General features: G+C 72.7%; 40 protein-coding genes, 1 tRNA gene and 5 pseudogenes (1 of these 46 running past the window's edge). 19 read left to right on the top strand and 27 right to left on the bottom strand.

The window, feature by feature from the left end:
• The 3 genes and pseudogenes from ACZ5GT_RS09715 to ACZ5GT_RS09705 form a co-directional block, all read right to left on the bottom strand.
• Positions 1-2,256, bottom strand: the 5' portion of a protein-coding gene (locus ACZ5GT_RS09715) for a tetratricopeptide repeat protein (protein ID WP_469017949.1). The gene continues 243 nt to the left of window position 1, outside the view; only the first 2,256 of its 2,499 coding nucleotides appear in the window; it begins with the start codon at positions 2,254-2,256; the stop codon falls past the left edge of the window.
• 7 nt (positions 2,257-2,263) lie between these two features.
• Entirely contained in the window at positions 2,264-2,680 is a 417-nt protein-coding gene (locus tag ACZ5GT_RS09710; RefSeq protein ID WP_469017946.1) for a hypothetical protein, read from the bottom strand.
• A 414-nt stretch (positions 2,681-3,094) separates the two neighbouring features.
• Positions 3,095-4,279: pseudogene (locus ACZ5GT_RS09705) on the bottom strand (IS110 family RNA-guided transposase); the annotation flags it as partial.
• 168 nt (positions 4,280-4,447) lie between these two features.
• Here ACZ5GT_RS09705 and ACZ5GT_RS09700 point away from each other — a divergent pair.
• Together ACZ5GT_RS09700 and ACZ5GT_RS09695 are read left to right on the top strand one after the other, a co-directional pair.
• Complete coding sequence (locus ACZ5GT_RS09700) at positions 4,448-5,299, top strand: helix-turn-helix domain-containing protein (protein WP_469017943.1); 852 nt, start codon at positions 4,448-4,450, stop codon at positions 5,297-5,299.
• 61 nt (positions 5,300-5,360) lie between these two features.
• Positions 5,361-5,770: pseudogene (locus ACZ5GT_RS09695) on the top strand (ATP-binding protein); the annotation flags it as partial.
• Positions 5,771-5,837: 67 nt separating this feature from the next.
• Here the strand turns inward: ACZ5GT_RS09695 and ACZ5GT_RS09690 are convergent.
• Together ACZ5GT_RS09690 and ACZ5GT_RS09685 are read right to left on the bottom strand one after the other, a co-directional pair.
• A pseudogene (locus ACZ5GT_RS09690) lies at positions 5,838-7,001 on the bottom strand (IS110 family RNA-guided transposase).
• A 289-nt stretch (positions 7,002-7,290) separates the two neighbouring features.
• Complete coding sequence (locus tag ACZ5GT_RS09685) at positions 7,291-8,208, bottom strand: reverse transcriptase domain-containing protein (protein WP_469017940.1); 918 nt, start codon at positions 8,206-8,208, stop codon at positions 7,291-7,293.
• 15 nt (positions 8,209-8,223) lie between these two features.
• On the opposite strand from ACZ5GT_RS09685, the pseudogene ACZ5GT_RS09680 reads away from it, so the two are divergent.
• Positions 8,224-8,463: pseudogene (locus ACZ5GT_RS09680) on the top strand (integrase); the annotation flags it as partial.
• 58 nt (positions 8,464-8,521) lie between these two features.
• A pseudogene (locus ACZ5GT_RS09675) lies at positions 8,522-8,722 on the top strand (tyrosine-type recombinase/integrase); the annotation flags it as partial.
• A 127-nt stretch (positions 8,723-8,849) separates the two neighbouring features.
• Here the strand turns inward: ACZ5GT_RS09675 and ACZ5GT_RS09670 are convergent.
• Positions 8,850-8,925: transfer RNA gene (locus ACZ5GT_RS09670), tRNA-Arg, on the bottom strand.
• Between the two features lie 320 nt (positions 8,926-9,245).
• Between ACZ5GT_RS09670 and ACZ5GT_RS09665 the strand changes: the two genes are divergently transcribed.
• The 4 genes from ACZ5GT_RS09665 to ACZ5GT_RS09650 all read left to right on the top strand — a co-directional run bounded on the left by ACZ5GT_RS09665 (position 9,246) and on the right by ACZ5GT_RS09650 (position 15,509).
• Positions 9,246-10,853 (top strand): dynamin family protein, encoded by a 1,608-nt coding sequence (locus tag ACZ5GT_RS09665; protein ID WP_469017937.1) that lies wholly within the window; start codon positions 9,246-9,248, stop codon positions 10,851-10,853.
• A gap of 12 nt (positions 10,854-10,865) precedes the next feature.
• The gene (locus tag ACZ5GT_RS09660) at positions 10,866-13,085 is read left to right on the top strand and encodes a YfjP family GTPase (protein ID WP_469018355.1); all 2,220 of its coding nucleotides are present in this window, start codon (positions 10,866-10,868) and stop codon (positions 13,083-13,085) included.
• 244 nt (positions 13,086-13,329) lie between these two features.
• Positions 13,330-13,848 carry a single-stranded DNA-binding protein gene (locus ACZ5GT_RS09655; RefSeq protein ID WP_469017932.1) on the top strand — a complete coding sequence of 173 codons (519 nt, stop codon included), beginning with the start codon at positions 13,330-13,332 and terminating at the stop codon, positions 13,846-13,848.
• 311 nt (positions 13,849-14,159) lie between these two features.
• Positions 14,160-15,509, top strand: a complete 1,350-nt coding sequence (locus tag ACZ5GT_RS09650; protein ID WP_469017928.1) for a Cys-Gln thioester bond-forming surface protein — start codon at positions 14,160-14,162, stop codon at positions 15,507-15,509.
• Between the two features lie 168 nt (positions 15,510-15,677).
• On the opposite strand, the gene ACZ5GT_RS09645 is transcribed toward ACZ5GT_RS09650, so the two are convergent.
• Positions 15,678-16,250, bottom strand: a complete 573-nt coding sequence (locus ACZ5GT_RS09645; protein ID WP_469017924.1) for a hypothetical protein — start codon at positions 16,248-16,250, stop codon at positions 15,678-15,680.
• Positions 16,251-16,454: 204 nt separating this feature from the next.
• Positions 16,455-18,101, bottom strand: a complete 1,647-nt coding sequence (locus tag ACZ5GT_RS09640; RefSeq protein WP_469017919.1) for a hypothetical protein — start codon at positions 18,099-18,101, stop codon at positions 16,455-16,457.
• 320 nt (positions 18,102-18,421) lie between these two features.
• Here ACZ5GT_RS09640 and ettA point away from each other — a divergent pair, with 320 nt between their 5' ends.
• Genes ettA through ACZ5GT_RS09625 form a run of 3 tightly spaced genes read left to right on the top strand, consistent with a single transcriptional unit; the run spans position 18,422 to position 21,180 of the window.
• Positions 18,422-20,086 (top strand): energy-dependent translational throttle protein EttA, encoded by a 1,665-nt coding sequence (ettA, locus tag ACZ5GT_RS09635; protein ID WP_469017916.1) that lies wholly within the window; start codon positions 18,422-18,424, stop codon positions 20,084-20,086.
• Positions 20,087-20,092: 6 nt separating this feature from the next.
• Positions 20,093-20,506, top strand: a complete 414-nt coding sequence (locus tag ACZ5GT_RS09630) for an acyl-CoA thioesterase (protein ID WP_469017912.1) — start codon at positions 20,093-20,095, stop codon at positions 20,504-20,506.
• On the top strand, positions 20,503-21,180 hold the full coding sequence (locus tag ACZ5GT_RS09625; RefSeq protein ID WP_469017909.1) for a DUF8185 domain-containing protein: 678 nt from the start codon (positions 20,503-20,505) through the stop codon (positions 21,178-21,180). The genes ACZ5GT_RS09630 and ACZ5GT_RS09625 overlap by 4 nt, the downstream gene beginning before the upstream one ends.
• A 15-nt stretch (positions 21,181-21,195) precedes the next feature.
• On the opposite strand, the gene ACZ5GT_RS09620 is transcribed toward ACZ5GT_RS09625, so the two are convergent.
• The 4 genes from ACZ5GT_RS09620 to ACZ5GT_RS09605 all read right to left on the bottom strand — a co-directional run bounded on the left by ACZ5GT_RS09620 (position 21,196) and on the right by ACZ5GT_RS09605 (position 29,475).
• A complete protein-coding gene (locus ACZ5GT_RS09620; RefSeq protein WP_469017906.1) occupies positions 21,196-22,161 on the bottom strand; it encodes an ABC transporter ATP-binding protein in 966 nt (321 codons plus the stop codon).
• A gap of 277 nt (positions 22,162-22,438) precedes the next feature.
• Positions 22,439-25,642 (bottom strand): FtsX-like permease family protein, encoded by a 3,204-nt coding sequence (locus tag ACZ5GT_RS09615; RefSeq protein ID WP_469017901.1) that lies wholly within the window; start codon positions 25,640-25,642, stop codon positions 22,439-22,441.
• 1 nt (position 25,643) lies between these two features.
• Entirely contained in the window at positions 25,644-28,916 is a 3,273-nt protein-coding gene (locus tag ACZ5GT_RS09610) for an FtsX-like permease family protein (protein ID WP_469017898.1), read from the bottom strand.
• A 154-nt stretch (positions 28,917-29,070) separates the two neighbouring features.
• Positions 29,071-29,475: a globin gene (locus ACZ5GT_RS09605; protein WP_469017895.1), complete on the bottom strand. Its 405-nt coding sequence runs from the start codon at positions 29,473-29,475 to the stop codon at positions 29,071-29,073.
• 122 nt (positions 29,476-29,597) lie between these two features.
• Between ACZ5GT_RS09605 and ACZ5GT_RS09600 the strand changes: the two genes are divergently transcribed.
• The gene (locus ACZ5GT_RS09600; RefSeq protein WP_469017892.1) at positions 29,598-30,584 is read left to right on the top strand and encodes a methyltransferase domain-containing protein; all 987 of its coding nucleotides are present in this window, start codon (positions 29,598-29,600) and stop codon (positions 30,582-30,584) included.
• A gap of 55 nt (positions 30,585-30,639) precedes the next feature.
• Here the strand turns inward: ACZ5GT_RS09600 and ACZ5GT_RS09595 are convergent, their stop codons facing one another.
• From ACZ5GT_RS09595 to ACZ5GT_RS09555, 9 genes are all read right to left on the bottom strand, one after another.
• Positions 30,640-32,127 (bottom strand): FHA domain-containing protein, encoded by a 1,488-nt coding sequence (locus tag ACZ5GT_RS09595; protein WP_469017889.1) that lies wholly within the window; start codon positions 32,125-32,127, stop codon positions 30,640-30,642.
• A gap of 58 nt (positions 32,128-32,185) precedes the next feature.
• On the bottom strand, positions 32,186-33,541 hold the full coding sequence (locus tag ACZ5GT_RS09590; protein WP_469017884.1) for a vWA domain-containing protein: 1,356 nt from the start codon (positions 33,539-33,541) through the stop codon (positions 32,186-32,188).
• A gap of 100 nt (positions 33,542-33,641) precedes the next feature.
• Entirely contained in the window at positions 33,642-35,084 is a 1,443-nt protein-coding gene (locus tag ACZ5GT_RS09585) for a PP2C family serine/threonine-protein phosphatase (RefSeq protein WP_469017881.1), read from the bottom strand.
• Between the two features lie 3 nt (positions 35,085-35,087).
• Complete coding sequence (locus ACZ5GT_RS09580; RefSeq protein WP_469017877.1) at positions 35,088-37,625, bottom strand: serine/threonine-protein kinase; 2,538 nt, start codon at positions 37,623-37,625, stop codon at positions 35,088-35,090.
• Positions 37,626-37,647: 22 nt separating this feature from the next.
• Positions 37,648-38,982, bottom strand: a complete 1,335-nt coding sequence (locus ACZ5GT_RS09575; protein WP_469017874.1) for a hypothetical protein — start codon at positions 38,980-38,982, stop codon at positions 37,648-37,650.
• A gap of 126 nt (positions 38,983-39,108) precedes the next feature.
• Positions 39,109-40,146, bottom strand: a complete 1,038-nt coding sequence (locus ACZ5GT_RS09570; RefSeq protein WP_469017871.1) for a glutamate ABC transporter substrate-binding protein — start codon at positions 40,144-40,146, stop codon at positions 39,109-39,111.
• 32 nt (positions 40,147-40,178) lie between these two features.
• Complete coding sequence (locus tag ACZ5GT_RS09565; RefSeq protein WP_469018352.1) at positions 40,179-41,639, bottom strand: hypothetical protein; 1,461 nt, start codon at positions 41,637-41,639, stop codon at positions 40,179-40,181.
• Between the two features lie 357 nt (positions 41,640-41,996).
• On the bottom strand, positions 41,997-42,944 hold the full coding sequence (locus tag ACZ5GT_RS09560; protein ID WP_469017868.1) for an SDR family oxidoreductase: 948 nt from the start codon (positions 42,942-42,944) through the stop codon (positions 41,997-41,999).
• Positions 42,945-43,357: 413 nt separating this feature from the next.
• Positions 43,358-44,458 (bottom strand): mechanosensitive ion channel family protein, encoded by a 1,101-nt coding sequence (locus tag ACZ5GT_RS09555; protein ID WP_469017865.1) that lies wholly within the window; start codon positions 44,456-44,458, stop codon positions 43,358-43,360.
• Between the two features lie 316 nt (positions 44,459-44,774).
• On the opposite strand from ACZ5GT_RS09555, the gene ACZ5GT_RS09550 reads away from it, so the two are divergent.
• Entirely contained in the window at positions 44,775-45,311 is a 537-nt protein-coding gene (locus ACZ5GT_RS09550) for an HNH endonuclease (protein WP_351895811.1), read from the top strand.
• A 77-nt stretch (positions 45,312-45,388) separates the two neighbouring features.
• On the opposite strand, the gene ACZ5GT_RS09545 is transcribed toward ACZ5GT_RS09550, so the two are convergent.
• The 3 genes from ACZ5GT_RS09545 to ACZ5GT_RS09535 are packed head-to-tail and all read right to left on the bottom strand — an operon-like array spanning position 45,389 to position 48,020.
• Entirely contained in the window at positions 45,389-46,762 is a 1,374-nt protein-coding gene (locus ACZ5GT_RS09545; RefSeq protein ID WP_469017859.1) for an ABC transporter permease, read from the bottom strand.
• Positions 46,759-47,490 (bottom strand): ABC transporter ATP-binding protein, encoded by a 732-nt coding sequence (locus ACZ5GT_RS09540; protein ID WP_469017855.1) that lies wholly within the window; start codon positions 47,488-47,490, stop codon positions 46,759-46,761. The genes ACZ5GT_RS09545 and ACZ5GT_RS09540 overlap by 4 nt, the downstream gene beginning before the upstream one ends.
• The gene (locus tag ACZ5GT_RS09535) at positions 47,487-48,020 is read right to left on the bottom strand and encodes a PadR family transcriptional regulator (protein ID WP_469017851.1); all 534 of its coding nucleotides are present in this window, start codon (positions 48,018-48,020) and stop codon (positions 47,487-47,489) included. The genes ACZ5GT_RS09540 and ACZ5GT_RS09535 overlap by 4 nt, the downstream gene beginning before the upstream one ends.
• Before the next feature lie 182 nt (positions 48,021-48,202).
• Between ACZ5GT_RS09535 and ACZ5GT_RS09530 the strand changes: the two genes are divergently transcribed.
• The 3 genes from ACZ5GT_RS09530 to ACZ5GT_RS09520 all read left to right on the top strand — a co-directional run bounded on the left by ACZ5GT_RS09530 (position 48,203) and on the right by ACZ5GT_RS09520 (position 51,051).
• Positions 48,203-48,520 carry a hypothetical protein gene (locus ACZ5GT_RS09530; RefSeq protein ID WP_469017846.1) on the top strand — a complete coding sequence of 106 codons (318 nt, stop codon included), beginning with the start codon at positions 48,203-48,205 and terminating at the stop codon, positions 48,518-48,520.
• The gene (gene malQ, locus ACZ5GT_RS09525; protein WP_469017839.1) at positions 48,521-50,596 is read left to right on the top strand and encodes a 4-alpha-glucanotransferase; all 2,076 of its coding nucleotides are present in this window, start codon (positions 48,521-48,523) and stop codon (positions 50,594-50,596) included. It abuts the gene before it with no gap.
• Positions 50,597-50,772: 176 nt separating this feature from the next.
• On the top strand, positions 50,773-51,051 hold the full coding sequence (locus ACZ5GT_RS09520) for a hypothetical protein (protein ID WP_469017834.1): 279 nt from the start codon (positions 50,773-50,775) through the stop codon (positions 51,049-51,051).
• Positions 51,052-51,163: 112 nt separating this feature from the next.
• On the opposite strand, the gene ACZ5GT_RS09515 is transcribed toward ACZ5GT_RS09520, so the two are convergent.
• A complete protein-coding gene (locus tag ACZ5GT_RS09515) occupies positions 51,164-51,685 on the bottom strand; it encodes a TetR/AcrR family transcriptional regulator (RefSeq protein WP_469018347.1) in 522 nt (173 codons plus the stop codon).
• A gap of 390 nt (positions 51,686-52,075) precedes the next feature.
• Between ACZ5GT_RS09515 and ACZ5GT_RS09510 the strand changes: the two genes are divergently transcribed.
• Complete coding sequence (locus ACZ5GT_RS09510) at positions 52,076-53,584, top strand: FAD-dependent monooxygenase (protein WP_469017829.1); 1,509 nt, start codon at positions 52,076-52,078, stop codon at positions 53,582-53,584.
• Positions 53,585-53,634: 50 nt separating this feature from the next.
• On the opposite strand, the gene ACZ5GT_RS09505 is transcribed toward ACZ5GT_RS09510, so the two are convergent.
• Positions 53,635-54,141: a MarR family winged helix-turn-helix transcriptional regulator gene (locus ACZ5GT_RS09505; protein WP_469017826.1), complete on the bottom strand. Its 507-nt coding sequence runs from the start codon at positions 54,139-54,141 to the stop codon at positions 53,635-53,637.
• Between the two features lie 107 nt (positions 54,142-54,248).
• Here ACZ5GT_RS09505 and ACZ5GT_RS09500 point away from each other — a divergent pair, with 107 nt between their 5' ends.
• A complete protein-coding gene (locus tag ACZ5GT_RS09500; RefSeq protein ID WP_469017823.1) occupies positions 54,249-55,274 on the top strand; it encodes an EamA family transporter in 1,026 nt (341 codons plus the stop codon).
• A gap of 230 nt (positions 55,275-55,504) precedes the next feature.
• On the opposite strand, the gene ACZ5GT_RS09495 is transcribed toward ACZ5GT_RS09500, so the two are convergent.
• Complete coding sequence (locus ACZ5GT_RS09495) at positions 55,505-56,401, bottom strand: SDR family oxidoreductase (protein WP_469017821.1); 897 nt, start codon at positions 56,399-56,401, stop codon at positions 55,505-55,507.
• A gap of 142 nt (positions 56,402-56,543) precedes the next feature.
• Here ACZ5GT_RS09495 and ACZ5GT_RS09490 point away from each other — a divergent pair, with 142 nt between their 5' ends.
• Positions 56,544-57,440 carry a LysR family transcriptional regulator gene (locus ACZ5GT_RS09490; RefSeq protein WP_469017814.1) on the top strand — a complete coding sequence of 299 codons (897 nt, stop codon included), beginning with the start codon at positions 56,544-56,546 and terminating at the stop codon, positions 57,438-57,440.
• Positions 57,441-57,671 lie beyond the last annotated feature (231 nt).

Genomic DNA, 57,671 nt, shown 5'->3' with positions numbered 1-57,671 from the left:
GCTATGCCCCTTTTCAATCGCCAATCTATGCCACGATGCAACGGAATCCATATAGGACTCGCGTTCTTTAGAGGGCATCGAATCACTTTTCCGCGTGAAGTTCCGTGCGATATCGCAGAGCACCCCCCTGTATACGTCGTGCTTTACTGACTCGAATAGATTTCTGGCCGCATTGAACTCCATTTCTTCGAGAAGGATTTTTACAAGCTCAATCTTGGCCCGGGTGTGTCCTGTTGCAGCAGCTTTCTCGTAGAGATCTCGAGCAGAATCCGCATCCCGCGATTCCTCGATGAACTTGGCCATTAGGTAACAGGACTCAGGGTCATCTGCCGCGACACCCTTGAGCCACCAATTCTCAGCCTCCGGGATGTTCCCTTGATTGTGATAGATTCGGCCCAAGAAGGCTGCAGCCCCAGCATTGCCGGAGTTAGCGGATTCAGTGAGAAGTTGCTTGGCCTTTTCTGTTTCGCCTTCCAGGTACATAAGTTGGCCGAGATTGGACGTCCCATTCTGTTCACCACTCTCCGACGCTGCAGTGAACCAATTCCGGGCTGCCTGAGTGTCCTGAGCTTCAGCGTAGAGAACTCCTAGCTGATTCATAGCTCCAGCGTTACCATTCTCCGCGCTTGTGATGAGCACTTCTTTTTCTTTTTCCAACTCCTCTGTCTCGCGATAGTAAAGGGCGAGGTCGAGCGGAGCGCTTCCTTCCGGATTAAGCTCTGCCAAAGCACGCCAGTATTGCTCGGCCTCTGGCGCCGTGTAAAGCGCCGTCGCCATATGATAGATTGCGTGCTCGTTTCCCTTGTCCGCCTCCTCTCGATACAGCTCAATTGCTTTCTCTATCTGCCCATTCTCTTCGTATTGATACCCAAGATCAATACTTGCCTTTCCGCTTCCCTTGCTCCTTGCCTCCTCGCGGACTCTGATTGCATCTTCCTCACGCCCCTGCTGCTGATATAGCCTTCCAAGGTTTACCAGTGCTGATACTGAACCCAGCTCGACGCACCCGGTCCATGCCTTTTCGGCGAAACTGTGTTCTCCGCGTGATGCTGCAGCGACTCCAATATTGTGTAGCCGCTTACGGGACTGGCCGGAATAGTCAATAGCTGCTTCCCATGACGCTGAAGGAATGCTCGGAGTCTCATTGGAGCGCTCAATGGCGTCTGGGAGATAATCGAAAACTCTGTACTTGTCTTTGCCATCAACCGAGACAAGTAGGCTGGTGACGCCGAATCTTCGTCTCGTCGCCCACGAAAATGCATTTTCGAGAGATTCGGGCTGCAAGAGTGCGCCGCCTACCCTTGCCAGATATGTGTCATGCAGCTTAACGAGAAATGATTTAGGTACACTCTCGGTGATTCCCATGCGAACGCAGTCAACCGCCGCTGCGACGATTGATGCGCCTCGCGGGTTAGAACCAGGACCCCAAGCTAGTGACCATTCCTGATACAGCCGGGGTCCAGATGCCAGGTATTCAGCCACGCCGTAGTAAGTACTGAAGGCGACTGCCTTGAGGATCCGATCATCGGCTTCTTGCTTAGCCTGAGCCACCTCGTCTGCTGTCCATAGGCGGGACAGGATGATCGGCTCTATCTGCTCCAGAATTCTTACCGAGGGTGAGCTATGTTCGTGACCATCGGGGGAGCTGCCGGCGGTGGGATAGAGACGCTGATATTGTTCGGCGCGAATCGTTGCCAAGATCGGAACTCGCTGGCGCCGCAGGATTGCCACGAGCGTTGGAGTCAGACCATCCACTCCAATGTAACGTTCGAGGTTGTCCAGCCAGACGACTACCTTCTCTGTGCTCTCCAGGATGTTTCGAAAACAGGCAACCAGCTCGTGCCCATCTATGGGCGCATAGGTTAGGGCATCAGGTGCGCACTGGAGTAAGGCCTCGTAAACAGCGCGCGTCTTTCCAGCAGTTGAATCCCCTACAACAAGAGCGACTTCTCCGCTATCGAGACTTTGCTGGACTCGGTCGCGAAGGCGTCTGTCGATGCTTCTAGGTACGTAAGGAGGAAGGCCTCTTTCCATTTCTTCGGAGCGATGGACGCCGAGTTCCAGAGGGGGTATTTCGCGAATTGGAAGCGGAATGAAAGGAGGGGCGGGAGGTGCCTGAGTAGGCAGTTCTTCGAGTGTGCCGACGTTCAGATTTTCCGCATTTATCTGCAGTCCAGAGCCATGCTGGTATAAACGCCCCCTGCCTCTACTGGAACCCTCTAGGTAATTCCAATTGGGTTGCGCCTCATGCTGCATTCCGACCTCAGTAGTTGATCTGGGTTCCGCTGCCTTGTTGGTAAACTCGTCCGTGATCTGAAGCCGAGGCTGACTGTGTGATTACACTGGTGGTCACTTTTTGAGCCTCCTCGGGATTCCATTCCGTAAGGATCTCTCGAAGAGTCTCCTCGGCTTCCGGATCTTCAATGAGCAGTCGCCGGAATTTACCGCGCCATGCTGCCCGCAGTTCATCAACTGTCTCTAGGTCGTCGCGTGAAATTGAACTAATAAGTTCTTGGCGGTTCAGCTCGAGTTCGCGGCCAGCCTCTTCAGCGGCTCTTTGGTTGGAGCGCCCGAAAAGCCTAGAAATGCCAAGTTTGACTTTCTCCCAAGCGTCCGATGTCAGCAGACTGACTAGTGAATTGGCGCTCGCTGTGGCGAGTGCCAGAAGTGCGGGGTCCATAGACTTCCCCTAGCTCGGACGGTGTAGACACTGTCAGGTTAGTGCCAGCTCGTGCGGTTGTCCCCTCAACGTGAGAACTGAAGCGGAGAGAGGTCGCACACTGACATCTCATTGAGGTCGGTGGAGCGGCTTTGGGCTGGCGCTGGTTTGGCGCGAGTGATCATGGCCCCGTACGCTTCCGGCGCGTCGGACAGTCTGTGGACCTGCCAGGTAAAGCACGACGTTGGGGCCATGATCTTCGAGGGTCGCGCCAAAGTGGCTCCGTAGAGCCGCGGAGCCGACCGCCCCAGCCACGACGTACCCCTTCTCTGCATCAGGTGGCTGCATGCTTGGAGCGCGGCACGGGCGCCGGCCGGGCTGGAGCGGGGCAGAGACAGACATCCGATGCGGTTGATCAGTCAAGCGGGTGCTGGGGAAGGCGGTCTGCTCGTCGTAGGGGATGCGGTGGGTGAGGCAGTGGTGCAGGCAGCCCAGTAGCCGGTTGAAGGGGTTGCGCTGGGCTGCGACGTGGCGGTCTTCGGCTGCGCGGCGGCGGTCGTAGTGGGCTCGTGCTCCGGGGGATGCGGTGAGGGCTGCGAAGGCCCAGATGTAGCCGGCTGAGGCCAGACGCTGGTTCTTGATGTGCCTGGCCAGGACGGTGGTCTTGCGTCCGGAGGATCGGGTGACGGGAGCGGATCCGGCGTAGGCCTTCAGCGCGCGTGGGCTGGTGAAGCGGGTGTGGTCGTCGCCGAGTTCGGCCAGGACGCGGGCGCCCGTCAGGGCCCGAGGCCGGGGAAGCTGGTGATGATCTCGGCGTCCTGGTGGGTGGCGAAGGCGGCGGTGGTGGCTGCTTCCAGGTCGTCGGCGCTGGTGCAGGCCGCGTCGAACTGCCGCAACAGAGCGAGGGTCTTGGTGCCCATGGCCTGCTCGATGACGGGTGGCTGTTGCATCTGTGGTTCGCGGAGCAGCGTGTGAAGGCGTTCGACCTCGCCGGTGATCTCCCGCTGTCGTCCGGCCTTCTTGAGGATCGCTCGCAGCTGGGCGCGGGTGAGCTGGGCGGCCTGGGTCGGAGTGGGGGCTGCGGCGAGCAGAGCGCGGGTGACGGGTGAGGCGAGGCCTTCGCGGAAGTGCTTGAAGACGGTGAGGAAGCCGGGGAAGTACTCCCGCAGGTGGGAGCGCAGCCGGTTGCCGGTCTGGACGCGGTCCCAGACGGCGTCCTGCTGGGCTCGGGCCAGCACGGTGATGGCCTGGGCGAGGTGGCTGTCCGCGGGCAGGGGCCGGTGTTCGGCCGGGTCGGTGCGCAGGATGTTGGCCAGGACCTTGGCGTCGAGCGGGTCGGACTTCTTGCGGCTGAGTGCGTAGCGGTCGCGGTAGCGGGCGGCGGTGAGCGGGTTGATCACGTAGAGCGGTCTGCCGGTGGCGCGTAAACAGGCGACCAAGGAGCCCGTGAGAGGTCTCGATGGCGACCGGGATCGGGTTCTCTGGGCTGTCGCCGTGCTGGGCCAGCAGCTGCAGGAGCTGGCTGAGGCCGGCGGGGGTGTCGTCGATGCGGAGCTTGTCCAGGAGGGCGCCGGTCTCGTCGAGCAGCGCGATGTCGTGGTGGTCGGTGGCCCAGTCGATGCCGCGCGCGGTGAGCGGAGCGAGCCGCCTTGAAAGTTTGAATCATGCTGGAGCTGGTCGGTTTGTCCGATCCCGGTAGAGGCTTGACGGTTCGGTCCCAGGTGATGGTTGACAGTGGCCGTGATCGGCTTTTCTGTGCGAGCTGGCCGGTGGTGTAGAACCCTGGGCATGGGGAGTGAACGGCAGGAGCGGATGGGGGCGCTTGGTGCGCGTCTTCGTGTGCTTCGAACTGAGGCTGGTCTGACGGGCGCTGTGCTGGCGCAGCGCGCTGGTGTGGGGCAGCCGACCGTGTCCAAGGTCGAGACCGGGCGCATGGTTCCGAGCCTTGATGTGCTCAACCGGCTCTCCGGTGCCCTCGGCCTCGACGAGTCGACCGCTCGTGAGGTGCGTGACCTCCTGGCCGCCGTGGTTGCTGCCGCAGATTCTGACCAACTGGCAGGCGGGGCAACTTCTGCCGGTACGACCGTCGACGAAGAGGTTCGCTCCGCTCGGCTGGTGCGGTCGTTCCAGTGCGTGGTCCTGCCGGCCATGCTCCAGAGCGCGGAGTATGCCCGGCACGTCTTCGCCGGTGTGCCGAACTCGACTGCTGAGGCGGTCGGCCGTGCTGTCGCTGCCCGTGTGGAGCGGCAGAGTGTGCTGTACGAGCCGGGGCGGGAGTCGGTGTTCGTGCTGACGGAAGCCGTGTTGCGGACCTGGCCCGACACCCCGGCGTTGATGCTCGCTCAGCTCGACCGGCTGCTGGCTGTCGAGAGTCTGAGCACTGTCCGGCTCGGGGTGGTTCCGTGGCGTCGGCCGGTCCCGGTGCTGCCTCGGCACGGGTTCACGTTGTGCGATCAGCGGGCGGTCGTGGTCGAGACGTTCGCCGGTGAGAGGGTGTCGGTCGACTCCGCGGAGTTGGCCGCGTACGAGGAGACGTTCGGCCGGTTCGAGCGTGCTGCCGTCTTTGGTGATCAGGTGCGGGAGCTGCTGTTGCGGGTGATGAAGGAGTTCCGGGACTTGGGAGACGCCGTCACCCCCTAGAGGAATAATTCCTCTAGATGCCTGGCTTGTTGGTCAACCCTGGGAATACTCTGCCGCCGTGCTGTCTAGACCCCTAGACAAGGATGAGGAGTTTCCCACGCGGTCAAAGTGGTGCCGTGCCTTCCCCGGCCTGGCCGAAGAGGTGGCCAACGCACGTCACTTCGTCGCCGCCCTGCTCGACGAGCGGGGCCCGGTCGAAGATGCCGTCCTGATCGTGAGTGAGCTCGCGACCAATGCCGTGCGGCACTCGCTGAGTGGTTCGGCCGGCGGTTGGTTCCTCGTAGTCGTCGACTTGGGTGATGACCTGGTGCGCATCGAGGTGGTCGACCAGGGAGGCCCCGCGTACCGCACCTGTGCGATGTGACCAGCCAGGAAGAGGGTGGGCGCGGCCTGGTGCTGATCGCGGGCTGCGCCAAGGGCTGGGGTGTGAGGAACTGGCCCGACGGGCGCTCGGTGTGGGCCGAGCTGGCGGGGGGTGCCTCTATGTCTTTCGTCAAGGCACCCCTGTCGGGTTTGGGGTGGTTCGGGGTTGCTGAGGTTATGCGGCGAGCTCGACGTCTTTCGGTGTCCGGGGTTCGTAGAAGGTGCCGTCGCGGAGCATGGCGAACAGGACGCTGATGCGTTGGCGGGCGAGTCGGAGGAGGGCTTGGGTGTGGGTCTTGCCGCGTGCTCGCTGGCGGTCGTAGTAGGTGCGGGAGGCGGGGTCGGCGTTCATGCAGGCGAAGGCGGACAGGAACATCGCCCGTTTGAGCTGTCGGTTGCCGCCTCGGGGTGCGTGCTCACCGTGGATCGAGGTGCCGGACGACTTCGTGGTCGGGGCGAGTCCCGCGTAGGAGGCCAAGTGGGCGGCGGTGGGGAAGCTGGTGCCGTCGCCGACGGTGACCAGCAGGACGGCGGCGGTCCTGACGCCGACGCCGGGCATCGACGTCAGGACCGGGGAAAGAGGGTGAGCCTCCAGCAGGGCGTTGATCTGGGCTTCCAGGGCCCGGCGCTGGGTGTGGACGGCGGTCAGGGACGCGGCCAGGGAGGGAATGACGATGTCGAGGGTGCCGGCGCCGGGGACGGTGACGGTCTGTTCGTCGAGGGCGTCGAAGACGTCGTCGATCAGCCGCTGGGCCATGCGGGGGGGCTTTCGGGCGGATCAGCTCCACGAGTCTGCGGCGGCCTGCCTTGCGCAGAGCGGACGGGGAGCCGTAGCGCTCCAGCAGCCAGGTCACGGCCTGGTGGTCGAGGCGGGGACCCAGGACGCGCTCCAGGCTGGGGCGAGATCCTGGTCGAAGCCCACCAGGACCGTGAGTTCGGCGGTGATCTCGTCGGTCGGTTCCAGGGACCGCAGGGTGTGCGGCATGGTGCGGGCCGCGTCCGAGATGACCGCGGCGTCCTTCGCGTCGGTCTTGGCCTCGCCCGGGTAGAGATCGGCGATCCGCCGCATGGCAAGCCCGGGCAGGTAGGCCACTTGGCAGCCCGCGTCGCGGGCGACGGTCAGCGGCAGGGCGCCGATCGAGGCGGGCTGATCGACGATCACCAGGACGGTGCCGAACTTGTCGCGCAGCTTGTCGAAGACGGCCCGCAGCCTGGGCTCGCTGTTGGGCAGCGGCTTGTCGAAGACCTTCTTCCCGGCCGGGGTCAGCCCGCGGCCGTGGTGGGCACTCTTGCCGACATCCAGGCCCAGGAACACGCCCACGTCTTCGATCTCGAACATCGCGCCCCTTCCCGAGGGGTGTTGACGGTGCCGGCCTCGGCTCGGGTGTCGTGCTCGCGCATCCACGTTATGCAGACCTGCCGCCCGCGAACTGCCCGGCGTTGCGCCGGACCGGGCGGTGGCCGGACCTCTGATCAGCGTCTCCGACGGCACCTCCCGGACCCGGGTTGAGTCGGCCTGAGGCGCGGTGCCGGGATTACTCCCGGTCCGTCTCCCCAGGCCGCTCGCCGAACCCGCCGTGCGTCTCACAACGCAACGGGCTCTCCACGGTTTCTGCCGTTCTGCGTGGTTATGCAGGGACCCAAGGATTGGGAATCTTGCTGCCCCGGTAGCGGTAGCGGGTAACCGGCACCGCCGCCATATCGAACAACTCGACCCCGTCCACCGAGATCGGCTTCCAGTTCCCATTGGGTGCCTTCAGCCAGCGGCGGACGTCCTTCCACCTCCAGCGATGCAGGGTCTGCATCCACTTGACCATCCGCCACCAGACGAAATTCGCCAGGTTGCTCAGGGTGTGTTTGCAGACTGCATGCCTGAAGTAGTTGGCCCAGCCGTGCATGATCAGATTGAGTCTGGCCAGCACGTCTCTGGGGTTCTGCTGCGACTTCCTGCGTGTCAGGGCACGAATCCTGTCTTTCAGCGACCGGATGGGCCGGTCCGCGATGAACGTGTAGACGTACCACTTGTCCGTTCCTCGCTTGCGTTTCCACTGGATGCGGAACCCAAGGAAGTCGAACGCTTCACTCATGTGCACGATCCGGGTCTTGGCTGGTGACAGCCGTAACCCGAGTGGTTCGAGCACTTCAGTGACCTCGTGCTTCAGGTCCTCGACGTCGGCGCGGGAGCCATTCACGAGCACCACAAGGTCGTCCGCGTAGCGGGAGACCTTCCAGTTCGGTAGGCCCTTCGCCCGGCGTCGGACGCGTCGGGCAGCGGTTCCCATCGTCCCGCCGTCCTTCCACGGCTCCTGCAGACGCTCATCGAGCGCCGACATAGCTATGTTGAACAGCAACGGAGACAGGATGCCTCCCTGCGGCGTCCCGGCGTCGGAGGCCCTCTGGTCTCCGAGTTCGGTGAGAACTCCGGCCTTGAGGAACGCCTTCACCAGGGCCACGACTCGCTTGTCCTTGACCCGCTTGCGTACCCGCTCAAGGAGAGCGGAGTGCGAAACGGTGTCGAAGGCCGCTTCGACGTCAGCATCCAGCACCCAGCGGTAACCCTTGGAGCCGAACCGCTCGACTCGCTGGCGTCCGTGACGCTGCTGAGCGACGGCGCGACACGGCTCGTCGACCGCTTCGAACTCGCCGACTGGCAAGAGGCGTCTGCCCTCCTCGACTCATCCGGCCCGGACGAGCTGATCCGCCGTGTACGGGAAGCAGAAGCCGGCGACCCCGACGGTCGGCGCTGGCCGCGCGGCAAGGCACGGGACGACGCGACCGTCCTTCACTGGGTCCTGTCGTAGAGCGTTCGTACGGTCTCTGAGACACGCTCGTATACCCCTCGATCCGTGAGCGGCCGGGCTGGGGCTGGAGGTCCGTTTCCATGACCTGCGCCACACTTGCGTCACGCTGCTGCTCGGACTCGGTATCCCGCCCCACATCGTCCGGGACATCGTCGGACACAGCGCCCTGGACGTGACCATGAACATCTACGCGCACGCCGAGATGACCGAGAAGCGCGCCGCGCTGGACCGGCTGGGGACGCTGCTGGACGACGATTGACGCGGCACCGGTGAGCGGTCTGGGTGGCCTGGGCGGTGATCCGGGCCGTTGCCGTCAGCGTTGCCGTCAGAGACGCGAAACGCCCTGGAAGGGCTGGTCCTTCCGGGGCGTTCTTGCTGTTCAGACGTGGCGCCCCCGGCAGGACTCGAACCTGCGGCCAAGCGCTTAGAAGGCGCCTGCTCTATCCACTGAGCTACGGGGGCCGGATGTGGTGGCCTCTGTCGTGGTGCCCGGGTCTGGGCCGGTCCGTGACGTTGCCGGGGACAAGGATAGGGCTCCCGCATCCTTGTCCCTGTTGCTTCGCCTCCGTGGCTCAATGTGGAGGTTCGGTGAAGCGGTCCTGATAATCGCAGGCAGGTACGAATCGTGCATCGCTTTTGGCGTCTCGCGCACCGGGTGTTGTGTACTCGTTATGCCTGGACTGTGCCGGTGTCCCGGTCATCCCTTACGTCCCTTGTGTCCTGTCGGCGCGCAGGCGGCCCATATGCTTTGGATATCCCCTAAAATTGGGCATTCTTCGCATGTGGTGACCTTGGACGTACGGCCTCAGCTGCTCGACGCACTCTCCGCCCTGCGCGACCGTGTCGCCGCCGCACGCTTCCCGCTGCCCCTGGCGGGGGCCCCACGCGCGCGTGCCAACCGCGACGAACTGCTCGCGCAGCTCGACGACTACCTGGTGCCCCGATTGCGGGACCCCGAGGCGCCGTTGCTCGCCGTCGTGGGGGGATCCACCGGCGCGGGGAAGTCCACCCTCGTCAACTCCCTTGTGGGCCGCAGGGTCAGCGAGGCGGGCGTGCTGCGGCCGACGACACGGACACCGGTGCTGGTGTGCCACCCGGAGGACCATCACTGGTTCAGCGGGATGAGAGTGCTGCCCGACCTCACGCGCGTGTGGGTGCCCCAGCAGGAGGTGACCGACGACCTGCTGCTCCCGGGCGAGAACCCCGGGCGCGTGCTGCGCATCGAGACCGTCGAGACGCTGCCACCGGGCCTCGCCCTGCTGGACGCGCCCGATGTCGACTCCCTGGTCGCCGGCAACCGCGTCCTGGCCGCCGAACTCATCTGCGCCGCCGACGTCTGGGTCATGGTCACCACCGCCGCCCGTTACGCCGACGCCGTCCCCTGGCACCTGCTGCGCGCCGCCAAGGAGTACGACGTCAGCCTGGTGACGGTGCTCGACCGGGTGCCCCACCAGGTCGTCTCCGAGGTGTCCCGGCAGTACACCGCCCTGCTCACCAAGGCCGGGCTCGGCGACGTCCCGCGGTTCACCGTGCCGGAGCTGCCCGAGTCGGCCTGGGGCGGCGGGCTGCTGCCGGCCAGCGCCGTGGCGTCGCTGCGTGACTGGCTCGTCCGCCAGGCGCAGGACCCGGTCGCCCGACAGCACACCATGGCCCGTACCGCCTACGGGGTGCTCGACTCGCTCAAGTCCCGGATGCCCGAGCTGGCCTGCGCCGCCGCCGCGCAGTACGCGGCCGCGCTGCGGCTCACCACCGCCGTCGACCTCGCGTACGACAACGAGCGCGCGCGTGTGCGGGGGCGTCTGCAGGCTGGTGCCGTGCTCGCCGGGGACGCCCTCAAGCGCTGGCGCGCCTTCCCGCTCGACTGCACCGCCGGGGAACTGCTCGACGCGCTGGTGGAGAGCCTGGCCGCGCTCCTGCTGTGTCACGTCACGGCCGCCGACGAGCGCGTCGACGATGCCTGGCGCCGTGAACCCGCCGGCTCCGCCCCGGAGCTGGCCGACCACGACCCGTCCCCGGAGAGCGCCGAGCACCGGATCGCGCTGGCCGTACGGCGCTGGCGGCGGGAGCTGGAGGAGTACGCCGAGGAGGAGGTCCGCGACCTCGACCGCGCCGTCGCGCCGGACCCCGAGATGGTCACCGCGCTGGTCGCCACCGCGCTGCTGGGCGGCCGCCGGGCGCGCTCGGCGGGCGAGAGGCTCGCCGAGCGGATCGGCCCGCACGGTGCGCTGCGGCTGCGCGACCGGGGCGGGCGGCTGCTCAACGGCCACCTGGAGCGGGTCCTGCAGGCCGAGCGGGAGCGCCGTCTCGCCCCGCTCGACGCCCTCGACGTCCGCGCCGAACCCCAGGCCGAACTCATCGCCGCGCTGTCCGTACTGCTGAAGGAGAGGTGACCGGTGACCGCCATGACCGACCAGGACCACACCGAGCACGCCGAGCACGCCGACCGTGACGACGACGCGGACGCCGAAGACGTGGATGCGAAGGACGCGGACGCCAGGGGCGCGGACGCCGGAGCCGTGGAGGCCGAGGACGCGGACACCGAAGACGTCGATGCCGGGCACGCGGGCGCCAAGGGCGCGGACACCGAGGACGCGGACGCCGAATACGGGGGTGCCAGAGCTGTGGACGCCGGAGACGTGGACGCCGAGGACGGGAAGAGCGAGGACGTGGATGCCGAGGGCGGCCACGGGAGCGGCGGCGCCGCGGGCGGGACGTCCGCGGAGGGCGGCGGCTCCTGGAGGCCCGGCGACGGTCAGCGCGCAGGCGACGCTCATGCGCGCGTGGCGGGCGCGTACGAAACCGGGTCTTCCGGCAACGCGTACGAAACCGGGTCTTCCGGGAACGCGAACGGCGCGGGCCGCGTGAACGGCTTGGCCGGCGCCGACGGGTGGGGCGACAGGCTGATCGCGCGGAGGAGCACTGCTGAGGCCGCCGAGGCCGCCGACGCCGTTGACGCCGCCACCCGGGAACCGGCCGCGGCGGTCGAGAACCGCGGACCCGGTCCGCAGGGGGCGGCGCAGGCGCCGGGGCCCCTCGTCTACCCCGGAGCCCTGCGTGCGCGCCTGGAGGCGCTGCGCGAGCTGGTGGGCCTGTCGCGCACCCGGCTCGACAGCCGGACCCTCTCGCGGGCCGGCCGGGTCCTGGACGAGTCGACGGCCCGGCGCAGGCTCTCCGGGCAGCACACCGTCGTCGCCGTCGCGGGCGCGACGGGCAGCGGCAAGTCGCAGCTGTTCAACGCGCTCGCCGGGGTCGTCATCTCGGAGACGGGCGTGCGCCGGCCCACCACGGCGGCGCCCATCGTGTGCAGCTGGAGCGAAGGCGCCCTGAGCCTCATCGAGCGGCTCGGCATCCCGCCCCGGCTGCGGCGCCGCCCCCTGTACAACGGCGAGGGGGACGCGGAGCTGGACGGGCTCGTCCTCGTCGACCTGCCCGACCACGACTCGGCGGCCGTCCAGCACCGCGAGCAGGTGGACCGTGTCCTCGCCCTCGTCGACGCGGTCATCTGGGTCGTCGACCCCGAGAAGTACGCCGACGCCATGCTCCACGAACGGTATCTGCGGCCCATGGCCGGCTACGCCGAGGTGATGTTCGTCGTCCTGAACCAGACCGACCGGCTGCCGGGTGAGGCCGCCGAGCAGGTCCTCGACGACCTGCGGCGGCTGCTCGACGAGGACGGCATCGCGCTCGGCGAGTACGGCGAACCGGGCGCCACCGTGCTCGGACTGTCCGCGCTCACCGGGGAGGGTGTCGGCGAACTGCGGGACGCGCTCGGCCGGTTCGTGGCCGAGCGCAGCGCACCGGCGCGCCGGATCGCCGCCGATGTCGACGGCGCCGCGGCCGGACTGCGGCACGTGTACGCCACCCGGCGACGTACCGGGCTGAGCGAGGAGGCGCGCGACGACTTCTCCGACCGGCTCGCGGACGCGGTGGGCGCCACCGCGGCGGGCGAAGCGGCCGAACGTGCTTGGCTGCGCAACGCCAACCGTGCGTGCGGGACGCCCTGGCTGCGGCTGTGGCACTGGTACAACGACCGGCGGGAGCCCCCCACGGGCCGGCTGCTGGCGCGGGCGCAGGTGGACGAGGAGGCCACGGCCCGCCAGCGCGTCGAGCAGGCGGTACGCACCCTGGCCGACCGGGCCTCGGCCGGGCTGCCCGTGCCGTGGGCGCAGGCGGTGCGCGAGGCCGCCGTACGCGGCTCCCAGGGGCTGCCCGAGGCGCTCGACCAACTGGCCGCGCGCGCCGCGCTGCCGGGGCGGCCGCCGCGGCCCGGCTGGTGGCCGGCGGCGGTGCTTGCGCAGGCGTCGATGACGATTCTGCAGGTCGTGGGCGGGCTGTGGTTGCTGGGCCAGATCCTCGGGGTCATGGCGCCCAACCTGGGGGTGCCGGTGCTGCTGATGGTGGCCGGCATCGTCGGCGGGCCGCTCGTGGAGTGGAGCTGCCGGATGGCCGCGCGCGGGCCGGCACGGCGCTACGGCACGGAGGCGGAGAGACGTCTGCGGGAGGCGGCTGCCGCGTGCGGACGGGCCCGGGTGCTGGACCCGGTGGCGGCGGAGCTGCTGCGGTACCGGGAGGTGCGGGGGCAGTACCTGCGGGTGACGGGGGTGGTGGCCGCGGCCATCTGAACGGGTTCCCGGTCTCCGGTTGCCGGTTGCCGGCTCCCGTTCTTCGGCTTCCGTTCCCTGGTTCCCGGTGGGGGCTCGCTCGTCCGGGTGACGAAGTTGTCCACAGGCGGAGGGCGGTCCACAGGGCTCAGCGGGCTCGGCCCGGCGGAGGCAGTCTGGCGGTGCGGCGATCGCGAAGGGCGGTCGCCGCGGCAGACGCAGCCGTACGGGACGGGCCCGTCGGCGTATCCGGGAGGGGTCGGCGATGAACGAGACGATCATCTGCGCCGTGGGAAACGTGGCCACACAGCCGGTGTACCGGGAGCTCGCGTCGGGAGCGTCCGCGCGGTTCCGGCTCGCGGTGACCTCGCGCTACTGGGACCGCGAGAGGAACCTGTGGGCGGACGGGCACACCAACTTCTTCACGGTGTGGGCCAACCGGCAGCTCGCCGCGAACGTGGCGGCGTCGCTCAACGTGGGCGATCCCGTGGTCGTGCAGGGCAGGCTGAAGGTGCGTACGGAGGTGCGCGAGGGGCAGAACCGGACCTCGGCGGACCTCGACGCGACGGCGGTCGGCCACGATCTCGCCCGCGGTACCTCGGCCTTCCGCCGGGCGACCAGGACCGAGCCGGGCGCGGCCGCCGTACCCCGGCATCCGGAGCCCGACTGGGAGAGTCCGCATCCGGGTTCCGCGAACCCGAGTTACGGGGACCCGGCTTCCGCCGACGCGGCTGCCGTGCACCCGGCTGGCCGACGGGGCGCGCAGGCGGCTGCGGTGACGTGATGTCAGGCGGTGCTCCGGGCCGGCCCGAGTGCGACATATCGGCCCATGTGTTCCCGGCGGCGCGGTGGATTTGTCGATAAGCCCTGCTCATCGGCCGTCTCGGCGATAACGATTCCGAGTCGGATCGCTTGTCCGACGATATGACTGGGAATCAGGGTGCGCCGCGTCCTTAGGATGCCGGGCATAGCTCTCGGGGCTTCTGATTCTGCTGCTGGGACCACACCCCCCCACGTCAACGGTCCAGCTCGAAGGGGAATTTGGTGTTTGCTTCGTTCTCTGTGCCGTCCCCGCGCGGGCGTCGAGCGGTCCGCGTGGCCGCCGTGACGCTGGCGTCCGGGCTCCTCGCCGCCGGCGTGCTGACGGGAGCCGGTACGGCCGCGGCCGCGGAGACGACACCGGGACAGGGCGGGGCGACCGCCACCATAGGCGGGCTCAAGACGTACGGCGCCGCGGTGATCCATGGCGACGGCGGTGACCAGCAGGTGTCGGCGGGGCTGTTCGAGATGTCGGTCGACGGCGGCGGAACGCTGCAGACGTACTGCGTCGACATCCACAACCCCACGCAGCGGGACGCGAAGTACCACGAGACCCCTTGGAGCGGCACCTCGCTGGGCGCCAACAAGGACGCCGGCCGGATCCGCTGGATCCTGCAGAACTCCTACCCGCAGGTCAACGACCTCGCCGCGCTCGCCGCCAAGGCCGGCGTCGCGGGCGGCCTGACGGAGCAGGACGCGGCGGCCGGCACCCAGGTCGCGATCTGGCGGTACTCGGACGGGGCCGACGTCGACGCCGTCGACCCGCAGGCCGAGAAGCTCGCGGACTACCTCCAGCGCAGCGCGGTCGACGTCGCGGAGCCCGAGGCGTCGCTGACCCTGGACCCGCCCGCCGTCTCCGGCCACCCCGGCGAACTGCTCGGCCCGGTGACCGTGCACACCAACGCGGACGCCGTGACGCTGGCGCCGCCCGCGGACGCGGCCATCAGCGGCGTGCGGATCGTCGACAAGGACGGCAAGCCGCTCACCTCCGCGGCGGACGGCAGCCAGGCCTTCTTCGACGTCCCCGAGGACGCCGCCGACGGGTCGGCAGAGCTGACCGCGCAGGCGTCGACCACCGTGCCGGTCGGCCGGGCCTTCGCGTCCGAGAGCAGGAGCCAGACGCAGATCCTGGCCGGTTCCAGCGAGTCGACGGTGTCGGCGACGGCGAGCGCGACCTGGGCCACGACCGGTGCGATACCGGCACTGTCGGCGCAGCGCGACTGCGCCGAGGGGGGCCTGGACATCACCGCGGTCAACCAGGGCGACGAGGCGTTCACCTTCGAGCTGATGGGCCTCGAGCACAGCATCCCGGCGGGACAGTCGCGCACCGTGACGATCCCGCTGCAGGAGGACCAGGCGTACGACTTCACGATCACTGGGCCGGGCGGCCTGGAGAAGCGGTTCACCGGGGTGCTCGATTGCAAGACGCAGGGCAGCACGGGCGGCGAGGTGACCCAGACGCTCAGCGAGCCGAGTCCCGCCACGGTGGGTGGCGTAGCCGACGACACCAACCTCGCCGCGACCGGCAGCTCCAGCGCGACCCCGCTGATCGCCGGCGTCGCCATAGCCTTCGTGGTGATCGGCGGTGCGGCCCTGGTCGTCGTCCGAAGGAAGCAGACTCCCTGACCGCGGGCCGGCGCGGGCGGCGCAGTCAGCGCGGGCGGCGCGTGCCGGGGTGCGGCGGTCCCGGCAGCGCTTGACGACGAGGAGCACCGGCGCGCCCGCACCCGCCCTGCTCAGCCTGGTGCTCGCGCGCCCCGGCCACCGACCACGCGAGCCGTGTGCGTCACTCCGTCATGGCTCCAACTGAGCTGCCGACGCCGGACCTTCGACCCCGAGACACGCGCGCATCCGAGAGCGCATGTCCTTCCAGCGCTCCCAGAGCCGGTGCAGATCCGCTTCGATCTCCTCGAAGGAGCTGTTCGGCATCGGATTGCCCTCTTCCAGGCACTTGATCCGCCGATACGCTCCGGCGAGTTCCTTCGCCACGGCGTCCAGCTCGGCGAGGACGAGAGCCGAAGCGGTCAGCTGAGCCTCCGCGAACGCGGCGTGGTGGGCGTGACGTGCCGTCTCCAGCTGATCGCGCGCGGCGTCCGTGACCGTGCCCAGGTGGACGTCCCACAGGTAGTTCATGAGCTGGATGCGGTAGCGGCGGTATGCCGCGTTGGTGGCGACGTAACAGGCCCGTCGTTCCGAGAGCCGGGCCTCCTCGCGATCCCGCAGCCACTGTGCCTGCACGGCCTGCTGCTGGCGTTCGAACTGCTCGCTCTGGACCCGAGTCACGATCCGCTGGGAGAAGACCGGGGCCAGCAGTGTTCCCGTGACACCGAAGAGTGCGGCGATCAACGCGGTCAGACCATCCCCCATACCTGCCCCCACAGGTTGCCGGACGCACTTCGACGCTCCTCCCATCATGCCCGGCAGGCGGACGCCGATGAAGGGTTCCGGCATGGTCGGGGCACAGGGTGGACGTGGTCCGGCCACCGTCCGAGACGCCGCAGGCGGGCGGCGTCTCGGACGCGGGAGGCGGGAATCGGCCGCCGTGCCGCCTCAGCCGGTCGTGTCGCGTCCTTACTTGTCGTCCGGGGTGATCTCCCACGTGGTGTTGTCGCCGTGCTGCTGCGTCCAGAACAGCCGCCAGCCGCCACGGAACAGCGTCGGGACCTTGGCGCCGAGGATGCCGTCCGTGCCCGGGTCGCCGTCGGAGACGTGGATGCCGGTGATCTCGTTGTCACCGTCGTTCTGGATGCCGCCGTTCACCGAGGACAGCATGTTGTCCAGGGTCGCCGAAGGGTCGCGGCCCTCGGCCAGGAAGCGCACCGGCTGTGCGCCGCGCGAGTAGTCGGTCGTCGTGGCGAAGACGTAACCGGAGTCCAGGGCGCCCCGCTGGGTGTGCAGGGTGTCGCCGGCGTCCTCGACGAAGGCGACGTGCGTGCGGTCGAGGAAGGTGACGTTGTCGATGCCCGTGTGCGCCTTGTCACCGGTGTAGAAGACGCTGAGCTTGCCGTTGTCCGAGCGCGGGTCGCTCTGGGTGAGCTTGTACAGGGTGCCCCAGCCGCCGTAGCCGTCATTGGCGGTGCTGGTGGTGTTGGTGTCGCCGGTGGCGTCGAAGTAGAACTCGCGGAAGTCCGTGCCCGGGCGGAACTGGCCGTTCTCCGTGCGCTTGAACGGGGTCGCGTTGGCCGCCTTCGCCAGGGCGTTGGCGTCGAACGCCTTGCCGCTGGTGTCGGTCTTGGTGTCGTGGAGGGTCACCCAGTGGGTGCTCAGGGCCGGACCGTAGTTGCTCAGGTCCTTCTGGTCGTCGGTGAACGCCCCGCCGGTGGGGTGCCCGCCGTCGACGTTCTGGTACGCGATGGGCGAACCGGTGCGGCGGGAGACCACCTGCAGCGCCTGGAGCCTGCCGCCCTTGGTGAGGTCGTGCTTGTCGTAGGGGACGAGCCGGTAGACGAAGCTGTTGGGGACCTTCGTCTTGGTGGCGACCGTCGTTCCGCCGCTGTCCTCGATCATCCACAGGTTGCCGGCGGAGTCGTTCTGGATGCCCTCGTAGCCGGCCCGTCCGGTGACGAAGGAGATGTCCTCCACCTTCGAGTCGATGTCCGGGGTGGCCTGGAGCACCCCGCCCTCGGCCCCCTCCTCGGAGGTGAAGAGCAGGCGCTTGGCCCAGGGGTCCCAGGTGGAACCGTCGATGGCGGGAAGGCTCGTGCCGTCGGCCTCCTTGGTGGCCAGCAGCGTCACCCGGTGTGCCTGGTCGGCGTCGAGGTTGACGCGGGTGATGTAGCCCGTCCCGCCGCCCTCGTGCCCCTGGAAGAGGAAGCGCGTGCCGTACGGGTAGGACGCGTCCGCGCCGTGCAGGCCGGACATCCTCAGGTAGGTGTTCTTGTCGGGCTCGGTCTTGCTGGCCTCGATCTTCACGCCCGGGGCCTGCTTGACGGCGGGGTCGGGCAGCAGCGTGCCGTCACCGAGGTATCCGTAGTACGGGACCTGCTCGGTGGGGTTCTCCAGCTTCAGGGAGCCCTGCGCGACGGGGTGCTCGGTGAGCCCGGGCGACAGGACATTCGGAGCGGCCACGCCGCGGGCGTCGGCGACAGCAGGCACCGACGACCAGGCGGCCACGCCGCCACTGGCGTCGGCGGCACCGGAAGACAGTGCGAGACCGGCACCGATCACACTCGTCGCCACCACTGTCGCGGCTACGCCGGCACGTCTGTTCTTGGCCATGTGGGATCACCTTTCCGGATGAGCTAGGGCACACAGTCAAGACACAGCCGCCGTCCCACGATGGCTGGACCGGTGTCAGTCCGATTGATGATCCGTGAACATTGGGCGGTCCTGCCCGGTAAGGAAAGTCCAACCGGTAACAGGGCCCCCGTCTCCGCGGGCGCGGCAGCGGTGGCAGACGACGGTCGAGCCTCCGCCGCCGGTCGCAAAGAGCCAGGCCAGCGCCCCGGGACCGAACGCGTTTCCCCCCAGGGGTGGCGGTCAGGCAAGATGGGGTGTATCTGCCCACTGCCAGATTTCAAGTTGCCGGACGGTTTCTCTTGGCTGAGTTCATTTACACCATGCGCAAGGCGCGCAAAGCGCACGGCGACAAGGTGATCCTCGACGACGTCACCCTGAACTTCCTGCCGGGTGCCAAGATCGGCGTCGTCGGTCCGAACGGTGCCGGTAAGTCGACCGTGCTGAAGATCATGGCGGGGCTGGAGCAGCCCTCCAACGGCGACGCGTTCCTGTCACCCGGCTACAGCGTCGGCATCCTGCTCCAGGAGCCCCCGCTGAACGACGAGAAGACCGTCCTGGAGAACGTCCAGGAGGGTGTCGCCGAGATCAAGGGCAAGCTCGACCGGTTCAACGAGATCGCCGAGCTGATGGCGACCGACTACTCGGACGCCCTGCTCGACGAGATGGGCAAGCTCCAGGAGGAGCTCGACCACGCCAACGCCTGGGACCTCGACGCCCAGCTCGAGCAGGCCATGGACGCCCTGGGCTGCCCGCCCGGCGACTGGCCCGTGGTCAACCTCTCCGGTGGCGAGAAGCGCCGGGTGGCGCTCTGCAAGCTCCTCCTCGAGGCCCCCGACCTGCTGCTCCTCGACGAGCCCACCAACCACCTCGACGCCGAGTCGGTGAACTGGCTGGAGCAGCACCTCGCCAAGTACGAGGGCACCGTCGTCGCCGTCACCCACGACCGGTACTTCCTGGACAACGTCGCCGGGTGGATCTGCGAGGTCGACCGCGGCCGCCTGCACGGCTACGAGGGCAACTACTCCAAGTACCTCGAGACCAAGGCCGCCCGCCTCAAGGTCGAGGGCCAGAAGGACGCCAAGCGGCAGAAGCGGCTCAAGGAAGAGCTGGAGTGGGTGCGCTCCAACGCCAAGGGACGGCAGGCGAAGTCCAAGGCGCGTCTGGCCCGCTACGAGGAGATGGCCGCCGAGGCCGAGAAGATGCGGAAGCTGGACTTCGAGGAGATCCAGATCCCGCCGGGCCCGCGGCTGGGCAACGTCGTCGTCGAGGTCGAACACCTCAGGAAGGCCTTCGGTGAGAAGGTCCTCATCGACGACCTCTCCTTCACCCTGCCGCGCAACGGCATCGTCGGCATCATCGGGCCGAACGGCGCGGGCAAGACCACGCTGTTCAAGATGATCCAGGGGCTGGAGAAGCCCGACTCCGGTTCGATCAAGGTCGGCGACACCGTCAAGATCTCCTACGTCGACCAGAGCCGCGAGAACATCGACCCCAAGAAGACGCTGTGGGCCGTCGTCAGCGACGAGCTGGACTACATCAACGTCGGCCAGGTCGAGATGCCCTCGCGGGCCTACGTCTCCGCCTTCGGCTTCAAGGGCCCGGACCAGCAGAAGCCGGCCGGTGTGCTCTCCGGCGGTGAGCGCAACCGCCTGAACCTGGCGCTCACCCTCAAGCAGGGCGGCAACCTGCTGCTCCTCGACGAGCCGACCAACGACCTCGACGTCGAGACGCTCTCCAGCCTGGAGAACGCACTGCTGGAGTTCCCGGGCTGCGCCGTGGTCGTCTCCCACGACCGCTGGTTCCTGGACCGCGTCGCCACCCACATCCTCGCCTACGAGGGCGAGTCCAAGTGGTTCTGGTTCGAGGGCAACTTCGAGTCGTACGAGAAGAACAAGATCGAGCGGCTCGGCGCGGACGCCGCGCGTCCGCACCGCGCCACCTACAAGAAGCTGACCCGGGGCTGATCGATCTTGCGGCACATCTACCGCTGCCCGCTGCGCTGGGCGGACATGGACGCGTACGGGCACGTCAACAACGTGGTCTTCCTGCGCTATCTGGAGGAAGCCCGTATCGACTTCCTGTTCCGCCCGGACAAGGAGTTCCAGCAGGGGTCCGTGGTGGCGCGCCATGAGATCGACTACAAGCGGCAGCTCGTCCACCGGCACGCGCCCGTGGACATCGAGCTGTGGGTCACGGAGATCCGGGCCGCGTCCTTCACCATCGCCTACGAGGTGAAGGACGACGACGTCCTCTACGTCCGCGCCTCGACGGTGATCGTGCCGTTCGACTTCGAGGCGCAGCGGCCCCGCCGGATCACCGCGCAGGAACGGGAGTTCCTCGCGGAGTACCGGGACGACGGCGAGGAGGAGGCCGTCGCCGCATGACGGTGCTCCATCTCGCGGACGAGGGGGAGGCGGCGGATCTCGCGGCCTTCCTCTCCCGGCTGCTCCATTACGACCGCGGAGCGGCGGTCCGCATACAGGCGGCGGGCACCGCGCTCGCCGTCTTCGGCCGCCCGCCGTCCTTCGAGGTGCTGGCGATCCGCGCGGTGCGGCTCGCCAAGCCGTACGAGGACGGGCTCGACGTCGCGCTGGACGTGACCGTCTCGGCCGGTGAACTGCTTGAGTCCGTGGACGAGTCGGCGACCACGGCCGCAGTGCCTGCCGCCGTCACCGGGCCGCCGTGGGCCGGAGTGCTGCCGCCGCGCGGAGGATGGCAGCCCGAGCCCGGTCTCCCGGCGCCGGACGCGCTGCGGGCGGCGGTCGGCGCGGCCGTCGCCGAGTTCCGTGCCCGCACCGGCGAGCTGACGCCTGAGCAGCGGACCAGGGCCGAACTGGACCGCATCGGGCGGGAGATCTGGTCCCGCACGATCGGTGACACCGGGCTGCCGGTGCGGGTCGTGCACGCGGCCCAGTCGCTCGGCTTCCTGCGCCCCGAGGTGGACGACCCTGCGCTGCTCGTCTCGGGCGCCTGGCTGAGGCTGCGCACGCCGTACGGCTCGGTCGCCGTGCGGCGGGCGGGACGTGCGGCGCTGGGCGTCAGCGTCAACCTCCGCTGACGACAGGCAAGCCGATCAGCGCTGCTCGCCGCTGTCGTCCGGCCGGACGGCGATGTGGTCGCTCTCCAGTTCCAGGGCCACCCGGTCCCGCATGCCCAGGGCCTCGGTGTACTCGGCCGGGAGCTGGAGGCGGCCGGCGCGGTCGAGCATGGCGTACTCGCGGGCGACCACCGTCTCGTGGCCGGTCGTCGCGTCGACCTCGCTGCGGCGCAGCACCTCCGTGGACGTGCGGCCGTCCCGGATGGCGACCGTGCGGCGCACCTCCGTGGCGACCGCCTGGTCGTGGGTGACGATGACGACGGTGGTGCCGAGGCGCTCGTTCGCGGTGCGGAAGGCGGCGAAGACCTGTTCCGCGGTGTGCGAGTCGAGTTCGCCGGTGGGCTCGTCGGCGAGCAGCACCGCGGGGTCGTTGGCGAGGGCGACGGCGATGGCCACGCGCTGCTGCTGGCCGCCGGACAGTTGCTGCGGGCGGCGGTCGCGGCAGTCCGCCACATGCAGCAACTCCAGGAGTTTCAGGGCGCGTTCGGCGTGGGCGCGGCGGGCCCCGCGGGTGCGGGCGCCGGACAGTTGCAGCGGGAGGGCGACGTTCTGGGCGGCGGTGAGGTAGGGCAGCAGGTTGCGGGAGGTCTGCTGCCAGACGAAGCCGACGGTGGCGCGGCGGTAGGCCAGGCGGTCCCTGGCGGTCATGGTGAGCAGGTCGTGCCCGGCCACGCGGGCGGCGCCGGCGGTGGGGGTGTCCAGGCCGGCGAGGATGTTCATGAGGGTGGACTTGCCGCTGCCGGACGCGCCCACCAGCGCCATCAACTCGCCCTCGCGGACCAGGAGGTCGAGGCCCTGGAGCGCCTGCACCTCCACTCCGTCCGCGCTGAAGATGCGGACCAGACGGTCGCAGGTGATCAGCGCGTCGTGGCCGTAGGCCGGGCGGTCGCGGCGCGCGGCGGCGCGGTCGGCCAGGTCGGCGAGGGTGGGGTTCGTCGTCATCGGGCTGCCTCCTCGACCGGCGCTCCGACGGGGGCCGGGTGGGTCGTCGGGCGTGGTCCGTGCGTGGTCCGGGTAGGCGCTTCGACGGGGCTCGGGTGGTGTGTCCGGCGGGGTCCGGCCGCGGTTCCGGCGGGCCGTCCGATGAGGGCAGGGCGGGATGCCGGGTGTCTTCCGCTCACCGTCTCGGGGTGCGATCCGGCGGGGCCCAGGCCAGCCGTCGGGCGTGTGCGTGTCATGCCCTCGGCTTCGGTGGGCCGTACGACGCGGGCCGGGTGCGTCATCGGCTGTCTCCCGCGCGCAGTTCCGTGATCGATCCTCGGCGCCCCGTCCACCATGCTTGCACCCCCGCGACGGCCACCGTCACCGCCAGGATCGCCAGCGCGGGCACCGCCAGCGACATCGCGTCCGTACGCAACTCGGTGCGGCCCGGGGCGGGTTCGGCGGAGGCGAGGGCGATCGTCGTCAGGTCGACGCCGGGCGACAGCAGCCGGATCGCCGCCCAGCCGGTCAACGCGCCGCCCGCCGCGGCCGGCAGCGCCTGCGGCAGCGACTCCAGGACCAGCAACCGGCGGCCCTGCGCCCGGGTCAGGCCCATCGTGCGCAGGCGGGCCAGCAGGGCGGCTCGTTCGGGGGCGGCGCGCAGCAGGGACAGCAGCAGGGCCAGTACGGCGTAGCCCGCGCCCGCCGCCACGGCGGCGATGTAGACGCGCTCGGCGCCGGACTGCAGGGGCGAGTCGACGTACCGGGCCCGCTCCTCCGCCCGCACCTGCACGCCCCCGGCGCCGCTCGCCGCCCGGCGCAGCGCGCCCGCGTCGATCCGGCCGCCGGTGAGCAGCAGCGCGTTGGGACGGGCGGCCTCCCGGCTCAGCCCGGCGCGGTCGACGACCAGGAAGTCGGCGCCGGTCACGGCGGGTGTGCGGGCCCGGACCAGGGCGACCCGGACGGCGACCGTGCTGCCGTCCTCCAGCCGCACCGGGAACGGCCGGGTGCCGTACGTGCGCGCCACCTCCGGGGAGGCCAGCGCCGGAAGCGCCCCGCCGCCCGCCGGACGCCTCAGCCGACCGGCGTCGAACGCCCCGAGCCCGGTGCGGTCCGCCAGTTCGGCGTAGTCGCGCGGGTCCACGCCCGCCAGCGGCACCGACTGCCTGCCGTCCTCCGGCTTGGCCTGGTAGGCGATGCTCACCTCGGCCAGCCCCCGCACACCGGGGGACCGGCGCACCCGCTCGGGCAGCCCCGACGGCAGCGGGGCGGTCGCCTCGACGCGGGCGTCGGCGCCGACGGCGAGCAGCGCCGCGTGGTCGCGGGCCTCGCGCACGCCCGCCAGGACCGAACCGCCGAACGCGGCCGTGGTCAGCGCCGCCAGCAGCGCCAGCAGGGGCAGCACCGCGGAGGCGGAGGCGCGGCCCGCGCGGGCCAGCGACAGGACGCCCAGCAACCCCCGCAGCCGGGCGGCCGGGCGGGCCAGCGCGCGCAGCGGCAGCGGGTGCAGGCGGGCCAGCAGCAGGGCCGCGGCCACGCCGATCAGCACCGGGGCCTGCGCGCCGAGCTGATCACCGGTCGCGCCCCGCCTGCGCAGGGTCTCGACCGCGGCCAGCGCCACGGCCACCACGGTGAGCTCCGCGACCGTACGGCGCCGGGACGGACGTACCGCCGTCACGTCCTGCCGGCCGCCGTGGACCCGGACCGCCCGGTGCGCGAGCGCGGCCCGCAGCGGGAACGCGGCGCAGGCGGCCACCGTGACCGTGGCCGCCGCGGCGACGGCGGGCAGCGGACGCCCGCCGGGGAGGGCGAGGAGCGCCACCGCCAGGCCCACCGCTCCCGCGGGCAGCGCGACGACCGCGGTCTCGGCGAGCAGACGTCCCGTCACGCCCGGCAGGGAGCCGCCGCGGGCGCGCAGCAGGGTGAGTTCGGCGCGGCGGCGGTCGGCGGCGAGGGCGCCGGCCATCAGCAGGACGACGGCGGCGACCGTGCCGGTGCCGAAGGCGGCCACGGCGACGAGCGGCCGGACGCCCGCGCGCAGCCGTGTGAAGCGGCCGAGGACGTCGTCCAGGCCGGTCTCGGCGTCCGTGGCCGGGTCGGTCGCCGCGCGCACCGCGAGCAGGTCCGGACCGGACTCCAGGGAGGCGATCGCCGACCGCAGCCGGTCCGCGTCATGGGCGTGGAGGTCACCGGTGGCGGGCGTCAACTGCCAGTAGCGCCAAGGGTTCCCGGCCGTCCCCAGCATCGCCGGGGCCGCGTCGGGGGCCAGCAGCAGGGCGCCCAGCCAGTACTTGTCGGCGTCGGCGCCCCCGCCCGGCACCCGGACCAGGCTCGGGCTGCGCAGCAGGGGCTGGGTCGCCCAGTAGCCGCCGTCCGGGTCGCGCGGAGCGACGACGCCGGTGACACGGACGGCGAGCGGGGCGCGTTCCACGGCGGGCAGGTGGATCACCGCACCGGTCCTGATGCGCAGCTTCCTCGCGGTCTCGGCGGTGACGGCGGCCTCCACCGCGGGCGTGGCGGCGGTCACCCGCCCGGCGGCACGGGGCAGGCGGCCGGAACGGACCGTCGCGTGCCCGGCCAGACCGTTCTGCGCGGCGAGCACGAACTGGGCGGGCAGCCCCGTCGGCCGGGGCAGCCACGGGTCCGGCGCGGGCAGCGGGCGGCCGGTGCGCACCCCGTACGTCGACTGGCCGGGGTCCGCGACGAGCGGCCGTCCGACCGCGGCGCGGACGCGCGCGTACTGCCGGCCGAGCGGGCCGGGACGCAGCGCCTCCTCCCGCCGTTCCCGGGGCAGGCGCAGGTCCGGCTGCGGGGCGGACAGGCGCAGGGCGGTGCTGTCGGGACGCGCCTGTGTGACGGCCCGGCGCAGCCCGGCGTCCTCGTACCGGTCGACCGCCGACGGGAAGGCGGCCGCCAGAAACGCGGTCAGCGCCACCAGCACCGCCAGCGCGCACGCGGCGACGGGCGCGGCACGCAGACGGGTCCGGACCCACGGGGCCGGAACCGGGCACGCGGGCGCGGACGAGGCCGGGGACGCGGGCGCGGACGGCACCGCGGACCGGGCCGGGGCCGGGGGAGCGCCGCCCGCCTCCGCGCCGCTCGTGTCCGTGTCGCCCGCCTCCGTGCGGCCCGCGTCCGCGCCGTCGACTTCCGTGCGGCCCGCCTTCGCGCCGTCGGCTCCCGTGCCACTGGTGCCCGTGCGGCCCGCGTCCGCGCCGCCGACTCCCGTGCGGCCCGCGTCCGCGCCGCCGACTCCCGCGCGGCCCGCGTCCGCGTTGCTGGCTGCCGTGCTGCGTGCGTCCGTGCCGCCGACTTCCGTGCGGCCCGCCTTCGCGCCGTCGGCTCCCGTGCCACTGGTGCCCGCGCGGCCCGCGTCCGTGCCGTCGGCTCCCGCGCGGCCCGCGTCCGCGCCGCCGACTCCCGTGCCGCCCGCGTCCCTGCCACCGGCGCCCGCGCCGTCCGCGCCCGCGCTCGCCCCGTCCGTGTCCCTGTGTGGACGCATGTCACTCGCCTCCCTGCTCGCGCAGTGACCTCGCCGGGTCGGTCCGGCGCAGTGCCAGCAGGGCGGTGACCAGGAGCGGGGTCGCCGCCACGGCCGCGAGGACCAGGGCCAGCCGGGGGAGCGGGAGTTCCACGAGCACCTCCGGCACCGGGCGGGTCGCCTGCGCGGTCAGCACGGTCAGCGGGATCACCGCCCGGGCCAGCACGGTCCCCAGCACCGTGCCCACCAGCAGCGCCAGCGCCGCCAGCACGCCCTGCTCCACGGCGATCATGCGGGCGAGCCGTCGGCGCGGGGCGCCCAGGGCGCGCAGTACGGCGAGTTCGGCGCCCCGCTCCCGCAGCGAGCCCGCCGCGCTCACCGCGAACCCGACCGCGGCCAGCGCCGCGGCAACCGCGGCCGTCGCCGCGAACGCGGCCTCGGGGCCCGCGCCGAACGGGTCGTCGCGCAGGTGTGCCGCCGTCTCGTCCCGCACCACGACCTGACCGGCCTCCAGGTCGGGCAGCGCCCGCAGCCGCTCGGCGACCCGCGCCGACGCGCCCGGGTCGGTGCGCAACCACCACTCCGTCGGCGTGACGCTCGCCCCGTACCGCTCGGCCAGCACCCGGTTCACCGACCGCAGATCGACCAGCAGGGCCCCGCCGTCCGCGTCGCCGGTCGTCGGCAGCGCCCGCACCGACGCCACGATCCGCACCGGCACGTTCTCGCCGCCGAGCGTCACGTCCACCCGCCGGCCGACGCGCGCGCCCGCCGAGGCGAGGAAACGGTCGGTCGCGACGGCCCTGACCTCCGCGGCCCGCACGGGTTGCGCGACCCGCATCCGCACCGTCACCGAGGCGATCACCCAGGTCTCGTCGGCCGGGATGTGCCCCGTGTCGTACTCGACGGCCGGCGGCCCCGACGAACTCACCTTCGGGCGGGTGGGGTTGGTGTCGGCCTCCGGGGACGCGAGCTGCCCGTCGCCGCCCGAGTCGGCCGTCCAGGCGGCCGGCAGCGGCAGCCGCCGTACGGTCCCGTCGGTGCCGGTGGCCGTCAGGCGGCCCAGCACCAGGCGGTGCCGTTCGGAGTGCCCGACCGGCTGGGACATCACCAGTTGCAGGCCGGTGAGCGTCAGCGGGCCCGGCGGGACCGTGACCCCGAGGGTGTGGGCGCGGCCGTCGGCGGGGAGTTCGCCCGCCGGGACCTGGTACGGGGTGCCGTACCGGTCCTCCAGGGTGAGCGTCGCGTCCGTCGTGGTGCCCTGCTGCCGCGAGGTGCGCAGGGTCGCCGTCAGCCGCAGCCGGGCGGTGCGCGCGGGCACCCGGGCGCCGGCCGTCGCCCCCTTTGGGCCGAGCCCGGCGAGCAGCGGCCGCACCGGCCGCGACGCCAGGTCCCGGCGCATCAGCACCGCGTCCGCCGCGTGCGCGGTGTCCAGCGCCAGCAGGGCCGCCGTGCGGTCCCCGGACAGCGGCAGCTCGGTCCGGACGGCGGGCGCGGCCTCGCGGACGTGCGGGATAGCCGCGTACGTGTCCGAGCGGCCCGGGCCGTCCTCCCCGGCGGCGACGACCCGTACGGCGGCGCCGGCGCCGAAGTCCGCCTGGTCGTCCTGCGAGCGGTCCCAGGAGGCGCCCTGCGCCACGGCCAGCATGCCGAGCGCGACGGCGAGCACCAGCAGCAGCACCGGGCCCGCGCCGCGCGCCGGGCGGCGGCTGAGCTGCCAGCCCGCCAGCGCCGCCGTCAGCCCGCGCCCGCCGGCCGCCCGGCGCTCGGCGAGCCGTGCCACCGGAGGCAGCAGCCGCAGTGTCAGCACCGTCCCGGCGAGCAGCGCCAGCGCGGGCGCCGCCACCAGCAGCGGGTCGATGCCCAGGGTGCCCCGGCTCCCCTCGGCCACCGCGCCGGAGTCCTGCCGGCCGAGCTGCCAGTACGCGACCCCGGCCACCGCCAGCAGTCCCAGGTCCGCGCCCGCCCGCACCGCCCCCGGCAGCGACCGGGCCCGGCCCGCCCGGAACCCCTCGACGGTGAGCGCCGGCAGCGTCACCGCCAGCGCGCACCCCAGGGCCATGCCCGCCGCGACCAGCCACACCCCGGGCCGGCCGCCGGGCGGCACGTCCAGGCGCAGCCCGATCCGGGCCAGCGCCCCCTGCCCGGCCAGCAGCCGGGTGAGCGGTCCCGACAGCGGCGGCGCGCACAGCACCGCGGGCGCCGCCAGGAACAGCGCCTCCACGGCGGCGATGCCCGCGATCCGGGCCCGGGAGCCGCCGCGCGCCCTCAGCAGCCGCGTCTCGCCCGCCCGTTCGGCGCTCAGCAGCCGGGCCACCAGCAGCAGCGCGCAGGCGGCGAGCAGGGCGAGCTGCAGCGCGACGATCAGCAGGGTGGAGCGGGAGACCAGCAGTGAGCGCTCGACACGGTCCAGGACGTCCGGGAGGGAGGTGCCGGCGGCGGTCGTGCCGCTCAGCGCGGGCTGCCCGCGCAGGGCCTTGCTCTCCGACCGGGCCGCCCGGCGTAACGCGTCGATCCGCCCGGTCGTCACGGAGGAGAAGTCGGCCGACGCCAGCCAGGCCGACGGTCCGCCGCTCACCTTCCCCGCGGTCAGCACGCCGGGGGCGGTGAGCAGCGGGCCGTACGTCGTGAAGCCGACCGTCCGCACGCCCCGGCCGCCGAGGTCGTCCAGCCGCCAGTAGGGGGCGTCGGCCGCCGCGGGACGGTAGACGCCGGTGAGGCTGACGCGCACCTTCGGGCCGCCGAGCCGGTCGGCGAGGGTGAGGCGGGCGCCCGGCCGCAGGCCGAGAGCGCGGGCGGCGGCCTGCGGCAGGGCGGCCTCGACGCCGTCCCCCGGGCGGTCGCGGGGGGCACGGCCCGCGACCACGCGCACCTGCGTGGGGTCCAGCGCGGCGAAGTGCGTCAGGTCCGGGTCGCCGGACCGTTCGGCGGGCGGCCGCAGCGAGCGGGGCAGCGCGTACGGTCCGGAGCGCAGCAGCGTCCGCACGGTCACCGGCAGTCCGTCGAAGGCCCGCCGCGCGCCCGCCCGGACGGCGTCCTCGGCGGCGGCGCGACGGCCGGCCGGCACGTCGGCCTTGACGATCAGCGCCGCGTCGGCGGCGTTCGACGGGTCGGCCAGCGAGTGCCGCAGGGCCGCGTCGCCGATCGCGCCCGCGTAGGCGGTCAGCGTGGTCAGGACCGCCGTGGTCAGCAGGACGGTGAGCAGGGCGGCGGCGAGCAGCAACCGGTGCGCGCGGGCACGCAGCAGCACGAACCGTGCGGTCGCCACCGCTGCGGTCGCCGCCCCTAATCCGGTCACCCGGCCCCCCGTGGTTGTCCAGACCTCCGGGCGATGCTGTCAGAGGCGAGGGGGCGCAGGTAAGCGCTTGTGCAGCGGCCTTGACCGGATTGTGACCGGAATCCGGCGCCGCGCGACCGGAATCCGTACGTCCGTCCGGCCGGTCGGTCCCCGGTCAGTCCGGGGTGTTCACCATCGAGGCCGCCGCGTACGTCAGGTACTTCCACAGCTGCTGCTCGTGCTCCTCGGACAGGCCGAGTTCGTCGAGGGCCACCCGCATGTGCCGCAGCCAGGCATCGTGCGCCTCCCGGTCCACGGTGAAGGGGGCGTGCCGCATGCGCAGCCGGGGGTGGCCGCGGTTCTCGCTGTACGTCGTCGGACCGCCCCAGTACTGGATCAGGAACAGCGTCAGCCGGTCCTCGGCCGGGCCGAGGTCCTCCTCCGGGTACATCGGCCGCAGGACCGGGTCCTCGGCGACTCCCTCGTAGAAGCGGTGCACCAGGCGGCGGAAGGTCTTCTCCCCGCCGACCTGCTCGTAGAAGGTCTGCTCCTGAAGCGTGCCGCGCCGAATCTCATTCACGCCCCCATGGTCGCAGACGGCGCGCGCGAAGACCCAGGCCCTCGGACCGCCGGGACCCGCCCCGCAGCCGTCCCCTGCCCGCCTTGTCCGTCACCGTGGCGGACCGCCCGTAGTGTGGAGGTATGGGCGCGCACGCTCTCGACAGGGATCTGGAAGACCTGGCCGCCTCCGCCCGGCAGGCGCTGGTGCGGCGGATCGACGCGAGCGGGGCGTGGGAGGCCGACCCGGTGTGGCGGGAGGCGTTCGCGGCCGTCCCGCGTCATCTGTTCGTGCCGTACTACTACGTCGGCGTCCGGGGCGGCTACGAACGCCGGTGGGGCGAGACCCCCGACCCGGCGGCGCGCGAGGACTGGCTGCGCGGCGCCTACTCCGACGCCCCGCTGGCCACCCGGCTGCGCGACGGCGACCTGGTCTCCTCCAGCAGCCAGCCCTCGCTCATGGCGCGGATGCTGGTCGCACTGCGGGTACGGGACGGCGACCGGGTTCTGGAGATCGGCACCGGAACCGGCTACAACGCGGCGCTGCTGGCCCACCGGCTCGGCGACGACGACCTGGTCACCACCGTCGACCTCGACCCGGAGATCACCGAGTCGGCGCGGCGGCACCTGGCCGCCGCCGGACACCGTCCGGCCGTCGTCACCGGCGACGGGGCCCGCGGCGTCCCCGAGCGCGCCCCCTTCGACCGGATCGTCGCGACCTGCGCCCTGACGTCCGTACCGCCCGCCTGGCTCGCCCAGTGCCACCCCGGCGCGCGCGTCCTGGCCCCGCTCGCCACCGGCCTGATCGCGCTGACCGTCCGCGACGGCGGACACGCCGAGGGGCACTTCCTGCCCACGCCCGCCTACTTCGTGCCGCTGCGCGGCGGGACCGGCTCGCGGCCCGAGCCCCCGGACCTCGACGCGGTGCCCGACCACGCCCGGGGCGACGAACTGTTCGGCTTCCTGCTGGCGCTGACCCGCGGCAGCCTCGACGCGCGGGAGGCCTACGTCCTGTGGGAGCGCGAGGGACGGCCGCTACGGGAGCGCTACGGCATCACGGCCGGCCAGGAACGCGCGTGGGCCTGGCTGGACGACCCGGAGGGGCCGTACGCCTGGCCCCTCCCCGCCTGATACCGCCTGATCCAACCCGATCCTGCCCGATCCTGCCTGATCCTGGCCCGGCGGCTCAGCCGCGCCGGATGGTGATCGTCGTCCACGCGCCGACGTGCACCCGGTCGCCGTCCTGCAGCGGCACCGGCACGAAGGGCTGGATGGGCTCCTCGGAACCGTTGACCGTGGTGCCGTTGGTGGAGTTCTGGTCGACGACCGCCCAGCCGCCGTCCGGCTGCTGCACCAGCACCGCGTGCTGGTGCGAGACGCCCGGGTCCTCCGGCGGCACCGACAGGTCGATGTCGGGGGTGTCGCCGGTGGAGTGGCGCCGGCGGCCGATGGTGACCTGGTTGCCGTTGAGGGTGCGCTGCTGCTCGGGCGAGTACGCGGGCAGGTTGAGCCCCGCGGCCTCGGGGCCGGAGCGCTGCATCATCGCCATGAAGTACTCGCGGTCCGGCCCGATGGTCGCCGTCCAGGACGCCGGCTGCTGCTGGTACGCGGGGCCGGGCGGGGCCTGGGTCGCGCCGGGCTGCGGATAGCCGTAGCCGCCGCCCGGTCCGCGGCCGCCGGGACCGCTCGGAGCGCCCGGACCGCCGGGAGCACCATGGCTGCCCGGAGCGCCGGGGCCGCCGTGGGCGCCGGGGCCGGACGAAGGCGGGGAGATCACCCAGTCGTCGTCACCGGGGCCGAAGGGCGGACCGCCCTGCGGGGACCGTCCCGGCGTCTCCTGCGGGAACGTGGGCGGAGCGGGCGCGCCGGACGGCTGGTACCCCTGCGGCGCGCCACCGGGCGCACCGGGGCCACCGTGACCGGCAGGACCGCCGGGGCCACCGTGACCACCAGGACCGCCGGGGTCACCGTGACCACCAGGCCCGCCGTGACCACTGGGCCCGCCGTGACCACCGAAGCCGCCGGGGCCTCCCGCACCGGGAGCGCCGAAGCCGCCGCCGGGGCCGCCGGGACCACCTGGGCCGCCGGAGCCAGGAGCGCCGAAGCCGCCGGGGCCCGCGGGACCGCCGGAGCCGCCGGGGCCCGCGGGCGGGGTCGGGCCGGGCGGCGGGACCGGGCGCGAGGGGTCGGGGCCGAAGTTGGAGGGGCCGGACGGCTCGCTGCCGAACGACGGGATCGGCTCGGCGGGCCGGTTCATCTGCGACGGGCGGGAGCCCTGGTAGTCGAAGGCGTCACCCCCGCCGTACGACGGTCCCGGCGGCTGCTGGTAGCGCGCGGACGGGCCCGGGCCGGGCGCCGGCGGGCGCGGGGCGGCCGGGGTGTAGGAGGTCGCGGTGTTCGTCAGGAAGTTCCACCGGCACTCCTCGCAGAAGGGCGCGCCGCCCTCGCGGGGCGTGCGGCACTGCGGGCACAGCTCCGGCTCGTGGTCCGGCACGGCCGACAGATGCGGGCGGCCGCCGGGCTGGGTGCCCTGCGGGGGCGGGAAGCCGTAGCCGCCGCCGGGTACGGGCGGGGGCGGTGGGGGTGGCGGGGGCACGGCACCGGCCATGCGGTGACCGCAGACCTCGCACCAGTCGTCGGAACCCGACTGGTGTCCGTTCGGGCAGGTCGGCATGTCGGCGCTTCCCCCTCTCCTTCAGGGTCCTACTACGGTCGTACTGCGTCGTTGCTGGTCACTTCTTCACACGAACGGTCTTTGTGGATCGGGTTTCGAGAGTCATCTCGTCGGCGTCCTCGACCTTCGTCTTCAGTCGCACAGTACCGGTCGCGGCGTCGACCACGTCCACCACCTTCGCAAGCAGTTTCGCAGTATCCGCGTTTCCGGAGGCGCTGGCGAGCTGGACGGCGCGGCCCAGCTTGGCTGTCGCTCCGTCGAAATCACCCGCTTTGCGGAGGTCCAGTCCCTGCTGGATGGCCTGGGCCAGTTCCGCCTGCCCGGTGTAGTGGGCGACCTGCGGGTTGATCGAGGTGGAGGCGGCCATGTCGTCGGTCCACACGGCCCGTACCAGGCCCTGGGCGCCCAGGTTCCGCACGCCGCCCCCCTCTCCCTCGCCCTGCGGGATCACCAGCGAGACGCGGGCGGCCAGCATCTCCTGGCCGATGTGGGCGGCCGGGACCTCGACGCAGACGTGGTAGTCGCGGGACTCGTCGCCCCAGGAACCGGTGGGGTAGTCCCCGGCGCGCGGCCCCGCTTCGGTCCGGCGGTCGGTCAACTCCTCGACCGTGGGCGCGACTTGCTTGACGAACTTGATGGTGGTGCCCACCGGCGTCCACAGCCTGAGGGCGACGTCCGCGACCTCCTTGCCCATGGCCTCCTCCATCATCCGCGTGAAGTCGGCGGCCAGGGCGGCCGGGTCGGCGACGATGTCGGCGGTACCGAGCAGGGCGGAGGCGATCCCTGTGACTTCTTTCACTTCCCAGTCGGTGCCCACCCCGCGGGCGTCGCAGGTGAAGCGGCCGGCGCAGGCGTCCAGGGAGGCCTTGAGATCCTCGGCCGACTCGTGCTCGTTGCGGCCGTCGGTGAGCAGGATGCCGTGCCGGATGGCGACGTCCGCGGAGGACAGCAGCCGGTCGGCCAGGCGCAGCCAGGTGCCGATGGCGGTGCCGCCGCCCGCGCTCAGCTTGCGCAGGGCCTGCTTGGCCTGGCCCCGGGTGGTGGCGTCGGCCACCGCGAGGCGGCCGCCGCCCGGGTAGACCTCCTTGGCGACGTGCGTGCCGCCGATCACCGCGAAGTGCACGCCGTCGCGCAGGGTGTCGACCGCGGCGGCCGTCGCGTCCCGCGCGTTGCGCATCTTGGTCGACGGGTAGTCCATCGACCCCGAACAGTCGACCATGATCGCGACCGCCGCGGAGGGGCCCTGCCCCGGCGCGTAGAGGTGGGGCGCCGCGACCGCGCTGCCGATCGTGCCGCCGCCGGCGGCGGTCACCGTGACGATCGCGTTGACCTCGCGACCGCCCTCCGGGAGGTACTCGTTCTGGTACACGTCCACCGAGAACTGCGGCACGTTCGCCTTCGAAATGTTGGCCATACCTGATCAAATCCCCCTTGAGCGGCCCACGTCGGCGCGGGCCCACGACGATGTGCGGACCGGTCCCCTCCGGTCCGCCGAGGCCTCCCCGTCATCGGCCTCAGGCCGATCCTGCCCCCTGGCCCATGGCGGGGAACGGTACGACGGCCACTGTTACGTTGTCGTGGCCCCCGCCGTCCAGGGCGTGTCCGACCAGTACCTGGGCGCAGTGCAGCGGGCGCACGGCGGCGTCCGGCGGGACGATCCGGGCCATCTCCTCGGCCGACTCCGCGTAGTTCCACAGCCCGTCGGTGCACACCACCACCACTCCCGGCCGGTCCGGCTTGAAGGAAGCGGTGTGCGGCTCCAGTTCGTAGGCGTCCGCGCCGAGCCAGCCGGTGATCGCGTGGGCGCGCTCGTCGGCGTACGCCTCCGCCTCGCTCATCAGGCCCGCGGCGACCATCTGCGCCGCCCACGAGTCGTCCTCGGTGAGCCGGGCCGGCGGCGAACTGCGGTCCACCGGAACCCAGTAGGCGCGGCTGTCGCCGACCCAGCCGACGACCAGCAGACCGGACGTGACGACCGCGCCGACCAGCGTGCAGGCGGGCGCGTTCTGGTGCGGGGAGTGCTCACGGGCGGTGGCGGGCTCGGCGGCCAGCGAGTTGACGGCACGTGAGGCGGCGACGATCGCGTCGTGCATGGCCTGCTGCGGGTGCGTGCCGCACGGCAGGGCGCCCAGCAGCGCCTCGCTGCCCGCCCGGGAGGCGGCGAGGGAGGCGTCGTCGGGGCGGGTCGCCGAGGACACGCCGTCGCACACGACCGCCAGGGACACCGGGGTGCCGTCGGGCAGCGCGGTGTGGCCGACGGCGAACGCGTCCTCGTTGCGGTGGTGGCGCAGGCCGCGGTCGCTGACCGCGGCGACCGGGCCGCACTCCTGCTCCATGTGATCGCGCTCGCGCGGCTGCGCGTGCCCGCAGTTCTCGCAGTAGCCGTCGCTGTCGACGCGGCCCGCGCGGCAGGCCACGCACACCTTGGCCTCCTCGGCGGGCGCGGCGAGGTCGGCCAGCCGCGGGTCCGGCGCCTGCAGCGGGTACTCGTCGGGCTCCGGCGGCCGGTCGAAGCGCACACCGCCGGCCGGTGAGGCGGGCGCTCCGGCCGGCGGCGACGCCGGGGCTCCGGCGGGCGGAGGCACCGGCGCCCCGGAGGGCGGCGTCTGCGGCGCCTGCGGCGTCTGCGGGGCGCCGGAGCCGTCCGGTGCGGACGCGACCGGCGACGCGGGCGCCGCGGGCGCCGCGGGCGCCGCGGGCGCCGCGGGCGTGCCGGGCGTGCCGGGCGACGCCGGTGCGCCCGGCGACGCCGACGGGGCGGGGCGGGCCGGGCCGCCGGCGCGGTCGGCCGGTGGCGGTACCAGCCCGCTCAGCGTGATCGTCGGGTGGTCGTCCGGCCGCGGATCCACCGCGGACAGGTCCAATCCGCACGCACCGCAGAAGCGATCACCCGACTCGAGCGGCTCCTCACAGCTCGGGCACTTCGACAGAGCGGCCTGCTGGGGCATCTGCGACATCAACTACACCCATGTCCGGGGGCGGTAACGGTTGGCACGTTCCACCAGGTCGATCCTCTCCTCGCCGCCCCGCGCCAGCCGGGCCAGCGTGCGGTACGAACGCTCCAGGCCGAACCGCAGTCCCCGCTCGTCCAGCTCGCTGCCGAGCAGGACGCGGCGGCCGGCCGGCGCGGAACCCTGGCCACCGGAGAGTACCCAGTCCAGCGCGCAACCGAGGACCTCCGCCGACAACTGCTCCCGGCGCGCCGGATCCAGACCGTACGCGTCCAGCGCCTCGACCTGGTCCGCGGCGGCCAACAGGTCGTCCAGGAACGGGGCGTCCAGGGCCGTCGCCGTACGCCCGCGCAGCCGCGCCCGTACGGCGGCCACCCGCGCGGCCGTGTAGTGGATGGAGCTCTCCGGGACCGACTCCAGCGTCCGCACGGCACCGCGCCGGTCGCCGCTCGCGAGCTGGACGCGGGCCAGGCCGAAGGCGGCGCTCACATAGCTGGGGTCCGCCGACCACACCAGGCGGTAGTACTCGGCGGCGTTGTCCAGCTGCCCGAGCACCTCCGCGCACAGCCCGAGGGCCAGCTTGGGGGCGATCTCGCCGGGGAAGGCGTCGTAGACCGCGTCGAAGGCGAGCGCGGCGCCCTCCTGGTCGCCGGTGACCAGCGAGGCCACGCCCCGGTACCAGACCACCCGCCAGTCGTCGGGCCGCTCCTCCTCCAGCGTCCCCAGGGACACCAGGGCCGCGTCGAAGTCGCCGTTCTCCAGCCACGCCCGGATCCGCCGCAGCCGCGTCTCGACCGACGGCGCCGGAGCCGCCGCGAGCGCCCCGAGCAGCTCGGCCGGCGCGGTGGCCACCAGGCCCGCCAGGAAACCCGCGTTGGGGTCGGTGGGGTCGACGCGGGGCACCGGGAGCGCCAGCCCCGCGGCGGGGGTGTCGACCGGCTTGACGAGACCGAGACCGGCGCCGCCCGCCGGGACGGGCAACGGGGACGGCCGCTGCCCGTCCGGCTGCTTCGCCGTCCGTGCCGCCTGTGCCGCCCGCGCCCCCAGCCGGGACACCTCGCCGTCCAGCTTCGGGAACAACTCCGTGTCCGTCACTCTGACTTCGGGCCCGAACAGGGTCGACAAGGCGGGGCGGGCCCGGCCCGTCTGCAGGGACACCACCTCGCGCAGCACGCCCGTCAGCTGCTCGGCCATCTCCTGCGCGGAGGCGAACCGGCGCGCCGGGTCCGGATCGGTGGCGCGCACCAGGAGCCGGTAGAACGACTCGTACCGGCGGAACACCTCGATGTTGTCCGGGTCGGGCAGGGAGTCCACGAAGACGTTCGTGTAGCCCTGGAAGTCGAAGGTCATCACGGCCAGCGTGCGCGCGACCGTGTACAGGTCGCTGGCCACCGACGGGCCGACCTCCGCGACCTCCGGCGCCTGGTAGCCCACCGTCCCGTAGATGGCCGACTCCTCGTCGTCCATGCGGCGCACCGCGCCCATGTCGATGAGCTTGAGCTGGTCCTCGGTCTGGATGGCGTTGTCGACCTTGAAGTCGCAGTACAGCAGGTTGCGGCTGTGCAGGTGGCCGAGCGCCTCCAGGGCCTCGATGCCGTACGCGCACGCCTGCTCCACCGGCAGCGGATCCCGTCTGCCGTCCGGGGTACGGCGCTCGTTGGCGATCTCCTTCAGCGACTTGCCGCCGACGTACTCCATGACGATGTAGCCGTCGAGCGAGCCGGTGCGCTGGTCGAGGTGCTCCACGAAGTTGTAGATCCGCACGATGTTGGCGTGCTCGATCTCGGCGAGGAAGCGCCGTTCGGAGATCGCCGCCGCCATCGCGTCCTGGTCGCCGGTGTCCAGCAGGCCCTTCAGCACCACCCACCGGTCGGACACCGCGCGGTCCACGGCGAGGTAGATCCAGCCGAGGCCGCCGTGCGCGAGGCAGCCCACCACCTCGTACTGGCCGCGCACGACGTCGCCGCCCCGCAGCTTCGGCACGAACGAGTACGGCTGCCCGCACTTGGTGCAGAACCCCTCCGTACGGCCCGGCCGGTCACCGCGCGCCCGGCCCACCGGGGCCCCGCAGTCCGAGCGCGAGCAGAACCGCTTGCGCTCGGGCACCTCCGGGTTCTCCAGCACCATCACCCGCGGGTCGGGCCGCGGCACGTCCGGCACCCGCACCAGTCCGGCGCCGAGCCGGTTGCGCCCGCTGCCGCCGGTGGAGGAGCCGGAGCTGCGCACCGACACCGAACGGCTCGTGGAGCGGCCCGACAGCGAGCGCGACAGCCGCCCCGACACCGAGCGGCGGGACTTCGACGACTGCGACGACGTACGGGAGCTGCCGGGGCCGCCGGAGCGCGTGCTGCCGCTGCCCGAGGAGCCCTTGCCGCCGCCGGCGACCCCGGTCGCCGGCGAGCCCACCGAGCCTCTCCCGGAGCGGGAACCCGCGGCGGAGACGACCGGCGCCAGGCCGCAGGTGTCGCAGTACAGTTCGCCGCCGCCCACGTCCTCGTACGTGCCGCCGCAGCCGGGTCGCTGGCAGGTCCGCTGTGCCTGACTCATGACGCCGTACCCCCCTCGTCGCTCATGCTCCGGGCCCCCCGCGGTCCTCGGGGGCGGTCTGCCCCGGCACGCGCGGGCCGCTGCCCAGCGCCTCCGCGACCGCCTGCTGGTAGCGCAGCACGGCCTGTCCGGCCACGCGCAGGTCGCAGGGCGCGCTCCACAGCATGCGCCGTGCCGCGTCGTACCGCTCGACGAGCAGCGGATCCTCCGCCAGGCCGTGCCGGGCCGCCTTCGCCTTGTACGCGTCCAGGCGGCCGCGCAGCTCCGCGCGGACCGCGAGCGGCGCGGTGACCGCGGTGAGCGACTCGCGGGCGCGCAGCAGTTCGTCCTCGGCCTTCCGCTCCAGCGACTCCAGCAGCGGCGAGAGCCGGTGCCACTGGGCGTGCCTGCGGTACTCGGCGGCCGTCGCCAGCTGCTCCTGCAGCACGGTCGGCGGGCCGCTGACCACCGGCACCTCCGTCGCGGCGATCTTGGCGAGGACCTCGCCGCGCGCGGTGCGCGCCTCGGCGAGCGTGCGGTCCGCGCGGCTGAGCAGGTCCCGCAGCTTCACCAGCCGCGCCTCCGCGTCCTGCCGGACGGTGAGCACGGCGTCGATCTCGCGGCGCACGTCCTCCAGGGCGCGCGCCTCGCGGTCGTACACCGTGGTGTCCGGCCGGCCGCCGCCCGGCGCCGAACTGCCCTGCGCCGGGACCCAGTAGGCGAGCGGGTCGGACACCACCTGCTCGCGCAGGGAGGTCAGGGTGCGCGTGATGTGCTCCAGGTCGTCGCCCGCCGGATGCTCGCCGGGGCGCACGCCGACGGAGTGCGCGAGCTGCCGGGTGCGCTGGAGCTCCGCGGCCAGTAAATCTATGCGGGCGGGCAGCGCCGACCACACCGCGTCGGCGGCCACGACCATGTCCAGGCTCGTCGCGTACAGCTCGTTCATCCGGTCCACCAGCGCGCTCAGCGAGAACCGCTCGCTGAGCCTGCTCGCGCCGCCGGTCAGCGTCGGCGCGTTCGCGGTGGCCAGGACGGACCCGGCGACCGTGACGGACTCGCCGCGCAGCAGCTCGGTCAGCTCCACCAGGTCCTCGCGGCTGGACCAGCGGCGGCGGGCGCGGATCTCACGGGCGGTGCGCAGCGCGCCGGTGTAGGCGTCGAAGCAGGCCCACAGCAGCGTGATCGACGCCTCCGTGGCCTGCCAGCGCTCCTTGGTGACACCGGTGAGCTCGGCGCCCTCGAGGAGTCTGCGGCCCGCGTGGTCCTGCAGGGCGAGCAGCGAGGTCTCGATCGCCTCGTGCTCCGCGCCGAGCCGCGCCAGCGCACGGTCCACCTCGTCCCGGTCCATCACCGGCCCGGCGGGGTCCGTGACGCCCATCGATCACCTCTCGCTGCTGTCGTGTCCGGTCGGTCGGTCGGTCGTTCGTTCGTTCCGTGTCTGCCTGTGTGCGTCTGTCCGTCCGTGGGCTGTCCGTCCGCGGGCTGTCGGCCGGCCGGTGGCCGGTCACTTGTAGTGGGCGGCGGGCGGGGTCGCGGACATCGACTCCTTGTCCCCCTGGTCCATCGTGGGGTGCAGCCACTTGTCGTACGACGCCCGCCAGCCCGCGGGGTCCTTGATGTAGTTCTGCAGTGTCCGGTTGACCTGACGTACCAGATCGTCCGAACCCCGCCGTATCGCCACGCCGTAGTACTCGTTCGTGAACAGGCCGCCCTTGAGCTCGACCGTCGGGTCCTGCGCGGCCTGGCTGGCGGCGAGGGCGCCGTCCGTCACCACCGCGTCGACCTCGCCGAGTTGGAGTTTCACCAGGCAGTCGAGCTGGTTGGGGACGACGGTCCTGATGTCGGTGGAGGCGGGGAGGGCGCTGCCGTGGTCCGCCCGCAGCCGGTCGAGCGCCGTGGAGGTCTCCGCCGAGCAGACCTTCTTGCCGGCCAGGCTCTTGTCGTAGCCGGTGACGGTCGAGGCCTTGGGCGCGAGTACCTGCTGGCCGGTCCTGAAGTAGGGCGCGGAGAAGGTGACTTCCTTCAGGCGTTCGCAGGTGATCGTCATGGTGCGCACCACCATGTCGACCTCGCCGTTCTGCACGGCCTCGATACGGCGGCTGGTGGGGATGGCCTTGAACGTGACCGCGTCCTCGTCGCCGATGATGTCCTTGGCGATCCGGTGGACGAGGTCGATGTCGAAGCCCTCCAGCTCGCCCTTCTCGTTGTTGGGGTCGAGGTAGCCCCAGCGGTAGCTGTTCTGGTCGACGCCGACGACGAGGCGCCCCCGCGTCCTGATGGCGTCGACGTGGATCGTGGAGCCGCCGCCGGACGGGGACAGGCTCTGGTCCTGCGGGTCCTCGCAGTCCTCGGCCCTGGCCTGGCGGCCCCGGGCGAGGCCCTGGCTCGCGCCCTCGGCGTCGCCGTCCGCTCCCTCCGACTGGGTCAGGGGCAGCAGCAGCGCGAAGAGCACGGCGAGGGCGCACACGGCCGCCATCGCACCCACTCCGCCCCAGCCCCGCAGACCGGACCGCAGACGCCGCGCCACACGTGCCGCGCTCATTCTCACGCCCCCTTCCCTCCGCATGCTGCCCGTCACCGGTACTCCGAAAGCCGGCGGCCGATGCCGGCCACCGCGCCGGCCGCGCCGAGGACGGCCAGGACCGCGGCCCCGACCGGAAGCCCGGTCAGCGCGTCCCGGCCGTCGCCCGCGGCCTGCTGGAACTCGGCCTGCTCGTGGTCGAGCGCCTTCTTCAGGGCGCCGTCGACGCTGTCGAAGCACACGCTCGTGGGGTCCTTGCCGACGCCGATGACCTTGTCGCGGGCCTGCTGGTACTCGCCCTTGTCGCTCAGCCCCTGGGCGACGCCGTGCCGGTCCTTCCACGCCTTCATGTAGCTGCCCGCGTCGGCCACCGGCTTCCGGCCCGCCGAGTCGTCGGCGAAGCCGGCGGCCGCGGCGAGCGCCGTGCCGAGCTTGCCGATCTGTTCGTCGTAGCCCCAGGCGTAGACGTCCGTGGTCTTGCCGCCGCGCTTCTCGGTGTCCGCGCCGCGGCGGATCAGGGCGAGGTTCTCGTCGCTGCGGGCGGTCAGCGAGGCGATGCGGGCGTCGTGCAGGACGTCCAGGGAGCGCACGCCGTGGTCGTAGGAGTCGTTCAGGCCGGAGCGGGCGACGACGTGGCCGACGACCAGCCAGAGCAGGACGATCACGGAGGCGGCCGAGGCGGTGACCAGGCCGTGGTTCAGTACCCGGTTGGTGCGCCGGTAGTTGCGGTGCTGGGCCCAGGCCAGCGCGCCCAGGGCGACGACGCCGAGGCCGATCGCGGCCCACGGGAACTCCTTGGCGTCCGCGTAGTCGGAACGCAGCCGCTGGTTCTCGCGCTGGTACAGGCGCTCGGCCTTCGGCAGCATCTCGTGCTGCATCTGCTCGTTCGCCGCGCGCAGGTAGGCACCGCCCACCGGGTAGCCCTGCCGGTTGTTGGCGCGGGCCGTCTCGACCAGGCCCTTGTACTCCGGCAGCAGTTCGCTGAGCTGCTCGATGGTCCTCGCCGACTCGGAACCGGGGTCGGAGCTGGCCGCGGCGGTGACCAGCTTCGCCGCGGCGGTGCGGATGTCGTCCTCGTAGCGCTTCCGCGTCTCGGGCTTCTCCTGACGGCCCGCCAGGTAGCCGCTGGCCGCCGCCGTGTTGGCGTCGGCGAGGGAGCGGTAGATGTCGGCCGCGTCGGCGCTGAGGGGCTGGCTGCTGGTGAGCACGTCGTCGGCGGCCGCCGCGCGCTCGGTCATCTGCCAGGCGGTGACCGATCCGAACGCGACGACCAGCAGGGCGAGGACGGCGCCGATGATGCGCAGCCGGCCCGGTTCCGTCATCGCGGCGGCGCGCAGCCGGTCGGCGCCCTCGGCGAACGCGGTACGGCGCGGCTGCGGGGACGCCCCCGCGGGCGTGGGGGCCGCAGGCCGCGGCGCAGCCGGGGGCGACGGGGGCGCGGGAACGGTGGGAACCGCAGGCGCGCCGGGCGCCGGCCCGGGTGGCGCCGTGCTGCTCTCCGGCGGTTGTGTCACGTTGACCTCCCCCATGGTCATCCTTCGCCGCCAGTATCGCCGCCGTGACCGGCATCCGCACCGGCCTGTGCTGGATCTTGATCGGATCGCAGCGCGGACGGATCGCGGCGCGGTCGAATCAACGGCGCGGTCGGCGGACCACCGGCGCACGGCGCGGTGCTCCGCACCACCCCTGCCCATGAACACGCCGCCGGAATCTGATCGGTTCCCGCACCTGTCCCCGTATGTCCGCCCGCGCGCACGAGGGAGGCGGAGGCGCGCGAAGGAGGCGGAGCGTGACCGCCGTGTCGCCCGGGCGCACACCGCCCCCGGGCGGCGCGGTGGTCGGCCGGGGGCGGTCGGTCGGACGCCGGGTCGTCAGGTCCCGGGTCCCCGTACGCGGCCGGTGGCCGGCAGGCGGCCCCACAGGCCGGGCCGGTCCAGTCCGAGCACCCGTAACCGGAAGCGGTCGAGCAGGGGACCGGGCAGCGTGCGGGCGAGCAGGGTGAGCAGCGCGGCGTGCGCGCCCACGGAGCGGCGGGCGGCGGGGCGGGGCGCGGTCAGCGCGCGGTGCACGGCCGCTGCGACCACCTCCGGCGGCGACCCGGCGCGTTCGTGGGCGACGGCCTTCGCGGCCATGGCGCGGAAGGCGTCCGCGTACAGCCGGCGGCCGTCGGGGCCCATCCGGTCGACGACGGCGTCGGTCTCGGCCTCGAACTTGTCCACCGACGGCGTGCTGATGGATCCCGGGTCGATGAGCACGACGGGGATGCCGGAGGCGCGCAGTTCCAGGCGGAGGGCGTCGTTGAGCGACCGTACGGCGTGCTTGGAGGCGCACAGCGGACCGCCGAACGGCATGGTGATCCAGCCGCCCGCCGACCCGATGGTGACGATGCGGCCGCGGCCGGCGCGGATCAGCGGCAGGAGGGCCTGGGTGACGGCGACCAGGCCGAAGACGTTGACCTCGAACTGCCGCCGCAGTTCGCTCAACGGAAGGGACTCGACGGGGCCGGCGACGCCGATCCCGGCGTTGTTGACCAGTCCCGCCAGGCCCTCCGGTCCCAGGGCGGCGGCGAGTTCGGTCGCGGCCGACCGGATCTGGTCCTGGTCGCACACGTCCAGCCGCAGCGGGGTGATACGGCCGCCCGGCCCGGCGGCGGCCAGGTCCTTGCCGTCGGACTCGCGTCGCACGCCCGCGAAGACGCGGAACCCCGCGTCCGCGAGGCGCAGCACGCTCGCGCGGCCGATCCCGGTCGACGCCCCGGTCACCACGACCGCGCCGGGCGGCGCGGTCCCGCGGGACGAGTTCGCACCTGATCGCTGCATGACGTTCCTCCCAGGACGGCGCAGCCCGAATTCATCGGGACGTGAAAATGCTGGGCCCGGGCCGGGAGGAAGTCAACAGCGGGACGTGCGTGGTGGCCTGTTCCGGCACCGCCCGCACGCCCCGCCCATGGAGCGCGCCCGCCTTGTCGCAGAGGCGGGGCATGGTGGGGGAGAGGCGAGTCGGACGGGCGGAGGGGCGCGCCGCGAAGGCACGACGGTTCACTCGAACGGGTGCACCGCCAAGCTGCGAAAGTCCACTCGGACGAGTGCACCGCGAAACCGGGGTGAAGGTTCACTCGGACGAGTGGGCCGCGAGGTCGTGACGGTTCACTCGAACCGGTGCACCGCGAGGTCGCGAGTGTTCACCCGAACGGCTCGAACGGGTGTGTCGACCCGTTCCCCTGCTTCTGCTTCTACTTCCCGGGCGGCGTCGACCGCTGCTGCGCGATCGGCGTGGCCGCCGCGACCTGCGGGGAGTCCGGGTTGGCGAACACCGACGGGGCCGCGACCGCCGCCGTCGGGTCCGGGACCTCCTCCTCCGCCGGGGCCGTCGCACCGCCCACGATGCGGATGTCGGCGGCGTCGAAGGCACGCTTGACGCGCCAGCGCAGCTCGCGCTCGACGGTGAGGGCCTTGCCGGGCATGGTCTTCGCGGTCAGACGGATCACCATGGAGTCCAGCAGCACGCTGTCCAGGCCGAGCACCTCCACCGGGCCCCACAGCAGCTCGTTCCAGGGCTCCTCGGCGCTCATCTTCTGGGCGACCTCGTCCAGGGTGGCCTTCAGCCGGTCCAGGTCCTCGTCCGACTTGACGGTCACGTCGACGCCGGCCGTCGCCCAGCCCTGGGAGAGGTTGCCGATGCGCTTGACCTCGCCGTTGCGGACGTACCAGATCTCGCCGCCCGCGCCGCGCAGCTTGGTCACGCGCAGGCCGACCTCGATCACCTCGCCGACGGCCACGCCCGCGTCGATCGAGTCGCCGACGCCGTACTGGTCCTCGAGGATCATGAAGACGCCGGAGAGGAAGTCCGTCACCAGGTTGCGGGCGCCGAAACCGATGGCCACACCGGCGACACCGGCCGAGGCCAGCAGCGGCGCCAGGTTGATCTGGAACGTGGCCAGGATCATCAGCGCCGCGGTGCCCAGGATCAGGAAGCTCGCCACCGAGCGCAGCACCGAACCGATGGCCTGGGAGCGCTGGCGGCGCCGCTCGGCGTTGACCAGCAGCCCGCCGAGCGCGGTGCCGTCCACCGACTCCACGGTCCGGGTCATGCGGTCGATCAGCTTGGTGATCGCCCGCCGCACCACGATTCTCAGCACCGTGGCGATGATCAGGATCAGCAGTACCCGGAGGCCGATGGCCAGCCATGTCGACCAGTTCTGCTCGACCCAGCTGGCGGCGTTCGTCGCGCTTTCCTGGGCGTCCTGGAGCGAGGGGACCGTCACCGTCGGCGACTCCGAGGGAGTCGGGGACGGCGAGGAGCCGGCGGCCAGTAGGACGGCGGGCAGGGACACGGCAGGTACCTCCAGGTGCAGCGGCCTGCCCCCCGGTACGGCGGTCAAGGTCACGGGAAGGTCACCGGACGGGCAGGTTCACCACACTATCGGGGCATCGTGTGTGGATCGTGTCTGTCTCCCGGGGAGAGACGGTTCTCACCGGGGATGAACAGGAGGGATGAACCGCCCCCGGTCCTGGGGAGGATCACGATGTGGTCGAAAACACTCCCAGCCCGTTACCGGGAGATGGTGGCGCGTCCACCAGGCAAGAGGGGACACTGAAGCAGATCGTCCCGGCGCGAGCCACGCGCCGCCGACGCCCAAGGAGGCATCCGTGCCGCATGTCCTGGTCCTCAACGCGTCGTACGAGCCGCTCGGCGTCGTACCGCTCCGCCGCGCGCTCGTCCTCGTCCTCGAGAACAAGGCCGTCTGCCTCGAGGAGTCCGGCGCCTTCATGCACAGCGCGACCGTCACGATCCCCGCACCGAGCGTGGTCCGGCTCAAGCGATTCGTCCGGATTCCCTACCGGGGGCCCGTGCCTCTGACCCGCAGGGCGCTGTTCGCGCGCGACGGGGGCCGGTGCATGTACTGCGGTGGCGTCGCAACCAGCGTCGACCACGTCATCCCGCGCAGCCGCGGAGGCAAGCACGTCTGGGACAACGTGGTGGCCTCCTGCCGCCGCTGCAACCACGTGAAGGCCGACCGGCACCTGTTCGAGATCGGCTGGCGGCTGCGCCACAAACCCGCTCCTCCCACCGGTCTGGCCTGGCGCATCATCGGCACCGGCCATAGGGACCCGCGCTGGTTGCCCTACTTGCAGCCGTACGGCGCGGACGACGCCCTGGCCCGGATCGACGGCATATCCGCCTGACGGTCCGGGCCTTCGCGTACACCCGCACGGACGGGCGTACGGCCCCGGGAGCCCCCTCGTGCTCCCGGGGCCGGCTCTCATGCGTAGCGCAGTTCGGCGGGCCGGACGGCGCGGCGCAGCAGGGGGAGCGAGGTGGCCGCGGCGAACAGGCACGCGGCGTACACCGCGAGCGGGACGAGCAGCGCGGCGTACGGCACCTCCGGCGTGCCGTGCTCCGTGGTGATCGCGGCGTACCAGACACCGATCGCCATGCCGCCCGCGCCCGCCACCGCCACCGCGGGCGCCAGCGGCAGCGCGGTCTCCAGGAGCATCGCCCTGGCCAGCACCGGGAGCGGCACCCCGGCGGCGCTCTGGGCGGCCAGGCCCCTGCGCCGGGTGGCGAGGGACTCGGCGGTCCCCACGGCGAGACCGGACAGCACGAGCGTGAGGGCGACGAGGACCGCGGCGGCCGTCAGACCGATCCCGTCGGTGTAGTAGGACATGCTCATGCCCAGCTCACCCCTGCGGGCCGAGGCGCGCAGGTCCGTGAGCAGCACCTGCCGTACCCCGGCGAAGCCCGTGCCCACCACCGTCACCAGCAGCACCGCCGCGTGGGTACGCGCCGCCGACCACGGATCGTCGCGCAGCCGCTCCGCCGCGATCAGCAGGGCGGGGCGCCGCGCGCGGGCGGCGAGCAGTCCGCCCAGCAGGCGGGAGGACCAGCCCGCCAGCCACACCGCCGAGGCGCCGACCAGCAGGCACAGGGAGAAGACCGTGAGCGGGGCGACGGCGAACCCGAAGACGGCCGACCGGAACGGAAGCCCGGCGAACGAGGCCGCCGCGAGGAACACCGTCGGCAGCACCAGCAGCACGGTCGCCACCCGGAACGCCGGCCCCGGAGCCCCGGCCGGACGCGCCCGCCGCAGCTTGCCCAGCGGCGAGGCCACCACCCGGCGCAGCGCCAGCGCGCTCACCGCCGCGCCCAGCACCGGCACCAGTACGGCCACCAGCGCCACGCCGGCCCAGGCCGACCCGTCGGGCCGGCTCCACAGACGCAGCAGGAACAGCACGGAGAACACCGTGGCCACCGCCGAACCGGCCAGGCAGGCCAGCCCGGACTCCAGCGCCGCGATCCGCCTGGTCCGGGCGGGTGCGGCCCCGGCCAGCCGCAGCGCGGCCAGCCGGCGGTCGCGGTGCACCGCGCCGATCCGCGCGCACTGGCCGAGGAACCCGAACACGGGGATGAGCAGCAGCGACAGTGCGGTGACCACGCCGTCGCGGGTCCCCGGCTGATCGAGCAGTCCTGAGCCGACCCGCACGTGATACTGCCCGTCCAGCGAGAGCAGGACCGTGATCACCAGCGCGATGCCCGTCGCGGGTACCGCTCCGACGGCCGTCAGCGTGAAGCGCCACCACTCCCGCCGGTCCGAGCCGCGCGTCAGCAGCCAGGCGAGCCGCAGGTCGGTCCTCATGCGGGCACCCCCGCCGCCACGACGCCGTCCTCGAGCCGTACCTCGCGGTCGGCGTAGGCCGCCACCTGCGCGTCGTGGGTGACCAGCAGCACCGCCGTGCCCGCCTCGCGGGCCGTGTGTGTCAGGGCCGTCATCACCTGCTCGGTCGCCAGCGAGTCCAGCGCCCCCGTCGGCTCGTCCGCGAAGACCACCTTCGGGCCGGTGACCAGGGCGCGCGCCAGCGCGGTCCGCTGGGCCTGGCCGCCGCTCATCTCGCCCGGCCGCAGTGCCTGCCGCCCCGCTGTGCCGAACCGCTCCAGCCACTCAGCGGCCCGCTCCTGCGCCCGTGCCCGCGGCGCCCCGCCCAGCATCAGCGGCAGCGCCACGTTGTCCAGCGCCGTCAGCTCCGGGATGAGCTGCCCGAACTGGAAGACCACGCCGAAGTCGCCGCGGCGCAGCTCGCTCAGCCGCTTCTCGGGCAGCTCCTCCAGCCGCTGCCCGGCGTACGTCACCGAGCCGGCGTCCGGGCGGACGATCCCGGCCAGGCAGTGCAGCAGCGTGGACTTCCCGCTGCCGCTGGGGCCGGTGACGGCGAGGATCTCCCCGGCGCGCAGGTCGAGGCCGGCACCGCGCAGTGCCTGGGTCGCGCCGTGCGCCTTGACGAGGCCGCGGGCCGCCAGGAGCGGCGCCTCGGCATTTCCGGCGCCTCCGGCGTTTCCGCCGTCGCCGTCGTGGACGTCGTGGTTCATGCTGCGTCGACCTCCGCGGTCAGAACGGTGAGCCGGGCCGCCGTGGTGGTCATCCAGCGGAGGTCGGCATCGAGGTGGTTGAGGGCGTAGTCCGCCGAGAGCACGGTCGCCAGGTCGGCGCCCCGGGCGGTCTTGACCGCCGTCAGCTCCCGCATCCGCTCCATGTGGGCGGCCCGCTGGGCGCGCAGATAGGCGTCCGGGTCGCCGCCCGACAGGATCGACACGACGACCTTGGCGAAGATCTCGTTCGTCACGAAGGGCGCGGGCGGCGCGATCTCGCCGGCCCACCGGGTCAGTTCGCGCGCCCCCTCAGGGGTCGTGCGGTACCGGGTGCGCTCCGGACCGCCGTCGGAGTCGGTGCCCTCGACCTCCGCGAGGCCGTCCCGGACCAGGCGCTGCAAGGTCGTGTAGACCTGCCCGTAGGCCAGCGGACGGGCCTGCGGGAAACGTTCGTCGTGCCGTCGCTTCAGGTCGTAGCCATGGCTCGGACCGGAGGCGAGCAGCCCCAGCAGGATGTGACGGGTGCTCATGGCGATCATTATGCACTCGATACATGTACTGAGTGAATAGTGCGGCGGATCTCGCTCGGCACGGTTGGGACAAACCGGGTGAGAATGTGAGAACAGGCACGTTGTTGCGTCGCGCACGTCTGCCGCCGCGCCCACGGGGTAGGGCTGCGATGACCCGCGCCGTACTCGACAAGGAGGCCCCCGTGGCCGCTTCTTCGGCACATCTCCTGCTCTCGGCCCTGTCCAAACCCGAGGATCCCTCGGGCCTGCCCTCCCAGGCCGGGGAGCCCTCGGCCCGGTCGGGGCCCGGGGAGCCGTCGGCCCGGTCCGGGCCCGAGCCCCTCGGCTCCGGGGCGGGCCCGGGCGACTCCGGCACCGAGGACGCCCGCGCCGGGATCCCGCTGACCAGCGAACCGCCCCTGCCCGACGCCGAGCCCTTGACCAGCGAACCACCGCTCGCCGACGCCGCCCCTCTGACCAGCGAGTCCGCGGTCGTCGAACCGCTGGTCACGAGGCCGTAGATGACCGCGCAGCAGCCGGCCGAGGCCCCCTCCGAGGAACTGTCCCGACTCGCCGAACTGCACGGCGTCGCCCCCTCCTACAGCCCCTCCCCGGACCGTACGGTCACGGCCTCCGCCACCGCCCTGACGCTGACCCTGGCCGCCCTCGGCGTAGACGCGAGCACCCCCGACGCCGCCCGCACCGCGCTCGCCGACCGCGAGCGGGAGCTGGCCGAGCGACTGCTGCCGCCGACCGTGGTGCGGTGGAGCGGCGACACCTGCGCCGCGCTCGACGCCCTCCCGGACGGCACCCGACTGCGCGTCGTCACCGAGGACGGCGAGACCCGCGCCGCCGCCGACGGACTCCCGCCCGGCCTGCACCGGCTGACCGCCACCGCGCCCGACGGCCGCACCGCCGACGCCCACCTGGTCGTCGCCCCGGACCGGCTGCCCACGCCCGGCGGACGGTCGTACGGCCTGCTCGTCCAGCTCTACTCCCTGCTGTCCCGGCGCTCCTGGGGCATGGGCGACCTCGGCGACCTCGCCGAACTGACCGCCTGGGCCGGCCGCACGCTCGGCGCCGGATTCGTGCAGGTCAACCCGCTGCACGCGGCCGTGCCCGGCGCCCCCACCGACCCCTCCCCCTACCGGCCGTCCTCCCGCCGCTTCCCCGACCCCGTGCACCTGCGCGTCGAGGACGTGCCCGAGTACCCCTACGTCACCGACCGCGCACGGGCGCAGACGCTGCTCGACCGCGCCGCCCGGCTGCGCGGGTCCGTGCTGCACAAGGACGCCCTGATCGACCGGGACGCCGTGTGGGAGCTGAAGCGGGAGGCGCTGGAGCTGGTCTGCGAGGTGCCCCTGGGGCCCGGGCGGCGTGCCGCCTACGCCGACTTCCTCGCCCGGGAGGGCGAGGCCCTGGAGGACCACGCCACCTGGTACGCCCTCGCCGAGGTGCACGGCCCGGACTGGCGCCGCTGGCCCGTCGGCCTGCGCGACCCCCGCTCCGCCGAGACGGCCCGCGCCCGCGCCGAGCTGATGGACCGCGTCGACTTCCACTGCCGGCTCGCCTGGCTCACCGACGCCCAGCTCGCCGCCGCGCAGCGCACCGCCCGCGACGCCGGGATGCGGGTGGGGATCGTGCACGACCTGGCCGTCGGAGTGCACCCGCAGGGCGCCGACGCCTGGGCGCAGCAGGAGTACTTCGCGGCCGGGATGTCGGTGGGCGCCCCGCCGGACGCCTTCAACGCGCGCGGCCAGGACTGGGGCCTGCCGCCCTGGCGGCCGGACCGGCTCGCCGAATCCGGCTACGCCCCCTTCCGGCGCCTGCTGCGGGCCCTGTTCCGCTACACCGGCGCCCTGCGCATCGACCACGTCATGGGCCTGTTCCGCCTGTGGTGGGTCCCCGATGGCCACCCGCCGACGGAGGGCGCCTACGTCCGCTACGACGCCGAGGCCATGCTCGCCGTCCTGGTGCTGGAGGCGGCGCGCGCCGGAACGGTCGTCATCGGCGAGGACCTGGGCACCGTGGAGCCCGGCGTCCGGGAGGCGCTGCGCGAGCGCGGGGTGCTCGGCACGTCGGTGCTGTGGTTCGAACGGGACTGGGAGGGCGACGGCCGCCCGCTGCCGCTCGACCGGTGGCGCGCCGACTGCCTGGCCACCGCCACCACGCACGACCTGCCGTCCACCGCCGCCCGCCTGACCGGTGAGCACGTCGAACTCCGCCACCGCCTCGGCCTGCTCACCCGCCCCCTGGAGGAGGAACGGGCGGAGGCGGCGGCCGACGCCCGCGAGTGGCGGGAACTGCTCACCGGCCTCGGCCTGCTGCACGGGCTGAGCGGTCACGCCGTCTCGGAGGAGGAGGCCGAGATCCAGGCCGTCCACCGCTTCCTGCGGCGCACCCCGTCCCGGCTGGTCGGCATCTGGCTGCCGGACACCGTCGGCGACCGCCGCCCGCAGAACCTGCCGGGCACCTGGGACCAGTACCCGAACTGGCGCCTGCCCATCGCCGACGCCGAGGGTCGGCCGGTGACGCTGGAGGAACTGGCGGCCTCCCCGCGGCTGCACGCGCTCATCGACGTGGTGCGGGAGGGGTGACGCGAGGGAGGTGCCGCGCGGGAGATGGCGGGAGGGCGGTGACGCGAGGGAGGCGGCGCGAGGACGGACACGGCCCGTGCGGCCCGTGCGGCCCGTGCGGCCAGTGGTACGGCTCGTGCGGCCCGTACGGCACCCCGGCGGAGCCGCCCCCGACCGGGTTCGGTACTTTGGGCCACGTGGACAAGAAGAACGCCCTGCGCGCCGGCGCCCTGGCCGCCGGTACGACGCTGATGATGCTGCTCATGTCGTCCCCTGCGCTCGCGCTCACCCGCGACGACGGCGACGATCCCGGCCAGGGCCTGAGCGTCGTCGAGACGCTGGGTCTCTACGTCCTGATCCCGGTCGCACTGTTCCTGGTCATCGCCGGCCTGGTGATGGGCCTGGAAAAGTCCCACAAGAAGTCGGACACCACCAGCTCCGACATCAAGGCCAAGGCCGGCTCCGAGACGGCCTGACGCGGGAGTCCTCCCGCTCCCACAGCGCGCCGCCGAGGGCGCCGAGTCCGCCGTACCCGACAACACGGGTACGGCGGGGTCGGCGCCCTCGGCGCATTCCAGGGAGGTCCGGTCACGGATGCGGCGCGGTCAGGTAGCGCTGGACCGTGGGGGCCAGCCACGCCACGATTTCCTCGCGCGTCAGTTCCACGGCCGGCGGCAGCCGCAGCACGTAACGGGTCAGCGCCAGCCCGAGCAGCTGCGTCGCACCGAGCGCCGCCCGCGCCGGGACCTGCTCGGGGTCCGGGCACACCTGACGGGCCACCGGCAGCAGCTGCTCCCGGAAGATGCCGTGCATCCGCTCTGCCCCCGCCTGCCCGGCCGCGCCCACCCGGAGCAGGGCGGTGAGCTCCTCGTTCGCCTCCCACAGCTCGAGGAAGTGGGTCACCAGCGCCCGGCCGACCTCCTCGCGGGGCAGGAAGCCGAGGTCGGGCAGTTTCAGGTCGATGGAGACGGCCGCCGCGAACAGCCCCTCTTTGGTGCCGTAGTAGCGCATCACCATCGACGGGTCGATGCGCGCGTCCCTGGCGATGGCGCGGATGGTGGCCCGCTCGTAGCCGTCGGCCGCGAAGCGCTCGCGGGCCGCGGCGAGGATCGCCTCGCGGGTGGCGTCCGAGCGGCGGCGGGTGCGGGGGACCTGCGGGGCCGGTGAGGCGGGGTCGGTGGCGCCGCTCTCGTCGCCTGGACCGTTGCCGTCCGGACCGTTGTCGCCCCGACCGTGCTCGCCGGTGTTCGGGGTGTTCCTGGCGTTGCTGCCGGTGCTCCTGGTGCTCTTGGTGCTCCTGGTGTTCGCGGTGTTTCTGCTCCCGTTCATGCCTACGAGCGTATGCCAACACCCGTTTGCCAACAACTGTTGACCAGGATTCGCGGGTACCCGTATCGTCGTCAACGAGCGTTGGCCAACAAGCGTTGGGCAACAGATGTTGGTCAACAGGCGTTGGCCCATGGCTGTTGGCCCATAGGCGTAGGCATCAGGAGGTCACCAATGAACGGCACCGCCACCCCCCGGCACGGCGCGGCCACCCCCGGGACGGGCACCGCCGCCCCCGTGATCGTCGTCGGCTCCGGCCCCACCGGCCTGCTGCTGGCCGGCGACCTCGCCACCGCCGGTGTCCCGGTCACCGTCCTCGAGAAGCGGCCCCACCACATCAGCAACCTCTCCCGCGCCTTCGTCCTGCACGCCCGCACCCTCGAGCAGTTCGACGCCCGCGCCCTCGCCGACGAGCTGGAGGCGACCGGCCGCCCGCTGGACCACCTCCGCCTCTTCACCCACCTCGCCGTCGACCTCGCCGCCCTCCCCAGCCGTTTCAACCACCTCCTCGTCATCCCGCAGTACGAGGTGGAGAAGGTCCTGGAGCGGCGCGCGGTCGAGGCGGGGGTGGAGTTCCGCCACGAGACCGAGGTCACCGGGATCGCGCAGGACGCGGACGGCGTGAGCGTCGAGGTCCGCGGCCCCGGAGGTGCGGCGGAGACGCTGCGGGCCGCGTACGTCGTCGGTGCCGACGGTATGCGCAGCACCGTGCGGCAGGCGATCGGGCTGCCCTTCCCCGGCCGCTCCGTGATCCGTTCCGTCGTCCTCGCCGACGTGCGGCTGGCGGAGCAGCCCGAGACGCTGCTCACCGTCAACGCCGTCGGCGACGCCTTCGCCTTCCTCGCGCCGTTCGGCGACGGCTACCACCGCGTCATCGGCTGGCACCGCGGCCACGACATCCCCGAGGACGCGCCCCTCGGTCTCGACGAGATCAAGGAGATCACCCGTCTCGCCCTGGGCACCGACTACGGCATGCACGACGCCCGCTGGATGTCCCGCTTCCACAGCGACGAACGCCAGGCGCCCGCCTACCGGGTGGGCCGCGTCTTCCTCGCCGGAGACGCCGCCCACGTCCACACCCCGGCCGGCGGCCAGGGCATGAACACCGGGCTGCAGGACGCGGCCAACCTGAGCTGGAAGCTGGCCGCCGTGGTGCAGGGCCACGCGGACCCGGCCCTGCTCGACACCTACCAGGCGGAACGTCACCCCGTCGGCAAGTCGGTCCTGCGCAGCAGCGGCGGCCTGATCCGCCTCGCCATGGCGAACCGGCCCTGGACGCGGGCGGCGCGGGCGGCGCTGACCACCTGCCTCAACACCGTCGCCCCGGCCGGCCAGGCGCTCGCCGCCCAGGTCGCCGGCATCGGCTACCGGTACCCCGCCCCGCGCGGCGCCCACCGGCTGACCGGCACCCGCGTCCCGGACGTCGCCCTGCGGGGCGGCCGCCTCTACGAGGCCCTGCGCGGCGGCCGGTTCGTCCTCATCACCCCGGAGATCTACGAGGGCGACGGCGCCCGCAAGGACCGGCTCGCGGTCGAACACTGGGCGAGCGACCGCCGTACGACGGTACTGGTGCGCCCCGACGGATACGTGGCCTGGGCGGCGGACGCGGCGGACGCCAGGACGATCGAGGACGCGCTCGCGGCGCACGTGGGGTCGGCCGGAGTCGCGGCGCACGTGGGCTGACCTGGCTCACGGCCCGCCTGGGCCGACCGGGCTCCCCGCGCCCCGGGCGCTTACTCCGGGCCGGGTGTCCCGGCGAGCAACTCCCTCAGCAGGCCGGCCAGTTGGCCGGCCTGTTCGGCGTCCAGGATGGACAGGGCCTCCGTCTGGGCGGCGAGGCCCGCCCCGACGGCCTCGTCGATGAGCCGCAGCCCCTTGTCGGTCAGGGTCACGTGCAGACCCCGGCGGTCGTGCGGGTCGGGGGAGCGGCGCAGCAGGCCGGCGCGTTCCAGTTTGTCGAGCCGGCCCGTCATGCCGCCCGTGGTGAGCATCAGCGTCGCCGAGAGGCGGCGGGGCGAGAGGGTGTAGGGCTCGCCGGACCGGCGCAGGGTGGCGAGGACGTCGAACTCGCCGCGGGAGATGCCGTAGGGGGCGTAGGCCTTCGCCACGCGGTCGCCCATGGCGCGGGAGATCCGGTAGATCCGCCCGAAGACCTCCATCGCGGTGGTGTCGAGGTCGGGGCGGACCAGCGCCCACTGTTCGATGATCGCGTCCACGGCGTCCCTGGGCTCTGCGTTCATGCGGTGAGTATCCGCCCCGCTCCCGGTCGGTCGCAAGAAACTGGCTTGACGAAAAGTAGCTTAGAGCTAAGCTACTTACGACCAAGCTAATCGAGAGGGGTCCTGCCATGGGACGCTCCCTGCCGTCGGCGACATCCGCCACGTCCACGACCGCACTGCTCACCGCCCTGGCCCCCGTCTCCTGGGGCACCACCTACGCCGTCACCACCGAACTGCTGCCGCCGGACCGCCCCCTGTTCGTCGCGCTGGTCCGGGCTCTGCCCGCCGGTCTGCTGCTGCTCGCCCTCGCCCGGGTGCTGCCGCGCGGCGCCTGGTGGTGGCGGTCGGCCGTGCTCGGCGCGCTGAACATCGGGGCGTTCTTCCCGCTGCTGTTCCTGTCGGCGTACCGGCTGCCGGGCGGGCTGGCGGCGGTCGTCGGCTCGGTCGGGCCGCTGTTCGTGGTCGGGCTGTCGGCGCCGCTGCTGGGGCAGCGGCCGTCGGCGCGGTCGGTGCTGACCGGGGTCGTCGCCGCCTTCGGGGTCAGCCTGGTCGTGCTCAAGGCGGCCGGGGCGCTCGACCCCGTCGGCGTGCTGGCCGCGCTCGCCTCCACGGCGTCGATGTCCACCGGCACGGTGCTGACCAAGAAGTGGGGCCGCCCGGCAGGCGTGGGCCCGCTGGCGCTCACCGGCTGGCAGTTGACCGCCGGCGGCCTGCTCATCGCCCCGCTCGCCCTGCTGGTCGAGGGGCCGCCGCCGGCCCTGGACGCCCGTGCGGTGGGCGGCTGCCTCTACCTCGCGCTCGCCAACACGGCCGTCGCCTACTGGCTGTGGTTCCGCGGCATCGGCCGGCTCACCGCCACCCAGGTCACCTTCCTCGGCCCGCTGTCACCGCTGACCGCCGCGCTGGTCGGCTGGGCCGCCCTCGACCAGACGCTGACCCCTCTCCAGCTGACGGGCATGGCGCTGGCGCTCGGGGCGACGGTGGCGGGACAACTCCGCCCGCGCGCGGCCCGAACCGGACGACGCGACCGCCGCCCGGACTCCGCCGCACCGGGCCGCCGCGAGGACACGCCCGAAACGACCGGCGTGGAGCCGACCGGCAGGGAGACGACCGGCCCCGACCGCGACCGGCTGGAGACGACCGGCGCGAGGTGACCGGCGCCGGGGTGACCGCAATGAAGGTGACCGGCGCCGGGGTGACCGCAATGAAGGTGACCGGCGCCGGGGCGACCGCGACGAAGGTGACCGGTGCCGGGGCGACCGCGAGAAGGCGACCAGCCCCGGCGCACCGGTGGACGCGACCTGCCCCGGCGCGCCGCCGGCCGCGACCCGCGTGCCGGGCCTGAGCCCCGCCGCCGGCCCGCGGCCGGCTCCTCGGAATTGGCCTACTCCTTGAAGTAGTGCCCCTCCTCCAGGTCCGCCAGCAGGCCCGGCTCCACCGGCTCCCAGCCCGTCCACGCGCGGGTCAGCGTGCTCGTCGCCGGGACGTCGAGGGAGGCGATGGCGCCGACCCAGCCGAAGTGGGCCCCCGCCTCCTCGGGGGAGAGGGCGGTGACCGGCAGACCCAGGTGGCGGCCGATCGCGCCGGCGATGTCGCGGAAGGGCACGCCCTCGTCGGCGACCGCGTGCAGCCGCCTGCCCGTCGGCGCCTGCTCCAGCGCCAGCTTGACCAGTCGTGCCGCGTCCAGGCGGTGCACGGCCGCCCAGCGGTTCGAGCCGTCGCCGACGTACGCCGACACGCCTTTGGCGCGGGCGACGGCGACCAGCTGCGCGACGAAGCCACCGTCGCCGGGGCCGTGCACGGTCGGCGGGAACCGGACGGCCGACGACCGGACGCCGCGTTCGGCCAGCGCCACGGCCGTGTTCTCGGACCGCCCCCGGACCTCCCCGAACGACCCCGGATCCGCCGTCTGCTCCTCCGTCCCCGCGCGCCCGGGCCGGAGCAGCGCCGTTCCGGAGGCCACGACGAAGGGCTTGCCGGACCCCTCCAGCGCCGCCCCGATCGTCTCGACGGCCCGCAGATCCGTCGCACAGGCGGCGGCGAAGTCGGCGAAGTCGTGGACGAACGCCAGCTGGGCCACGGCGTCGGCGTCCGCCGCGCCCGCGCGCAGCGCTTCGAGGTCGCCGAGGTCCCCGCGGTGCGCCTCGGCCCCGGCGGCGGTCAGCGCCGCGGCGGACGCGTCCGAGCGGGCCAGCCCCACCACCCGGTGGCCCGCGCCGAGCAGCTCACGGACGACGGCGGAGCCGATGAAACCGGTGGCGCCGGTGACGAAAACACGCATGGTGCAGCCCTTCGAGGAATGCGGAGTGGATGTGCTCCCATCGTTCGCGGACCGCGCCGCCCCCGTCCAAAGCCTCTTTCGCATACCGCGATACGTTCCGGGCATCACCGCAGATGGAGAGGGGCGCGGGCTAGGCTGAGGTATGGCCGCCCCCGCTTCGGACCTCGATCTGCGACTGGTGCGGTACTTCACCGCCGTCGCCGAGCACCGTCACTTCGGCCGCGCCGCCGAGGCCCTGCACATCACCCAGCCGTCCCTGAGCCGGCAGATCCGCCGCCTGGAACAGCAGGTGGGCGCCCGCCTGCTGGACCGCACCCCGCGCGGTACCCGGCTCACCGCGGCCGGCGAGGCGTTCCTGCCGGGGGCGAGGGCGCTGCTGAGCTCCGCCGTCCAGGCCGCCGCGCAGGCCCGGGCCGCGGCTCTGCCCGCCCGGATCACCGTGGGATACACCAGCGGCCTGATCGTCACGCCGGCCGTGCGGGAACTGCGGCGCCGGCATCCGGACGCCGACGTGCGCAGCAGGCACGTGGACCGGGAGCAGGCGCGCGCCGCGCTGCTCGAGCACCGGATCGACGCCCTGATCACCCGGCTGCCCCTGCGCGGCGACGGGCTGGAGGTGACGGTCCTCTACGACGAGCCCCGGTCCGTGGTGGTCTCCGTCGACCACCGGCTGGCCGGCAAGGAGTCCGTCACGATCGACGACATCGCCGACGAGCCCCTGCCCCGGGCGCCCGGCGCGGATCCGGAGTGGCAGGCCTTCTGGCGCATCGACCCCCGCCCGGACGGCAGCCCGGCCCCCGACGGCCCCGTCATCGGCGCCCTGGAGGACAAGTTCGAGTTCGTCGCCACCGGGGAGGCCGTGGCCATCACCGCCCACCCGCCCGGCGCGGCCCTGCGCCGCGACCTCACCGCCGTACCGCTGCACGGCGTCGAGCCCAGCCACGTCGCCCTGGCCACCCGCGCCGGCGACCGCGGCCGGCTGGTGACGGAGTTCCGCGCCTGCGCCCGTACCCACCTCACGGGCCCCGGAACGCCGTAGAACCACCGCGACCCGCGAAAGGCTCCGCCGGCACTTCCCGGCACCACCGTCGTGGCGTACCCGCGCCGCTCCCACCGTCGTGGCGTACCCGCGCCGCGCCCACCGTCGTGGCGTACCCGCGCCGCACACGCCGCCGGGGGGGGGGGGGGGGGGGGGGGGGGGGGCGGGGGGGGGGGGGGGGGGGGGGGGGGGGGGGGGGGGGGGGGGGGGGGGTGTTGTCGTGTGTGCCCA

Source organism: Streptomyces sp. NPDC031340, from assembly GCF_055569945.1.
Note: the sequence above shows the minus strand (reverse complement) of the source record. Positions and strands in the feature narration are given on the sequence as shown.

Coding starts and splice junctions, on each gene's coding strand:
- ACZ5GT_RS09575 (WP_469017874.1), bottom strand. CDS start 38,982: ATGGGCGTCACGGACCCCGCCGGGCCGGTGATGGACCGGGACGAGGTG.
- ACZ5GT_RS09620 (WP_469017906.1), bottom strand. CDS start 22,161: ATGACGACGAACCCCACCCTCGCCGACCTGGCCGACCGCGCCGCCGCG.
- ACZ5GT_RS09535 (WP_469017851.1), bottom strand. CDS start 48,020: ATGAGCACCCGTCACATCCTGCTGGGGCTGCTCGCCTCCGGTCCGAGC.
- ACZ5GT_RS09495 (WP_469017821.1), bottom strand. CDS start 56,401: ATGCGTGTTTTCGTCACCGGCGCCACCGGTTTCATCGGCTCCGCCGTC.
- ACZ5GT_RS09615 (WP_469017901.1), bottom strand. CDS start 25,642: ATGCGTCCACACAGGGACACGGACGGGGCGAGCGCGGGCGCGGACGGC.
- ACZ5GT_RS09570 (WP_469017871.1), bottom strand. CDS start 40,146: ATGAGCGCGGCACGTGTGGCGCGGCGTCTGCGGTCCGGTCTGCGGGGC.
- ACZ5GT_RS09580 (WP_469017877.1), bottom strand. CDS start 37,625: ATGAGTCAGGCACAGCGGACCTGCCAGCGACCCGGCTGCGGCGGCACG.
- ACZ5GT_RS09560 (WP_469017868.1), bottom strand. CDS start 42,944: ATGCAGCGATCAGGTGCGAACTCGTCCCGCGGGACCGCGCCGCCCGGC.
- ACZ5GT_RS09700 (WP_469017943.1), top strand. CDS start 4,448: ATGGGGAGTGAACGGCAGGAGCGGATGGGGGCGCTTGGTGCGCGTCTT.
- ACZ5GT_RS09645 (WP_469017924.1), bottom strand. CDS start 16,250: ATGGGGGATGGTCTGACCGCGTTGATCGCCGCACTCTTCGGTGTCACG.
- ACZ5GT_RS09660 (WP_469018355.1), top strand. CDS start 10,866: ATGACCGACCAGGACCACACCGAGCACGCCGAGCACGCCGACCGTGAC.
- ACZ5GT_RS09490 (WP_469017814.1), top strand. CDS start 56,544: ATGGCCGCCCCCGCTTCGGACCTCGATCTGCGACTGGTGCGGTACTTC.
- ACZ5GT_RS09655 (WP_469017932.1), top strand. CDS start 13,330: ATGAACGAGACGATCATCTGCGCCGTGGGAAACGTGGCCACACAGCCG.
- ACZ5GT_RS09505 (WP_469017826.1), bottom strand. CDS start 54,141: ATGAACGCAGAGCCCAGGGACGCCGTGGACGCGATCATCGAACAGTGG.
- ACZ5GT_RS09625 (WP_469017909.1), top strand. CDS start 20,503: ATGACGGTGCTCCATCTCGCGGACGAGGGGGAGGCGGCGGATCTCGCG.
- ACZ5GT_RS09545 (WP_469017859.1), bottom strand. CDS start 46,762: ATGAGGACCGACCTGCGGCTCGCCTGGCTGCTGACGCGCGGCTCGGAC.
- ACZ5GT_RS09540 (WP_469017855.1), bottom strand. CDS start 47,490: ATGAACCACGACGTCCACGACGGCGACGGCGGAAACGCCGGAGGCGCC.
- ACZ5GT_RS09585 (WP_469017881.1), bottom strand. CDS start 35,084: ATGTCGCAGATGCCCCAGCAGGCCGCTCTGTCGAAGTGCCCGAGCTGT.
- ACZ5GT_RS09710 (WP_469017946.1), bottom strand. CDS start 2,680: ATGGACCCCGCACTTCTGGCACTCGCCACAGCGAGCGCCAATTCACTA.
- ACZ5GT_RS09590 (WP_469017884.1), bottom strand. CDS start 33,541: ATGGCCAACATTTCGAAGGCGAACGTGCCGCAGTTCTCGGTGGACGTG.
- ACZ5GT_RS09600 (WP_469017892.1), top strand. CDS start 29,598: ATGGGCGCGCACGCTCTCGACAGGGATCTGGAAGACCTGGCCGCCTCC.
- ACZ5GT_RS09640 (WP_469017919.1), bottom strand. CDS start 18,101: ATGGCCAAGAACAGACGTGCCGGCGTAGCCGCGACAGTGGTGGCGACG.
- malQ (WP_469017839.1), top strand. CDS start 48,521: ATGACCGCGCAGCAGCCGGCCGAGGCCCCCTCCGAGGAACTGTCCCGA.
- ACZ5GT_RS09595 (WP_469017889.1), bottom strand. CDS start 32,127: ATGCCGACCTGCCCGAACGGACACCAGTCGGGTTCCGACGACTGGTGC.
- ACZ5GT_RS09510 (WP_469017829.1), top strand. CDS start 52,076: ATGAACGGCACCGCCACCCCCCGGCACGGCGCGGCCACCCCCGGGACG.
- ACZ5GT_RS09500 (WP_469017823.1), top strand. CDS start 54,249: ATGGGACGCTCCCTGCCGTCGGCGACATCCGCCACGTCCACGACCGCA.